Below are 57,671 nucleotides of genomic sequence, written 5' to 3'. Positions count from 1 at the left end.
ATTGCGGCCTCCACAACACAGAAACACGGCGACTAAACGGCCACACAAACAGTCCATTCAGCCACGGTTGCCACCCCGCATGAGAAGTATCCCTGACCCAAGCCCAAAGATCACGAATATCGAATACTGCATATACGTGTCGATTGCATCCACCATCGCCGGCAGTGTTCCCGCAACGCTAATCGCAAAGAGGTGAATGATACACAAGACAATCGAATTCACAACAGGATATTCTAGAAATTGCGCAGGCTTCCCAGTTGAGATGAGTGGGACCCAGCTCATCGCCAAGTAGATGAACCCAAGAACCCCAAGCACGAAAATTGGTTCGCACACTACTTTAAACCCGACCACGTTGAACTATGACGAGACTGCAACCGAAGCGACAGCAATAATCCAGATAAAGGGGCGTCGCAGCCACACCTCCACCACCGATCGGTGCTGCGCGCACCAGCGCCCCAGCGAAAATGACGTCGCCAGCTAACATCAAGCCGATCAGGCTCCAAAGCACGTATGGCCACGCGATCTTGCGTGCTTTACCCCCGAAGTACAGCGATGCCGACTTGGAGAGCGATCTGTGCAACAACATACCGGACAAGAACATGAGCGCCGGCATTCGGTAAGGCTCGACCACTTGGTTGAAGACATCAATTCCACGCGGATAAAAATCCCCGAAGTAGGCGACACCAGTACCAGCATGAAAGAGAACCACAAGCAGCATCGCGATCCCTCGCATCGCGTCCATCCACGATTCGCGCATGGTACCAACTTTCGTGCACGACAGGGCAGATTCTCGGGCGGTTGCTCGAGTCGGACGCTTTGGTCCGCAGCAGGTGGTGTGCGAAGCACCTCGCTTTGGAAACGAGCCTAAGAGATATATGGGCGAGAAATTTCCACGAGCACAGAATGCCGTCAGTCCAACTCTCGCGGGATGAGCCTCGCAGACGGCCCAGCCAGCAGAAGCGCAACGGCGGGGAAGGTAGGACCCAAGCCCGCACGCCCCTGATAATGTCATGCGGGCCGCTTGGTTCGCGCTACCAGCAGTTGGAGGCCACCAGACCATGACCGTTGCACCCGACGACGACGGAATCGGCGCGAAAGCTGTCCGCGGCATCGGATGGATCGTCCTCGAGCGATGGGCCTCGCGGTTCATCGCGCTCGGCGTCTTCGCGCTCCTGGCTCGGTTCATCGCACCGGGAGACTTCGGGCTCCTCGCCCTCTCCACGGTCTTCACCGCGATCCTGCAGGTGTTCGTCGACTCGAGCTTCAACAAGGTGCTCGTCCAGCGGCTCACCCTGGAACCCAAAGACGCGTCGACGACTTTCTGGACCAGCCTCGGCATCTCCGTCGTCATCTACGTCGCCCTCTTCTTCAGCGCGCCGCTCATCGCGCTCCTGCTCGGCGAACCGGAGCTTGGCGATGTCCTGCGTGTGCAGTCGATCGCGATCGTGCTCGCCGCACTGAGCAGCACCCCGGCGGCACTGCTCGAACGCGACTTCCACTTCAAGCAGCTCTCCATCCGCAAGCTCGCGGGCACGGTGGCCGGCGCCGGCGTCGCGGTCCCCATGGCGATCATGGGCTACGGCGTCTGGGCGCTCGTCGGGCAGGCCCTAGTGCAGAGCTTCGTCGGATTCGTGACGCTCTGGGCGGCCTCGCGCTGGCGTCCCAAGTTCGAGTTCTCCTGGACCTCGCTGCGCTCCATGGCCTCGATCGGTTTCAGCGTCCTCGGCGTGGAGCTGCTCAGCGCGACGCAGGCGAACATCGACAAGCTCGTCATCGGCGCTGCCATCAATCCCACCGCGCTCGGCTATTACTTCTTCGCGCAGCGGATCCTCACGATCACCTCGGAGCTCGTGACCTCGGTGGTCGGCCGCGTCTCGCTGACCACCTTCTCCCGAACACAGGGAGACGTCGCGAAGACCAACGTGGTCATGCGCAGCCTCACCTTCGCCTCGTCCGCAGTCGCGATCCCGGTCTTCCTCATCCTGGGGCTGCTCGCGCCGGACTTCATCCCCTACCTCTTCGGCGAGGAATGGGTGGCCTCGATTCCGGTGTTCCAGCTCCTGATCCCGTCGATCATCCTGGTTTCCGTGACCTACTTCGATGGAAGCGTGCTCATCGCAGCAGGTCGAGCGAAATCCGCCTTCGGACTCGCGCTCGCCCAGAACATCGTGGGCGTCATTCTGCTGTTCGTCGCCTTGCCGTTCGGCATCCAGGGGGTGGCGCTCTCCCGCAGCGTCCGCGTGATCCTGCTCTGGCCGCTGCGCCTCGTGCTGCTTGCGAAGCAGGCCTCGATCGCCATCGGCCCCTACATGGGGCAGCTCATCCGATGTACAATTGCCGCCGTCCCGATGGTCGCGTTGCTGCTGATCCTCGACCTGACACCGTGGGCTGCGGTTGAGCCCCGCGTCGTCGGGTACACCGTGCCAGCGGCCATCACCGCGTTCGCACTGTATCTCGGCGTCCTGTGGTTCGTCGCCGGTCGTGAGCAGCGGACGACGATCATCGGACTGGTACGAAAACTGCGTCGCCGGTCCGCGTGACATCCCCCCGCAGTGCTACGAGGAGTCACGTTCGAATGGTCTTTCGCACGCTGGTCAGACGCCAGAACCTGGCGCTGTCGACAAGTCTGCGTTCGGCAGCACACGACGCTGGCCTGAGCGACGTCTTCAACGTGTGCGTCCTCGAGCGCGACAACGCACTGCATGTCTCCTTCCGAGCGCTCGACGAGAGCGGCCAGAAGCCATTCCGGGCATATCTCGCCTCGGCCCCGGTCGGGAGCGACGACTGGACGGTCGTCGATCTCACCGCCCACGCAGGCTCGCACGGGGTCGCCCCGGTCGCCGACCCGAAGCTCTTCGCGACGAAGGACGGGGTGTTCGCGACCTTCAACACGGGATGGCCGAGCGGAGCTCAGAACGACATCTTCATCATGAGGGTCGCCCCCCTGCTGTCCGCACCGAGCCGGGTGCAGCTCGCCAACGCCGAACGGCAGCGCATCGAGAAGAACTGGGCGTTCCACCAGCTCTCCGACGGGGAGCTTGGAGGCATCTACAGCCTGCAACCGCTCATGACGCTCCTCCGCGTCGACGGGCAGGTTGGCGAGACGCCGGACATCACCTTCGAGCTCACTCGGCACGACGCCCAGTACCCGGTGAGGGTTCCCCGAGCGACCACCATCGGCTCTCAGCCCTGCCTGACCGCAGATGGCTCGCTCGTGCTCATGGCGCACGAGCGCTTCTCCATCCGGTCCAAGCGCGCCTACGTCGGACGTCCCGTGCGCATCTCTCGGCTCGACACGACGACACCGACGGTGGAGTTCTCGACGCACCGCCTGGTGCACTCGGTCGCAAGCGCACTCCCACGACGAGGCGTCCACAATCGCAATCTGCTGAGCGCAAGCTACTTCGCCGGGGCCGATGTCCTCGGGTCGACGGTTCGGCTCAGCTACGGAGTCAATGACGTGAAATTCGGCATCGCGGAAATCGAGGAGCAGGCACTGTGGCAGTAAAGACGTTCTACTGGGACCCGGTCGACCGGACCCGTCGTTTCTCGATCCCCCGACGAGGCAAGCTGCGGGTCGGCAACGCCGGCGACCTCTTCAATCGAGACCTCGTACGATTCCTCTACGACGCCGAGCCGGACAACCTGACCGACATCGGCGGGCGCCTGCTGCTCGTCGGTTCCGTCATCCATCGCGCGCTGCCTGGTGACATCGTGTGCGGGGTCGGGACGAAGGGGCGTGAGCTGCCTGCTGTGGCTGAGGGGCCTTCCGACATCCGCGCCGTGCGTGGCCCGCTGACGATGCGAGCCCTCGACGAAGCCGGGTACGACACCTCGAACGTCACGTCTCAGCTCGACCCCGGTCTCGCAGTCGAGTCCATCTACGCCAAGACCTGCTCCGAGACTCAGGCCGAGGCGGGTCGGGTCATCTTCATCCCCCACTACCGCGACCTGCCGCTCTTCCGCCGCCGCCGCGAGTTCTCCCTCGTCAGCATCGACTGCGAGCCTGAGGACCTGGTTCGCGAGATCCTCCGCGCGGAGTTCGTCTACACCTCGTCGCTCCACGGGCTGATCTTCGCGCATGCGCTCGGACGCCCCGTCAAGCTCGTGGCACCGGTCAACGGCGAGCCTGAACTCAAGTACCAGGACTACTTCGCATCAGTCGACCTCCCCTGGTCGACCCCCGTCTCCATCGACGAGGCCCTGCGCGAGCCTCGCCTCGGCTCCCCGGTCCACATTCAGAAGACCCTCGACGACTTCGCGTTCCCCACTCGAGCCGAACTCGTCGAACGCGGCATCGCATCCGCATCCTCCGCGTGACGGCGCGGCGCTGACCTGTGAGTATGAAGGAACCCGAAAGTCAGCAGAGCGCTGACGCACCGAGAAAGGAATTGGTTCGATGACCGAAGTCCTCCTGCCGATCCTCATCGTCGTCGCGACACTGATTGGCCTTCGCGTCACGGGAGCCACGACCACCGTCGCGCTTGTCGCGCTCGTGGGCCTTGCGCTCTTCCCACGCAGCCAGGTGTACCTGTTCGGGTTCGACCCGGTGCCGTTGTCCACGGTCAGCCTCTTCATCTGCGTCATCATCGCCATCTTCGCCAAGCCGCGGCTACCGATTCCTGTCGTCTTCATCCCGTTGGTGGCCTACCTGATCCTCATGGTGACCACCGGCTGGACGAATCCGCACGTCTCGGGAGACGCTCTAACACTCATCCTCGTCGCGATTCTCGCCTGGTTTGTCGGGACGTTCGTCGGACGGGCCGAGACAGCTCCTCATCTCGAACGTTGGCTTGCTTTCGCGATCCTCGCCATCCTCGGCTTCCAAGCGCTCATCGCGCTGGGCCAGAGCTTCGGCCTCTCCTGGTTCGCGGCCGTCTCTGAAGCTTCGATCCTCGAATCCGGACGCTCGGCGGGCACGGCTGGGCACCCCGGGAACCTGGGGAAGATCGTCATCTGCCTGACTGCGATCGCGCTGCCGCTGAGCACGTCCACCGACAAGGTCGTCGCTCGCGCAGCGACGTTCGCGATGCTCGCCGGCCTGCTGGGCGTGGGCCTCTCCGCGAGCCGCACGAACTTCATCGCGCTGATCGGCATGCTCGGTCTCTGGATCATTCTTCAGCGTGGCAAGGGCGTCATGAAGCGACGAATCTGGTTTGGCGGCGCGATCGCGCTCGTGGGCGCGCTCTCTCTCGATGCCATCCTCGCCCGCTTCCAGCAGGACCCACTCGGTGGAGAACGAGAGCACCTTCTTGCCGTCGCGCAGGAGCACATCGGTAGAAATCTCATGCTCGGCATCGGGCCAGGAAACTACATCACCTACTTCGGCCAGTTCGATGCGCTCACCGCCCGCGGGTGGCCCGTGCACAATGTGTTCTACTACATCACCGCGGAACAGGGCGTCGTAGGGGCACTACTCTTCTTCGGACCGATGGTTGCGCTGGTCATCAAGGGCCTCCGCGATTACAACAGGAAGAATCAGCACTCAGATTCTGGTTTGGCGCTCTTTACGCTAACCATGGCGATGGTTGTCGTCGGATTGACCGGATGGGGATTCGCGGGAGGTTTCGTCCTCCACATCTGGTTCTTCACATTCGGCTACTTCAGCGGGAAGCTCGCGAAGAAGCCCGTCGAACTGCCGCCGCCGGTCGCCGCCCTGCCGATCCGTCCCGCTGCCAAGGGTCTGCGCTTGCGCTGACGACTCCCTCCCAACGAACATTCCAGGAGAAGCCTGTGCTCAAGCACGTCCACGGTGTGCCCGCATTCATGTGGAACCCCCACCGGTACCGTCGTCTGCGACTCGCGGGTCGCATGTTCGGGCCCCGGAAGAACAACTTCGGTGACCTGATCGGCCCGCAGGTCGTCGCGCAGGTCGCCGAGTCCCGACTCGGCTCGGCCCCCCACCAGGCGGTGGACTCGACGCGAACGCTCTTCTCCGTCGGATCCGTCATGCACTTCGCCGGCGACAACGACGTGATCTGGGGAACCGGCGTCAACGGCAAGACGGTCGAGCAAGCCCACCGCTTCACTCGACTCGACGTGCGCGCTGTGCGGGGGCCACTCACCCGGGAATGGCTTCGCCGCGAGCGCGGCATCGACGCCCCCGAGGTCTACGGCGACCCGGCTCTGCTGCTGGGCGACCGATTGCGCGCGCGGCACCCGCTCCTCCCGTCCCGGCGCTTGAGCGTCATCCCGAACCTCAACGACGCGCGGGAGTACCGCAGCCACCCGGACTTCTTCAGCCCCAGGCGCTCCGTGGACGAGATCGCAGCCCGCATCGCCGGCAGCGAAGCACTCGTCACAAGCTCACTCCACGCACTCGTCTTCGCCGAGATGCTCGGCGTGCCGGTCGTGCTCATCGCCTCTCCCGTCGAGCCGGTCTTCAAGTACGAGGACTACTTCCGCGGCACTGGGAGGAGCAGTTGGACGATCGCCTCGAACCTCGACGAGGCTCTGCAGCTGCTTCCTGCCCGGACTGCCTCGACAGAGGCCCCGCTTGCCGCCTGGGACCCCGCGCCCCTCGAGGCAGCCTTCCCCACCGATCTGTGGACCACGGCGAGCTGAGGGCACTGAACATGTCGAGCGTTCCCCCGAAGCCCAGAGTGCTGATGTCCTACAACCGGCCGCCCGGAGGTGGGAACCCGTACACGGCATTTCTCGCACAAGCGCTCGCCGACGACGTCGACCTGCAGTTCTTCTCGTGGAAGACGGCGCTCATCGGACGCTGGGACATCTTCCACCTGCACTGGCCCGACGCTCTTGTCGTCGCCCCCTCCGCCGCGCGTGAGCTCCTGAAGTCCTTCCTCCTGGTCGCCCTGGTCCTGCGCATCCGGCTCACCCGCAAGACGCTGGTGTGGACGGTGCACAATCTCAAGCCCCACGAAGCAGGGCGGCGGACCACAGCGTTCGCGATCGACCTCCTGATCCGGGCCGTCGACGTGCGCATCTACCTCAACAGCTCAGAAGACAACGACCTCTCGCTGGGGGTCACCGTGCCCCACGGGGACTACGTCCCACTTCTGCGTCAGCACAAGGAGGGGGGCTGGGCGTCTCAGGAACGCGTGGTGCACCAGATCCTCCACTTCGGCCTCGTTCGCCCTTACAAGGGCATCGAGTCCCTCATCGAGAGCTACGAGCAGCAGCGGCTGCCTGGGTCGAGCCTGGTCATCCTCGGTGCCGCGAAGAACGCGCAGTACCGTCACACGATCCAGCAGCTCGCGGATGCGCATCCCGGCACGGCGTTCGATGCGCGCTTCGTCGAAGACCCCGAGCTTCTCGATCAGCTCGCCGAGAGCAGACTCGTGGTGCTCCCGTACCTCCAGATGTACAACTCGGGCGCCCTCATCTACGCGCTGAGCTTCGGGTGCCCCGTGCTCGCGCCGGTCAGCTCCTCCAACCTCGCGCTCCAGCGAGAGGTGGGGTCGGAACTCCTCACGCTCTACCAGGGACCACTCACGGGCGAGGTGCTGGAAGCCGCCTACCGGGATGCCCCGGCACGGCGCACGTCAGCCTCCGCCTTCTCCGAGCGTCGCTCGTGGGCGACCACCGGCCTCGCACACGTGCGCCTGTACCGGGCGCTGCGCGGAGCCCGAGCCGCCCGAGCCGCGGACATGCGTGCGCGGGTTGCCGCAGCAGTCGCCGCTCCGGATCAAGCCGCCTGAGGGCAGGCTCTCAGCCGGCCGCCAACTCCCGGAGGCGAGCGTCGACGCGTGCAACCGACCGCTCGATGGTGATCTCGCGTGCGTTCTCCACGAGGTGGTCCGAGAGCCGTCGCCGCAGCACCTCGTCGTCGAGGAGTCGTTCAACCGCGTCAACCCACAGCTCGACGGGCTCGCTCGGCAGCACGAAGGCATCCACGAGCACGGGGTCCGTGATGAGGAACGGTGCGGCACCGTAGTCCCGCGAGAGGATCACGGGGACGCCGTGCTGCGCGGCCTCGACCGCGCTCCTGCCGAACGCCTCACGGCTCGACGTGCCGAGGAAGGCCGTCGCTCCCTGCCAGAGGGCGGCCGGGTCAACCCAGCCGGAGATGTCGAGCGTCTCGGGCCGTGACTGCTCGAGCTCGCCCTGCAAGGGGCCAGCCCCGAACGCCTTGGCCAGCGCCCCCGTCCGGCGCACGATCTCAGCGAAGAAGAGTGGGCGCTTGTCGCGGTCGAGGCGACCGGCGAACACGAGGTGCCCGTCCCGTCCCAGTGACCCGTCAGCGATGCGCTCGACCGAGGGAACCCCAGCCGGCACGATCACCGGATCGACCGCAGAGCGGACTCCGTCGGCGAGCACCGTCGTCGTCGCCCAGACCTCGTCGGCTTTCCGCATGGCACGGGTCACGAGAACTCGCTGGAGCACTCGGCGCAGCGCCTTCGCCTCACCGTGCGCCGGCCACGGCAGTCCGCGGACGAACGAGACCCACGTGCTCGGCCGGTTGCTCCCCAGGCCGCTCACCGCGATGTCGCTCTGGCCGATCATCGTGATGACGACATCGGCCTCGCGGAACTCGGCACGGCTCAGCAGAAGCCGCCTGATCGCCGGGATCAGCTTCATGCCGTGCACGTCGATCGTGGTCTCGTGCACTCCGAGATCGCCCTGCGGCGGGGAGCCGAGTGCGCTCGGCCTCATGGCGATGATCCCGGACCAGTCGAGGCCGGCTTCCCGCGCGGCGGTCACGAGGTCGTAGGTGGAGCGGTAGACGCCGCTCCTCGTGGTGAGTGGGACGGAGACGATGCAGACCTTCATATCGCTCAGACGCTCTTCTCGAGTTCGGCGACGATGGAACGCGTCCCTGCCGCGTACTGCTCAGTCGAGAACCGCTCGAGGACTCGGGCGCGTCCCGCGGCAGCCATGGCCACAGCCCGATCCGGGTCGGCGATGAGCTGCGCGCAGGCCTCGGCCAGCTCCCCAGCGTTCTCGGCCTCGAAGGTCAGCCCGACCTCTGCCGAGTCGACGATCTCCACCAGACCCTGCGTGCGAGCAACGATCGTGCACCGACCCGCGGCCATGCCTTCGGCCGCCACGGTTCCGAAGGGCTCGAGCCGCGATGGGACGAGCACCAGGTCCGCTTCCCCGAAGCGCTCCGCTGGCTCCGGGTCGAAGCCGGCGAAGACGACGGCATCCTCGAGACCGTGCTTCGCGATCTGCGCGCCGAGCTCGTCCCGGTACCACTCGTACCCGTCGAACACGTCACCGATGAGCGTCAGCTTCGTGTCGATGCCTCGCTGCCTGAGGAGGTGAACAGCCTCGATCGCGGTGTCGGTGCCCTTGCGAGGGCTGATGCGCCCCACCAGGAGCAGGCGAACGGGCTCCGCGAACCCTTCGAACACCGGAGCCTCGTACGGGGCCCAGTCCTTGCCGTTGTACAGGACGGAGGTCTTGCCCGTGACGCCGGACGCATCGTCGAGCACGTATCGCTCAGTGGCCTTGCTGTTGCAGACCACTCGGGTCGCGAGTGCCAGCGGAGCGAGCAGCACCTTGCGGACGATCGCCGGCTGCTCTGATTCCGCTTCGCGCACGTGCACGAGCCTCGGCTTCTTCGCCAAGGCCGCCGCGAGGAGCCACCACGGCTGCGTGATCGTGTTGACGTAGACCACGTCGGTTTCGAGGCGACGCAGGACTCTCATCGACCGAACGATCGTGCGCGGCATCGTGGCTGCGAGCTGCAGCAGCTTGAGGGGGCGCAGCATCGCCTTGCGCAGCACGGGAAGAGGGAGAACGAGCACCCGGGCACCCGCCTCCGTGAGGAGCGGCACGAGCGGTCCGTCAGACGGCAGCACCACATCCACCTGGTCGCCGGCTTCGACGAGCGCACGCACCGAGGCTACGGCCATGCGATCACTTCCGTACAGCTCCGCACCAGGATGGGTAAGGAGGACGCGAGTCACGATCGGCTGGGCCTTTCGGTAGGTTCAGGCACGTGCAAACAGCTCGGTCCTGACTCGCAGAAGCAAGAGTCTTCGCACGAAACAGGACCGTCATCGGGGATGCCATAGAGTGTAGCGTGATCGAGCTATCGCATCGCGTCGCGCTCGTTTCCCCCGTTAGCGCATCCCCCACCTGCGCTGGAGGTCGGTCGACCTCAGCCCTGCGAGTCGCAGGACTGACGTTCACCCCCTTCCCACCTCAACGCGAAAGAGGCCTGACCTGATGAATCGATCAGTCGCGATCATCGGTACTCGCGGTTACCCGAGCTACTACGGCGGCTTCGAGACAGCCGTTCGGCGCCTTGCTCCGTACCTCGTCGACCAGGGCTGGGACGTGACTGTCTACGGCAGGGATGGCTCCACGAAAGAGGGCGACCCGACGCGCGACCCACGCGTGCACACTCCCGTGACTCGAGGCATCGAGTCGAAGTCCCTCAGCACGCTGTCGTATGGCGCGACGGCCATGTTCGACGCGTCCAGGCGCCGCCCTGACGTCGCGCTCGTGATGAACGTCGCCAATGGGTTCTGGCTCCCCTTCCTCCGCGCACGCGGGGTCCCGACGCTGCTCAACGTCGACGGCATCGAGTGGGATCGCGCCAAGTGGGGGCGCCTGGCGAAGGCCATGTTCCGTGGAGGAGCCAAGGCGACCGCGTGGTGGGCGGACGAGCTCGTCTTCGACGCGCACGCCATCGGCGATCGTTGGCGCAGGGACTTCCGTCGTGACGGTGTCTTCATTCCCTACGGTGGCGATGTGCCGGAGGACCTCCCCATCGAGCCCGGCCTGACCCACCGCGGATACGCCCTGGCGGTCGCGAGATTCGTGCCGGAGAACACGGTGGGCGAGTTCCTCGAAGCGGCGGAGACCGTCGCGAAGACGCACCACGTGGTCATCGTCGGCTCAACCGGCTACGGTGGCGAGCTCGACGACAAGGCGCAGAAGCTCGCAGACGCGAACGCCAGGGTGCACTGGCTCGGCCACGTCAGCGATGACGACCGGTTGCACTCGCTCTGGCAGCACGCTGGAGCCTATTTCCATGGACACAGCGTTGGCGGCACGAACCCGGCGCTCGTTCAGGCGATGTCGTGCGCCGCACCGACCGTGGCGCGGAACACCGTCTACAACCGAGAGGTGCTCGACGACGCGGCGGTCTTCGTCGAGCCCACACCGTCAGCCATCGCGGACGGTGTCCTCCGCCTCCTGGGCGACCCAGCTCTGCAGGAGGACCTGAGCGCTCGTGCGTTCGCTCGCGGCCGAGCGGAATACTCGTGGGAAGGCGTGTGCGCGCGCTACGAGGAGAGCCTCGACAAGCTGGCGCGAGGGCGGTCTGGGAAGAAGTCAGCCGCCGGACGCCGCTGACCACTCGACCGGCACTCCGTCCGAGGTGGTCAGCACGACCTTCTCGAGATCGGGGTACGTGCCCTTGACCAGGGTGCCGATCTCAGCGACCAAGCGCCGCCGGTCGGTGTCGCTCACCGAGCCCGAGTCTGCGCGGAGCTCGACCTGGAGCCCGTCACTGACTGAGCCGCTGACCTCGCCCACGTACCAGCTCGCGGCGCCGCCATCGTGCGGTCGATCGAACCCGTCTGCGAAGTCCTGCACCTGCCAGAGCCGTTCGAGAAGCGCCTGGGCATCGCTCCCCGAGCCGCTGCCCTGCGGTGATCGCACCGGTGCCGACACGCGGAGGGCGACCGTCCCATCCTCCGTGATCTCACCGGACTGGGGCCAGGCAGTCACGACGATCCGGTCCTCCGGATCCCAGTCGATGTCACGCTCCGAGATGTAGATCGGCGCAAGGCCTGCCTCAGCGAGCCGCGCGGCCGCCTCGTCCACGCTGAGGCCCACGACGACCGGCACCTGGGTCGCCACGGCGCTCGTCGGCGGAAGGGCCTCGCTGGACGTCGGGGGCGGCTTCGGCTGGGTGCAGTCGCTGACCGAGAAGACGAGCACCCCGGAGAGAGCGACAAGCAGCACCCCGCACAGAAGGAGGAGTGCTGTCTTGAGCGGCGATTTCGACCCACCAGTTTCTGGCGCCGTCACGAGCTTCTACGCCGCGTCAGGTTGTGCGCAGCCGACGATGGCAAATTTCGCATAGCCACCTGTTTGGTACGCGAACTCGTAGAGCCACCCCGCAGGCTCAAGTACTGCTGGGGGTGCGACGACGTCTACGGCGATCCCGCTGCAGGACTCGAAGATGGTTCGCGCGCGGGCGACGTGTGGCGTCGCAGTAACGACAGCGACCGAGGTCCAACTGTCGCGTTCAGCAATCTCCGCAATTTTCAGAGCCTCACCCGCAGTGGTGGCGGGCACCGGCATGAAGCAGTCAGCTGTGCGATCACGGCACTCGGGAATGGAGGCCTTGTCGTAGGCCCAGCCGGGCCTCCCCGCCGAGATGATCATGCGATCGGCGCGGCCTTCGTCGACGAGCTGCTGGCCGAGCGCGACACGGTCGGGCGTCGCTGGCCCGAGGACGATGACGGCGTTGGCATGCTCGACCTCGTCCGAAGCCGGGAACACGTAGACGATCGTCGCCGCTACGAGCGCCGCGACGACGACGAACGCGCCAACGGACAGCCAGAGAACGAGCCGACGCACAAGAACCTCCAGAGCTAGTAGGAAGCACGTCGTCGTGACCACCGAATGATGATGAAACGATACCCGCTCTCTTGGTGACTCGCGTGTGAGCTGACGAGCAGTTCAGTCGCCGAACACGATCGTCTCCGTGAAGTCGGCCCCGTGGGGGACCTTGACGACCACGCGCCGCTTCGCGGTCGACAGGTACGTCTTCTCGTACACGAGGAACGAGAGCTCGGACGCCGACGCCCTGGTGCCCTCGGAGAACATGAAGGTGAGCCGATTCGCCCGGTTCGCGCCCGTGACGATGGTGAACCGGTCGGTCGAGACTCTGAGCGTGGACTTGAGCTGCGAGTTCACGACAAGCGGGCGTCCACTCACCGAGCTGTCGACCACCGCACCGACCACCGCAGACGGCTGTACGGAGAACTCGATATGGTCCTCCGGGCCCAGGAGCAGGGGGATGCAGTGGTATCCGGTTCTGCCGGGTGTCTGAACGCGTCGCACAAACCGGTCCTGCTCGCCCTGCATGCTGCCGAAGACCCGGCCGGCGTTGAACCGCAGGGTCGTCGTCATGACTGGCGACTTCGCCGAGCTCACGGCGGTCACGGTGAACGCCCCAGTGGATTCCCCGGCGCCCATCACCGCACCTGAGGCGCTTCTCGAGGTCGCGATCATCGGGGTGAGGGCTTCGGCGTACCCGGTCGCCGTCTTGCCAGCGTAGGTGCCCCAGCTCCGGTCGATGGCCTCGTTGTCCCTGACCACCTTGGAGCCCGAGAGCTTCGCGACGGGCTCGTTGGAGGACAGGACGACCGTGCCTCGGGTCGGAGTCCAGAGGATCCCCGGGCCGTAGCGCGGGCGAGCTTTCGTATCACCCTCGTACGCCATGTTCTCAAGTCTGTTCAATCCGTACTGGAAGCCCAGATGGAAGTTCTTCCTCTGCACGAACCCATACCAGCGGGGCAAGATTTCAGGTGCTGTCGGTGCGGTGTCCGCCAGCAGTGTATTGCTCGACGCGGCAGTGAAGTACGGGTAGTCGGCGGCGGAGGCGCGACGCTCAGCATCGCTCGGGGCGGGCGCGACGGTCTGCACCGTCCCGAGAAGGCGACGTGGGCTGAGCAGCTCGCGGCTCCCGGAGAGCACCCTCGCCGCCCAGTCCGTGATCGGGTACATGGCGGGGTCGCTCACCCAGTTGTCGAACCAGGCCTGCACCGCTTCCTGAGAGGGGTGCAGCGCGGCGAACTCGGGAGTCACCGCGAGCAGGTCGCGACTCGGGGTCAGCGAGCTCTGCGTCTGGTTCGACTTTCCGAGGGGCGCCTTCCAGGCTCCGGGAATCGCGTCGTAGGGCTGGAAGGTGAACACGGTGTTGCGGGCGGAAAGGCCGGCGTAGTGGAAGCCTTCCACGTAGTTCGGGGAGCCATCCGGTCCTGGCGTCGGCTCGAAGAACACTGTGTGTGTAACGAACCTAGTCACCTGCTGGGCGATGTCCTCCGTCGTCGTGGCGACGTCTGCTCGCCCCATCTCGCGAGCTAGGCGAGCGATGACTGCAAGGTCCGGAACTGCAACGTTCGCCGTATACCCGTAGTCGTAGGCCTTTCGCTCCACGGTGTGGCCGCTTGTCGAGATCCCACGCTCAGCAATGATGGCCAACGTAGCGGGCACGTTTGCCAAAAGCGCCGTTCGATCGTCTGGTATCTCGAAGGCCGCGAGCACTGCCGCGGCGATCATGCCGATTGGCTGATTGGCAACGTCGATCTCAGCGCGGCCCCAGAGCTGCGAGTTGGGGTCGAGACCAGTCGCCACGGCTTCGCCGATCATGCTTCGCAGCGATGAGAGCGCGGCGTCAATTGCACCATGGTCTGCTGCGGGGGCAGTCGCGCGATCTTTCGTGAGAAGACCGAAGGTGGAAGCCATGGCCTGCACCCCGAATGCAGTGGCAGCAAGACTAGACACAACCGTCGGGTTCGGAACGGCGGCATCGCTCTGTGCGCCTGAATCCTCAGGGAAGAAGCCATCCGCGAGCTGTGTTGCTGCGTAGGTTTCTATCGCAGCGAGGAGTCGAAGCCTCAGCTCACGGTTGCCCCGGTATTCCACATTCCACGGTTCGTCGCTCGCAAGGAAGTAGGCGAGCGTGGAGATGTGCTCCTGAGTGCGCGCGTTCCACCATGTTGACGCTGCTGCTCGCCAGTACTTGCCCGTGAACCACCCTCTTGGTGCCACGTGTCGACCGGCTCCCGCCGCCATCGGTCCATCGCCGACCATCGCGTTGGTCACCGCTGCCAGGGAGCGCTCGTAGTAGGCAGCGATCGCTGATGTCTCCGTGTACAAAGCCCGGTTTGCGGGCGACCAGGTCGAACTGAGCGTGCGTATTTTCGCCAACGACGCGGTCGCGGCATGTGCGGGGTTCTGCGCCGCGAACAATCCGACCGTAGAAACAGCGCCGCCGATGATGGCCGCTCGAAGGAGGCCTCGCCTACTCAACGCATGCTTGGACGGTTCTGTCATGCTCGGCACTCCTTGCTGATCAAGGCGAAGTCGGACGTGACGCGCACACCTGCGAGACTCGCTTTTGACTGGCGGGTCAGTGTTCCCCGAAAATCGCCGAGACTTGCCGAGTCAACTGGGGATGCCCCCTTCGCGCCGTTCCAAGCCTAACCGGGTTATGTTTCGAGTCAACGAACGGAGTCTGACGATCCCGTTCGATGCTCGAGCCTTTCCCCGCGCACCTGCATCTCCGAGCACGCGCCGCTAGCGTCGTCCCATGCCGACGAAGTTCCAACCCGCCTCACGCCACGCGGCCGGGTCGAGCACGTTCCTGCCGTCGATGATCGCTCGGTTCGCTACGAGCTGAGCTGCCGTGGCCGGGTCGAGCGCACGATACTCGGCCCACTCGGTCACCAGCACGATCACCTCGGCGTCTCGGAGGGCTTCCTCGGTCGACTCGACGTACTGAAGCTGCGGGTGGCGCCGACGGGCGTTCTCGATGCCCTGCGGGTCCGTCGCGACGACGTTCGCGCCGAGCCCCTTGAGCTGCACGGCGACGTCGAGGGCAGGCGAATCACGCACGTCATCGGACTCCGGCTTGAAGGTCACGCCGAGCACGGCGATCTTCTTGCCGTTCACGGATCCGCCGAGCGCGTCCACAGCCAGATCGATGACCCGCTGGCGACGCCGCAGGTTGATCGCATCCACCTGCTTCAAGAAGGCGACCGACTCGCCACGTCCGAGCTCCTCGGCGCGGGCCGTGAACGCACGGATGTCCTTCGGGAGGCAGCCGCCGCCGAACCCGACACCCGCGTTCAAGAACTTGCGACCGATGCGCACATCGTGTCCGATCGCATCCGCGAGCTCCTTGACATCGGCACCGACGACCTCGGAGATCTCCGCCATGGCGTTGATGAAGCTGATCTTCGTGGCGAGGAACGCGTTCGCCGCGACCTTGACGAGCTCTGCAGTCGCGTAGTCGGTGATGATGCGCGGTGTGCCGGTGGACAGGGCCTGCGCGTAGACCTCGTCGAGGACGTCGGCCGCGGTCTGGTCAGCGACGCCGTAGACGAGGCGGTCGGGCTCGAGCGTGTCCTTGACCGCGAAGCCCTCACGGAGGAACTCCGGGTTCCAGGCGAGCGTGGCGCCGCTTCCGTGTTCGGCGACGATCGCGGCGAGACGCTCCGCGGTTCCAACGGGGACCGTGGACTTGCCGACGATGAGGTCCCCGGCCTTGAGGTGCGGGAGGAGCCCGTAGAGCGCCGCATCCACATAGGTGAGGTCAGCTGAAGCGCTGTCCTTGGCCTGCGGGGTGCCCACCGCGATGAAGTGCACCGTGGCGGAGGCCGCCGCTGCGATATCGGTGCTGAACTCGAGGTTCCCGCTCGCCGTGGCCGACGTCAGGATCTCGGGGAGACCGGGCTCGAAGAAGGGTGGCTGACCGGCGGCCAGGGCCTCGATCTTCCGCTCGTCGACGTCGATGCCGATGACCTCGTGACCGAGCTCGGCCATCGCCGAGGCGTGGACGGCTCCCAGGTACCCGCATCCGATAACGGAAACTCGCATCTGCTTCTTCTCCATGAATCTCACCCGACTGACTGAAGACCGGGCTGGGGGATGATTTCTTGAGGAACGTGCGCGTTGCCCAGTGCTCGGAGGTGTCCGCGCACTGGGCAACGCATTCGAGGACTAGTTGTTGCGCCTGGACTTCGCGCTGATGATCGGCATCTGCCCCGTGCCGATCTTGCGGTACTCGGTCGTCGGGTTGCCCGCCTCATCGGTCCCGTAGTAGGCGCCGTAGGCGCCGTACGAGCCGTAGGCGTAGGAGTCAGGGCCCTTGGTCGGAACCTTCGTGACGACGATTCCCGAGACCTCGGAGCCGATGCCCTCGAGCTGGGCGACCGCGCCGGCGAGCGCCGAGCGCGGGGTCTGCCCGCTCGCGACGACGAGGAGCGTGCCGTGGGCGAGCTCGCTCAGCACCGCACCATCGGTGACGAGGAGCAGCGGGGGCGCATCGATGATGACGTAGTCGTGCTCGGCGAGCAGCTGGTCGTGGACCTGCTGCATCGTGTGCGAGCCGAGCAGCTCGCTCGGGTTCGGGGGGATGCGTCCGGCGGGGAGCACGTAGAGGCGACCACGGCCCCAGCGCTGCAGGACGTCCTTGGGCTCTGCGCGGCCGCTCAGGAGGTCGGTCAGACCAACCGAGCCGTCGACGCCCATGGTGGTCGCGACCTTCGGCTTGCGGAGGTCGCCATCGACCAGGACGACCTTGGCGCCCTGCTCGGCGAGCGCGATCGCGATGTTCGCGGACGTGGTGCTCTTGCCCTCCGAGGGGAGCGAGCTCGTCACGACGAAGCTGTGGCGAGTGTTCTCGATGTCCATGAAGCGCAGGTTCGTGCGCAGAGCACGGTAGGACTCGGCCTTCGGGCTCTTCGGCTCCTCGTGCACGATGAGCGGCCGCTTGCCGGCATCCGGGTCGAACGTGATCGTGCCGATGATCGGACGGTCAGTGATCTGCGCGATGTCGTGAGTGCTCCGGACCTTCGTGTCGACGAACTGGCGGAGGAAGGCGATTCCCAGACCGACCAGGAGCCCGATCAGGGCGCCGAATCCGACGTTCATGGGCACTCGAGGGCTGACGGCGGTTCCCGAGGGCTGAGCCGACTGCACAGGTTCGATCTTCACGAGGCTGGGCGACGCGCCGTCCGGCTTCTCCAGCTCGTTGACGATCACATCGATGAAGTTCGTGGCCACGGAGTTCGCGATGGACGCGGCCTGGACCGGGTCCTCGTCAGTGACCGCGATCTCGATGACAACCGTGTTGAGCTCGTTGGTCGCCGTGATCTTGGAGGCGAGTTCCGCCGGCGTCATGTTGAGGCCGAGCTCCGCGATGACCCGTGAGGTCACGATCTCCTTGTTGACGACTGTCGTGTACGACTGCACTGCCTGCCGGGCGAACGAGGTTCCCTGGTTCAGCTCCTGGACAACAGCACCGTCAGAGGAGCGCACCGAGACGTAGAGTTCCGCCGTCGAGGAGTACTTCGGTGTCTGCAGCAGCGAGACGCCGGCACCGCCAGCGACCCCCGCAAGCGTGCAGATCAAGATGATGATCCAGTTTTTGTGCAGGATTCGCAGGTAGTCGCGCAGTTCCATAAAGGTCCGTCCGTGTGTCTCTTGCGCTCGTGCCGCTGCCGCTTTCGCGGCTGGCACGAAACGGGTGGCTCGCGGTTCGGAGCGCAGGGGGTATCTCAGGCAAGCTGGGGCGAGCCCGGCCTCATACTACTGGTGTGATGTTATTGGGCTGTAAATTCGTGAAATGTGATCAATCAGTCGCAGAGTGAGCACACTTCGGTGCCGAGCGACGATCAGCCGCCGATCTCCACCGGAAGGCCGGCGTCGACCGCGTTCGCGATGAGCTGGTGGCCGGCGTCGTCCGGGTGCAGGCCGTCGAGCTCGAAGTACTGGAACTCGTCCTCGAAGAGGTGACCGACATCCAGGTACTGGCCGCCGACGGAAGTGACGTCAGCCTCGATGAGCTCGCTCGTGAGCGCCAGCTGGGCGGGGTATGCCGTGCTGACCCAGAACGGCGAGACCGCGAGGATGCGGGCATCCGGCAGACCGGCACGGAGATCAGTGAAGACCGACTCGACGCCGAGCTCCTGGTCGAGCTCCGACATGTTCAGACCGCCGGAGACGATGACCACGTCCGGCTCGGCCGCGATCGCCTCTTCGACCTGGAGCGCGTAGGAGTTCCACTCCTCGAGGCCCTGGCCGTAGCTCGCGCCGCTCACGCCGAGGTTCAGCTCTTCCCAGCCGTTGGCTGAAGCCAGCAGGGTCGTCCAGCGCAGGGACGGGTCGCTCGCGCCGACACCCTCGGTGTAGGAATCGCCGATGAACGCGACGGTCAGGCCCGTGCCCGCAGGGGTCGCGGATGGCGCCGAAGCGGATGGACCACCAGCGGAGCTCGTCACCGAACCGGCGTCTTCTGAGCTGGAGATCGTAAGAATAGGTTCTGCGCCAGCCCCCGCGGGGGCCTCACGTGGCATGAACGCCAAAGCCACCAACGCGACCGCAGCGAGAGCCACGACCACGAGCAGTGTCAGCTGGGGCCAACGACGCGCACTCTGGTTGCGTGTTTTCATTTCCATGTGATCGTACCGGCCCAGCGGCCAAGCTGATACTCCCCTGGGAACTTTCGATTGCCCCGACACGCTCAAATCCCCGGGATTTAGCCCCGGAATTGGTCCGAACTTTGTCTCGATTCGCCATGTTCCGGCCCAGAAAACCGGGAAGTGTAGCGTCGAGACACGGCGAGACGGGGAATTCATGGCAGCACACGACGCGGCGAGACAGCCCGCGGCGACCCTCCCCCGCCACCGCGAACGGTGGATCGACATCATCCGCGGCGCTGCCATCCTGCTCGTCATCGCCAACCACGCCATCGACGTGCCCATGCACATCGCAGACGTCACCCCGGGCACGGTCATCGACGACCTCACCCTGTACTTCGCGCCCTTCCGCATGACCTCGCTCATGCTGCTGTCTGGACTCCTCCTCTCCCTCGCCCTCGCCAAACCGCGTGGTCGCTACTACGCCGGCAAGCTCCGCACCCTCGCCTGGCCCTACGTGGTGTGGCTCGTCATCTTCTGGATCGCCACCGAGAACGCGACCGAGTGGATGCGCCCGGACGGCTGGGTCACCCGCAGCTGGCTCTGGTTCATCCTCTGCCTGTTCCTCGCCTACCTCGCCGCGCCGCTGCTCACCCGGATCCCGAGCCCCTGGTTCGCCTCCGTGCCGGTGACCCTCTGGCTGCTGAGCATCGCCGCGCCGGACGGCACCCTCTTCGACCTCGCCTACTACGGCGGCTTCTTCTTCGCCGGCTACCTCGTCGCCGAGAACCGGCACCGGCTGCGCCGCTTCGACACGACGCCGACGATGCTCGCGCTCCTCGCCGGCAGCTCCATCTTCGCGGTCCTCCTCGTGCTCCAGGAGCACGGCCTGGCCCTCGGCGGCGCGGAGACACCGGCAACCGACGACAACGGCGCCATCGAGCGCTTCGACCTGATCTGGGTTCCCGTCGTGCTCGCCGGGATCGCGGGCACCATGCTGCTCGCGAGACGCGTCCGCGGAGCGCTCGACGGCGCGCGCCAGCCCGCGCTGTCCCGCGCGCTGCAGCATGTCGGCCGCAACTCGATCGTCTTCTACCTCGTCCACTACCCGCTGCAGATCGTGGTCGTGAAGCTGCTCGACTCCTGGGGCGTCACCGCACAGCCCATGATGATGACCGCGTGCATCCTGGCCGCACTTGCCGTAGCGTTCGCCGCTGTCGCACTCCGCCGCCGCAGCCGCGTCGTGGATGCGCTCTTCGTCTTCCCGAGACGAGAGCAGCTGAGCCCGGCACGTGCACGGTGACCCCCGCCCGCGCCCCGTCTGAAAGCCCGATGACCACACCAGCCCACGCACTCGCACCCACCGAGCGGCCGTCGCCTCGAGGCCCATCGCGCCAGGCGACCCCGCCCGCCTCGGGCCGCGAGCACTGGATGGACCTCGTGCGCGGTGCCGCGATCCTGCTGGTCGTCACCTTCCACGCCAGCGCGATCCCCATCTTCCTCATCGACGTCGCGCCGACGAGCCTCATCAGCGACCTCAACACGTTCTTCGCCCCCTACCGCATGAGCACGCTGCTGCTGCTGTCCGGCATGCTGCTCGGCCGCTCCCTCGCGAAGACCGGCCCCACCTACTTCGCGGGCAAGCTGCGCACGCTGCTCTGGCCCTACCTCGTCTGGGGCACGGTCTACTGGCTCGTCACCATGCAGGACGGCTGGACGCAGCCCAGCAGCTGGATAGCTCTCAGCTGGCTGTGGTTCATCTTCTACCTGGCGATGTACTACCTGGTCGCTCCCCTGCTCACGCGCATCCGCGGCCCCTGGTTCGCGGTCGTCCCGCTCGGACTCTGGGCGCTCAGCGCGATCCTCTCCACCCGCGGAATCGTCCCCCTCGTCCCGCTCGGAGACCTGGCCTACTACGGGGGTTTCTTCTTCGCCGGCCACGTCGTCGCGCAGTACCGCGGCCAGCTCGCGCGCTTCGAGCGGTGGCCGGTGATCATCGCCTGCACGCTGACCGCCGGCGGCTTCGGGGCCCTACTCATCGGCCAGACCCACGGCACCTACTTCGGCCTCGACCAAGCGCTCCGCCTGGTCTCCGACACCAGCTCGACCGCGCCAAGTGACAGATCCCTCACCGCCGCGACCCGCCTCATCGACCGCTACGAGCTCGTGTGGATCCCCGTCGTGCTCGCCGGCGTCGCCGCCATCATCATGATCACGCGGCGCCTCACCGGCGCGACGCGCGGCCGCGACGGCGACAGCGCCCGCTGGCTGCAGTACATCGGCCGGAACTCGGTGGTCTTCTACGTGGTCCACTACCCCGCGCAGATCATGATCACCTCGTGGGTCGGCGACTGGGGCCTGCTCGACCCCACCTGGATGCTGATCATCAACACGGTCGTCGCGATCGGCCTCAGCTGCCTGTTCTGCTGGCTGCGACGGTGGCCAGCAGGTGACGCCGCATTCGTCTTCCCCAAGCTGCGGACGAGCGGGAGCCCCGCTACGCCTTGAGCGGGGCCCCGTTGTGCACGAAACCCGCCCAGGCGGACGTCACCATGTCGTCGAGCGTGTACTGCGCGGTCCAGCCGAGCTCGTCCGTGATCCGGGATGCGTCGGCCACCAGCAGCGCAGGGTCGCCGGGCCGACGCGGAGCCACCTCGGGCTCGAACGACAGGCCGCTCGCGCGACGCACCGCATCCACCACCTCGAACACCGAGTAGCCCTCACCGCGACCCACGTTGTACTCGGCAGAGACCGGCGTGCCCGCCGCGATCGCGTCGAGCACCGCCAGGTGCGCATCCGCCAGGTCGACGACGTGCACGTAATCGCGCACGCACGTGCCATCCGGAGTCGGGTAGTCGTCGCCGAACACCAGCGGAGCCTTGTCCTCAGCGAGCTTCTCGAAGATCATCGGCACGAGGTTGAGGGCGAAGCGGTCGGCCAGCTCGTCGCTGCCAGCGCCGGCGACGTTGAAGTAGCGCAGCGAGACGGCCGTGATTCCTGCGGCCTTCGCCGCGGCCTGCACAAGCCACTCGCCGGCGAGCTTCGTCTGCCCGTACGGGTTGATGGGGTTCTTCACGTCCGACTCACGGATCGGCTCGTCCGAGCCCGTGCCGAGCCCGTACACCGCCGCCGATGACGAGAACACGAGGCTCTTCACGTTGGCCCGCTGCATCGCCTCGAGCACGTTCGCGAGGCCACCCATGTTCTGCTGGTAGTACCACGCGGGCCTCGCGACCGACTCCCCCACCTGCTTCTTCGCGGCGAAGTGCACGACGCTCGTCACCTCGAGCGCCTGCATGATGTCGGCCAGCGCGTCCGCCGCACCCGTCGTCGAGATGTCGAAGTCGAAGTGCGGCGTGGCACCGACCTTCTCCGCCGTTCCCGTCGTCAGGTCGTCGATGACAACCACCTTGTCTCCGCGAGCCTCGAGGGCCGCGAGCACGTGAGCGCCGATGTAGCCGGCGCCGCCGGTGATGAGCACAGTCATGGAGAATCCCCTCAGAGGTGCGCAATCGACGCGCTCCTGCGCGCCGCTGCCGATGTCGGAGAGCCCACCGAAGCGCGCCCTCCGACATTCTGGCAGTTCTCGGAGCCGCCCGGGCCGACCGTGGCCGATCTCCCTGATCGCGCGCCTAAACGAAGCGAAACGATCACGGGAACGGGCTCAGCCCTGACGGGCTTTCATGCGCGGGTTCTTCTTGTTGATGACGAAGACGCGGCCGCGACGACGCACGATCTGCGCACCAGGGACCTTCTTGAGCGCCTTGAGCGAGTTGCGAACTTTCACGAGGACCTTCCTTCTTGAGAATGTTTCTCATTAGACTAGCCCTATGACCTCCGATCGACCAAGCGCCCAGACCGTCACCAGCTCGCTCGGCCTGACCCTCGTCAGCGGGCTCGAGACATCGGGCCGACAGCTCGTCACCGCGCTCATGTGCGGAGAACCGAGCGGACCGACACCCGTCACGGAGTTCGGCGACGAGCAGACGAACGCCCTGGAACTCGGCGTCGACATCGCCGACGACCTCCTCCGGCAAGCTGCGGACGGACGCAGGGGCAACATCATCGTCGAGCTCTACTCGGACGCCGAGACGCAGAGCGTCGGCCTGGCCATAGACCACGTCATCGCCGAGGCACGCAGCCACCCCTCCGCGCCGGACACCGCCGACGTCACCGTCGGGGCCAGAGAGTTCATCACCGTCGCGAGCATCGGCGACATCCGACGCCTCCTCTTCCAAGAAGGCACGCCGCTACCCGAGGATGCCAACACCTCCGCCACGCTCGCCGAGCAGCTCGAGTTCGCCACCATCGTCGTGCTCACCGGAGCCGACGCACACCCCTCAGGCCTCGTCAGCGAGACCTGCACGCTCATCCAGCAGCTCAACCCGACGGCGGTCATCACCACCCCGGCCGCGGCCTCGGATCTCGGCAGGCACCTCAGACCGATCCGACCAGGGCTCGCACACCAGCTCGCCTCGACCGCCGGATGGATGCTGCGCCTCGACGACCGCATGCACTTCCCGCCAGCCCGCGGCCACATCGACTGCACCGTCTTCACCGAGCCACGACCGTTCCACCCGGAGCGCCTCGCCGCCGGTCTCGCGAACCTCACCCCCGAGCAGGTCGGGCTCATCACCAGATCACGCGGCCACTTCCGCCTCGCCAACAGGACAGATCACGTCGGCGACTGGTCGAGCACGGGAGGCAACATCCAGCTCGGGGCATCGGGCGTCACGAGCGCTGACCCCGAAGCGCCCCTCGGCACGTCGATTGCCGTCTTCGGGCGCCAGCTCCGCACCGACGCCATCGCCAGCCTGCTCCACGAGTGCGCCCTCACCGACGAGGAGCTCATCGCGGGCCCCAGTGCCTGGCGCGACTACGACGACCCGTTCCCCGGATGGGAATGACCCTCCGACCGGACGAGCCCGCCCCACCGTCCGAGACCGCCCTGCGCGGGACCGCCCTCAGCGCGCGGAGAGCGGCAGATGCATCTCGAAGGTCGTGCCGCTGCCGACCGTGCTGGACGCCTCGAGGCGCCCACGGTGCGCCTTCACGATCGCGAGCGTGATGTTCAGGCCGAGACCCACACCGGGGACCGCCTGCTTCGTGGCCGTCGTCGCGCGGAAGAACTTCGTGAAGAGACGGTGCATCTCCTCCTCGGGAATGCCCATACCGGTGTCCGAGACGTAGACCACGACCTCGTTGCCGTCACGCCGCACGCCGACACGGACGACGCCGCCCTCCGGAGTGAACTTCACCGCGTTCGAGATCAGGTTGTCGATCGCCTGCCCGAGCCGCATCGCGTCCCCGGAGAGGACGACGTCCTCGCCGCCGGCATCGCCGACCAACTCGACCGACGCCTGCGCAGCAGTCGGCAGGGCCGTCTCCAGGGAAAGCCGCACGACCTCCCCCAGACGGACCGGCGAGAACTCCATCGGCACCTTCCCCGCATCGACCTGCGCGACGAAGAGCAGGTCGCCGACCAGCGACAGCAGGCGCTGCGCATTGCGCTCCGCGACGTCCAGGTAGTGGCGCTGCTCGTCGTTCAGCGGGCCGCTCTCCTCATCACGTGCGAGCTCGAGGTAGCCGAGGATCGAGCTCAGCGGCGTGCGCAGCTCGTGCGAGATGGTGCCCACGAACTCGTCCTTGAGCCGAGACGCCTCGTTGACCGGCGTCATGTCGTAGGCGATGAAGATGTGGCCGACCGTCTCACCATCCGGCGTCTTGCGAGGAGCACACGTCATGAGCGCCGGCATGGGTGCGTCCTCGGCGCGCACGAGCTCGACCAGCGTGCCGGCCTGCTCGTTGCATCCCGCGGTCTCGACCAGACGCCGCAGCAGACGGTTTCCGTCCTCGTCGTCATCGCCCTCGCCGCGGATCGCGGACGCGGAGTCCTCCGAGAGGAAGTCCGTGATGTTCCGCAGGCCGACGACCTCACTCGACCTCGGCCCAAGGAGATTGCGTGCACCGGGGCCCCACGCCACGATCGTCCCGTCGAGCTCCGTCACGATGGCGATCTCGTGGACCGCCGCGTTCCAGACGCTGAGGTTGAAGGCCTCCGAGGCGCGCAGCTCACGGGTGGCCACCTCTCGCGCCTTCTCGCTCGCCTGCACCTCCAGCAGGCGTCGCTCGCGCTCCTCGGCGTAGAGCCTGGCGCTTTCCACCTGCACCCTGGCACGGTGGGACATCTCGTTGATGACGCTCGCGATGACCGCGAACACCAGCGGCGTGAAGACGATCCGCAGGATCTGCGGATCATTCCACGGCGCCGTCCCCATGAGGTAGGGAAGCGCGAGCGTCACCAGCAGCGTGCCGATGGCACACCAGATCGCCCGACGCCCGGGCTCGGTCGCGATGAAGATCAGCGGCAGGAGGACGAGGGACGTGAACATCGACAGCGCCCCACCGGTTCCCACGCGGAAGAGGCCAAGGGCGAGCATGGAAGCCATGGGGAGGATCAGCCGCGTGCACGGCGGAGCTGTGTCCCACGGAACCAGGAAGGCAGCTCCCGCGAGGGCGACGACGATCACCACCCCCGTCCACGCCGGAACGGGCTCCGTGATCAGGGCCCCGGGAACGAGGAGGATGGCCCCGAGCGCTATCAGCAGGCCGAGCACCGACGCGAGCTGACGGATGGCAGGCGACGTCGTGTCGACCGTGAACTGGCCGAATGGACTCTTCACCGAGACACTCATGACTGGACCTCTCTGAGCCTGGCGACGAGGCTGGCCAGCGAGAAGGGCTTCGTCAGATAGTCATCCGCCCCCGCCGCCTCACCAGCCTCCTGCGCCACGACATTGGCATTGGCCGACACGATGATCGCGTGCGCCCGAACGTCGCCCTCCTGGGCGCGCACACGCGCGAGCACCTCGAGCCCCGACAGCCCAGGCATTGAGACGTCCAGGAGCAGCAGATCCGGCACCGACTCGAGGGCGGCCCGCAGCGCGCTCACCCCATCGCCGTACGAGCCCACGATCTCGAAGCCGGCCCGCCGCGCGGCCGTCTCGAGCAGGAAGCGGATGTCGTCGTCGTCATCCGCGATCACCACCCTCGCCGCCATCAGGTGCGCCTCGCACGCAGACGCGCGACAAGCCCCTTGACCTGCTTGCCCGTGAACGGCTTCGGGAGCACATCGTCCGAGCTCGGGTAGTCGGTCTCGTCGAGCACCGAGGAGATGACGATCGCCACCTCGGGAACCAGCTCGCAGATCCGCTCGCGCACCTCCCAGCCGCTCCCGACCCCCAGCAGCAGATCGATCACCGCGACGTCCGGGACCTCCACGCGGATGCTCGCAAGGGCCTCGTCGAGCGTTGCCGCCGACTTCGCGGTGCACCCCGCCTTCCGGAACTGCGTGCGCAGCAGCTCGCGCTGGTCCGCGTTGTCGTCGACGATCAGCACCCGCAACTGGTCAGCGCTCACAGGAAGAACACCTCTCTCACGACGACCAGCACTGCGACGCCGACCAACGCCAGCGTCGCCTGCAGGTACAGGCGGTTCTCCGCTCTGGCGTCCCGCTTGATCTCCTCCGTCAGACGTCGTTCACCCAACTCGCTCATGCCAGCACGGCTCCGCTCTTCTCCGTCTTGTCCCACGTCATCGCGGCGCCGCGCGCCTCCTTGATGTACGAGTCGAACGTCACCGCGCACAGGATGGGTCCGTAGCCGATGAGGTAGACGAGGAACGGATTCACCACTCGGCCGAACTTCGTCGAGTCGATGAGCTTCATGCCCCACGCCGCGACCATGCACAGCGAGATCCAAGCGAAGATCGCCAGGTTCCACGCGTCGTATCCGCCCTCGGTGAGCGTCAGACCGAACATCGCCGGGATGCGCTGCTCGAACAGGCCGGGGAAGAACGCCGCCAGCAGCACGATCATCGAGATCAGCCCGGGGAACAGCAGCACCTCGCGCCACGCCACCCTGCCCACCTTCGGATCGAGCTGCGCCGCGAACAGCATGATGTACACGTATGCGCAGCCCACGATGATCCAGAGCGCGCGGAAGACGAGCATGGCAAGCGGCGAATCCATCAGGTACAACCCGATGAGGCCCACCGACGAGAGCAGCATCAGCACCGGCAGCAGGAACACGCTGAACCAGAAGAGGCCGAACGAGATCGTGCCGAGCTTGTGCTCCTTCGACGGCCGGAACCACAGGTGGCTGTACCGCTTCGTCAACTGCACGTTGCCCCTGGCCCAGCGCAGCCGCTGCTTCCAGAGATCCCCGACGTGACGCGGCTCCTCGGCCAGCACGACAGCGTGCGGCTCGAACACCACCTTGCGGCCGGAGAGCTGCGTCTCGAACGTCGTGACCGTGTCCTCCGCCAGCGAGCTCGTGTCGATCTGCCCGCCGATGGCAAGCAGGTTCTCGCGCGAATGCAGCTGCGCACCTCCAGCGAGGCAGGCCAGAGCTCCGAGCACATTCTGCGCGCGACGGCTGCCGACCTGCGAGAGCACGTACTCGAATGCGATGAACCGCGTCAGGTAGTTCTTCCGCAGGCTGCCCTCGCTGATGTACGCCGTGACGGACCCCACCTCGGGGTCGGCGAGATGCCTCGTCATCTTCCGCATCGAATCCGGCAGGTAGATGACGTCGGCGTCCATGATGAGCAGCGCCTCCATCCAGTCCTCGCTGAGCACGCGGCGGAGCCCGTGGTTCAAGGTGTGCGCTTTGCCCTCCCCGCCCTTCTGGCGGCGAAGGTGGAAGACCCGGCCCGGGTACCGACCGGCACGCTCGAGGACGACGTCAGGGGTGTCGTCCGTCGACGCGTCGTCGACGACGTACACCCTGAGCCGCTCCGGCGGGTACTCCAGGGCCATGAGCCGGTCGATGGACCCGCCGATCACCGCCCCCTCGTTCCACGCAGGGACGACGACGGCCACGTTCGGCAGGTACGGCGCAGCCTTCTCGTAGTGGTTGAAACGAGCGTGCAGCGGCACGATGAGGAACTGGTAGGCCATCGTGAAGGCCGGTATAGCGCCGATGGCGACGAACACGACGAAGATCGTCGCCAGCACCGCACCGCCGATATCGAGCCAGGCGTCGGCGCTCACGCGAGCCCCCCGGCGTCCGACGAACCGAACGCGGGCACCTCCGCCAGCAGCTCGCGAACCCGGGCATAGACGCCGACGTCAGCAGCACGGTGGCTATCCGTCGAGGCGACCAGCGTCGCCCCCTCCGAGAGAGCAGCCTCGATCGCCCGCGAACTCGGGCATACCCACTTCTCGTTCACCTCGATGGAGGTTCCCGTCTCACGAGCGGCAGACGCCCACGCCGAGAGGTGCTCCGCAGAGAGCTGAGACTCTTCGATGCCCACCTTGGGAAGGATCGAGAAGGGATGCGCCAGCTGCGCACCGCCACCGGCCGTCCGCATCGCGCCGATCGTCGCCCCGATCAGCAGATCGAGTGCATCCTCGACCGCAAGACCAGCCGCCAGACGCTCCCGCGTCTCACGCGGCGACCACGGGCCATCCGGACCAGGGAACTGATGATCGGCGATGACGATGCCATCCACCCCGCCGATCCCCACCCGCAGGTCGCTCGGCACGTCGAGCGTGCCCCGCGCATCCATGATCTTCGCCTCGACGCCGATTACCAGCTCGACCCCGGTGGTGCGCCTCGCCGCGACGACGGCAGCCACGAAGTCCGGCACCCAGGCCGTACTGCCGCGCACGTGATCGGTCGCACGCATCGTCAGCAGGCCGCGCTGTTCGGCGGCACGGACGTTCGCCGAGATAGGACTCTCCGCGTCGTCCGAGAAATCGGAATGGACATGCCAGTCGCCGAGCAGCAGCGCTTCGAGACCGGGACCCGCCTTCGTGTCAGTCACGAGCGAGAACTTCGTCAAAGGGCAGGAACACATCCTCGAGGAAGCGGACATTCGCGACCTCACGGAACTCGACGCGCGACGGAACCGGCCGTTCGAGCGCGATATCCACTGCGAGCGACGGCATATCGACACCGGCCGCGATCGTCAACGGCATGGCGCCAGAGAACCTCGGGTTGATCTCCAGCAGCGCGGGGCGACCATCGGTGCTGTACCGCAGCTGCACGTTCGCCACCCCCACGAGCCCAGCCGCACGGGCGCAGGCGGCGGCCGTCTCCTCGAGCTCAGCGCGGTGCACCGTCCTGCCCGCGACCGCCACGCCGGAATCGACGCGAGCACGCAGACGGGGAACCGCCGCGATCGCCTCGCCGTCGGCACCCATCACGACGTCCACGGAGAACTCGTCGCCCGGGAGGTTCTCCTGGATGAGCAGCGCAGCATCCCGCGTCTTCGCCTCGAGCTCCTCCCGCGAATGCACGAGGTGCACGCCGCGAGAGCCCGCACCGCTGCGGGGCTTCACGATGACCGGGAACACCCAGTCGCGCGCGATGCCCTCGTCGTCGAGCAGAGCCGTGGCCGGCACCAGTGCGTGCGGCTCGCACGCCTGCACCAGCAGCCACTTGTCGAGGCACGTCGCGAGCGCCTCCGCGGAGGGCGCGGCGAGCACCGCGCCGAGCTCCGCGCGTCGCGCCGCGAGCGGCGGGAGCTCCACGTCGACGGTCGACACGAGCACATCGATGCCGTCTGCGGCGACCAGGTCGATCAGCGCATCGCAGAAGCCCTCGGAGAGGCCAGGAGGAACGAGCCTCCGGTGCGCCTCATCCACGAGGTACAGGCCACTCGCCCAGCCGTCCATATCGGCGGCGAACACCTCGAGGTCATCTCGACCGAGGAGAGAACGGATGACCGCCACCCCAGCCGGCCCGCCGGCACCCGTGACCAGGACTCGAAATCTCATGCGCGGTTCTTCTTCTCAGTCTCAGTCGTGCCCAGATTATGCACCGTCGCGAACTCACCGTCGCCGCGCTCCGCAGTGATGCTACTCGCATCCCGGATCACCTCGAGCGGCTCGCTGTACGTGCCAGTGCCGAAGCGCGACCAGTACCGTGCGGCGGAGAGCACGAAGTCCGGCGCCAGGTAGTCGCGGATGTCGGCCTGCGACGCGAATTGCGCAAGCAGACCGAGCTTCATATCCGTGAATCCGTCGACCGTCACGAACCGCGTCGGACGGAAGTCGATCGTGGACGACGGGCTCTGATAACAGGCCACACTCGCCACCCTGCGACTCGCGACGAGCGTCGCCTCGTGCACGGCACGGTGGTCTTGATGCCGGTCATTCCGAGAATGCGTGTAGACGATCGTCGGGTCGGTCTCCGCGATCACCCGCTCGATGATGCCCACCGTCGGGTCATTGTTCGGAATGGCGGTATCCGTGAGGTCCTCGAGGAAGAGACGAGCACCGAGCGACTCCGCAGAGGCAAGCGACTCGTGCTGCCGATCCGCAGCGTCACCGCCGCGGCCGCCGCGAGACAACGTCAGGATCACGATCGAATCTCCGGCTGCCGCGTGCGCCGCCAGCGTGCCGCCGACGCCGATCTCCACGTCGTCCGGATGCGCGCCGATCGCGAGGACCCGACGGCGCGGGCTGCGCGCCCGCTTGACCCTCGCCGCCTCGACGAGACGCTGCACCGTGCTCACCAGCACCGCCCCAGGGATGGGCTTCTGCAGGAACTCGTCGGCGCGATCGCGCAGGGCGCGAACCGCGTACTCGACGGAGGCGTGTGCCGTCATGACGACGACGGGCAGATCTGGCTTGATCTCGCGCAGACTCCCGAGAACCTCGAGTCCGTTCGCCCCCGGCAGCTCGACATCGGTGAGCACCAGGTCGGGGTTGAAGTCATTCACGTGCATCAGCACCGCAACCGCGTCCCGAAGCACGCGGACCTCGCACCCGAGGCGCCTCCGGAGCACCGTCTCCAGGAACTCGGCGACGTCGCCATCGTCTTCGATGATGAGAATGCGGTACGAAGCCTCTGGCATAGTCGCCAACAGTAATCGGAAAAGCAACCAGCGGCACCCGCTTCCGGCGATTCTCGAATGCGAGCGAAATACCCGGAGAATGCGAAAAAGGAATGCCTATGAACTTGCCGCCTTTCCGACGGTGCGGCAGCTCAACGACGACCGCTACGCGGCGACCGCATCCTGCGATGCCGACGGCTCCTCGCCTCCCGGAGGAATGCGACACCACGACTCCGCGATAAGACCGATAACAAGCAGAGCCACCGCCCCGGCAAGCGAGAGGACCGCGTGCCAGATGGGCTCCTCAGGCGGCACCGTGCGAGTCACCGCGAACGCCAGGACGCCGAGCGCCGCACCGGCCAGCAGCGACGACGCGAGGCTCGCCGCCCGCGCGAACGCGAGAACCCGGAACGCGTACTGCGGATCGACACGCCTCCCCTTCACCTCACGTTGTGGCCCCCTGGTGCCATGTTCTTGACGCGCGCCGTCGTTCGACGACCGGTCTCGCTCGAGCCCGGGGGCCCGCCGCCGAGACTCGGCGTCGCGACGCTCACGCCACAGACGGCGCGTGTACGCGCGGATCGGCCACGCGAGCCACAGCAGCAGCCCCGCGAGAACAACAAGCGTCAGCGGCATGGTCAGCGGGGGCGCCACGACGGCGCGCCCTGAGGTCACGAGCCACGTCTCCACACACCAGGCCAGGACACCGCCGATGACGCCGAGCCCGACGAGCAGGCCCGGCCTCGTTCTGCTCGCCAGGTTCACTGAGCGATCCGCTCGACGCGATCCTCCGCCGCGGCCCGCAGCTCAGCGACGCTGCCGTGAGGGGCGAGCTGCGCGCGCGGATCGACCTCCAGCCACGGAGCGAGCACGAACGCGCGCTGGTGCGCCCGCGGATGCGGCAGCACCAGCTCGCCGCTGCTGACCTCGCCAGCCACCTGGATGAGGTCGAGATCCAGCGTCCGGCTCCCCCACCGCGTCTCACGGGTGCGTCCATGCGCATCCTCGATCGCATGCAGCGCCTGCAGAAGCTCCGTCGACGGCAGCTCGGTGTCCACCAGCACCACCGCGTTGCAGTACGCGGGCGCCTCCTCGCTGACCCCCTCGAGGGTGAGCGCCGGGGTCTCGTAGAGGCTCGAGGCCGCGACGAGCTTCGTGCCAGGCAGCTCGGTGATGCTCCGCAGCGCCGACCTCAGCGTCGCCTCCCGGTCGCCGAGGTTCGCGCCGAGCGCGATCACGGCCTGACGGACCCGACGGGCCCGCTCAGCGGGTGCGACGTTCGGAGCGCCCCCAGAGCCGATCACGATCGCCGCGTCCGACGCCGTTCGCGCCGCCGCCGCTGCCGCCGCCTCACGGGCGTGGAAGTCGTCCTCCGCGCTCGCCGACACCGCGTGGGCCGCCGACGACTCGAGATGATCGCCCCGCAGCGTCGGCCGGTGACGGAGGATGCTCACCGCCACGTCCTCGAAGTCCAGCGCGACCGGCGCCTGCGGCTTGTGCACCGTGATGCGCACGGCCACGGCATCGTCGAAGCCGAACGTCGCCGACGCGAGACGCTCCGCGAGCGTCTCGATGAGATCGACCGGCTCGCCCGTCACGATCGCGTGCAGCGCGTGCATCCACTCCCCGTAGTGCAGGGTGTCGCCGATGTGGTCGCTCGACGAAGCCGCCGCCGCATCGACCCACGCCTCCGCGTCGACATAGAAATCCTGACCATCGCGGCGCTCGTGATCGAAGACACCGTGATGCCCGCGCGCATGCATGCGCGTGATGAGGATGCGGTCGAGCTCAGGCTCGGGCGCGCCGGGGCGAAGAGCCGCCACCGCACCAGGCGCCAGATCGGCGCCGCCGCCACTCGCATCCGCGACCCGTTCGCGCGTGAACGCGTGCTCGTGCGCCTGCCCGCCGGCCGCGACCGCCTGGGCCGCCCGCACCTCCGCACCGCGCCGCCGATCGAGGTCCGGCTCGTGCCCGCTCATGTGGTCAGTCATCCTGTGCTCCTTCACGCCAGGAGGCGACGACATCCAACGCCACCCGGTTCGCCTCGACATTGTGGACACGCACGCCCCAGATGCCCGCCTTCGCCGCCAGCGCCGTGATGACCGCCGTCGGCAGGTCACGCTCCGTCACCTGCGCGTCCGAGCGCAGCATCTCGCCCGTGAAGCGCTTCCGGGAGGCGCCCACGAGCAGCGGGTGCCCGAGCGCCACGAACTGCTCGAGCTCGCGCAGCACCGCCCAGTTGTCATCCCTGCGCTTCGCGAACCCGAGGCCCGGATCCAGGACGATCTGAGACTCGTCGAGCCCCGCCGCGACGGCGCGGTCTCGCGCACCGGCCAGCTCGGCCAGTATCTCCGCCGCCGGGTCGCGGTAGTCGGCGAGCTCGTTCATGCGCACCGAATGGCCGCGCCAGTGGCTCAGGATGAACGGGCTCCGGCTCTCGGCGACCACCTCGAGCATCGCCGGATCGGCCAGCCCACCGGACACGTCGTTGACGTACTCAGCACCGAGTGCGAGCGCAGCCGCGGCCGTCTTCGCGTACATCGTGTCGATGCTCACCAGCACACCGAGCGCCGCCAGCTCCTTGACGACCGGCAGTACGCGGGCCGCCTCCTCCTCCTGCGGCACCCGCACCGCGCCCGGCCGCGTCGACTCGCCGCCGACGTCGATGATGTCTGCGCCCTGGTCGACGAGCTCCCGAGCGCGCCGCATGGCCCGCTTCGTGCGGCGCTTCTCGCTGAACAGGTCCTCGAACCTGCCGCCGTCGCTGAACGAATCAGGCGTGATGTTCAGGATGCCCAGGATGCGCGGACGCTTCGGGATAGCCGGCTGCAGCAGGTTCGTGAAGCGCTGCGGCAGGGCGAACGGCCTCGTGTTCGTCGTCACCGGGCCAGTGTCGTCGGCCTCATCCACCGAGCTGGCGACCGCGGCTGAGCCAGCAGCTTCGGTCTCGGCTTCGGTCGGCGTCTCCGCGGCCGGAAGACCCGCACCCGACTGCGCCTCCGCGGCCGAGGCCGACGCCTCGAACGCCAGCGCCTGCTCGGACCCCGAGGCCTCCTGCTCGACGAACAGCGGCGCGTCGTCCTCGCCCGCCGTCGAGCGAGAGCGGCGCACCGGATCGAACCGCGCACCGCGCAGCACCTGCCCCTGCACCGCGACTGGCTGATCGGATCCGGCAGCGCCCTCGGGAACCTCGGGCGCCGAGGTGACCTGCGCCTGGGACTGCGAGCCGATCAGCCCCATGATCTCCGCCCGGGCCACCGGGTCCGACAGCTCCCCGCGCGCCGACACCGTCACCACGGTGCCGGCCTGCTGGCGGGAGCCACGAAGCCCCGCGCAGGCGTGACTCGCCTCGATCACCGCGAGGGCACCACGCGCATCCAGCGCCGACATCATGACGTCGACAAGCTCGTCGCCGAGCCGCTCCTGCAGCGTCGGGCGCGCGGAGAGCGTCTCGAGCATGCGGTGCAGACGGCCGAACCCCACGATCGACGCAGACGGCACGTACGCGAGGTGCACACGCCCCGAGAACGGCAGCAGATGATGCTCGCACACCGACCGGAACGCGAGATCTCGCAGCACGACAGGCTGCGACACTCCCCCGGTCACAGCCACCCCAGCATCCTCTTCGAACGGCGACTCGATCTCCGCCACCGGGAACCTCGCACTCGCGAGCGGCCCGCGCGCATCCACACCGACACCGGCGAACAGCTCGAGCGCCGCCTCAGCCACACGGACCGGCGTGCGCTCGAGCCCCGGGCGATCAGGATCTTCACCGATCGCCGACAGGAACTCCCGGACAGCCGCCTGAGCACGCACCAGGTCGATGCGCCCCACCGACCCCGAATCGATGTCGTTCATCTGCAAGTCCTCACTCCGCGTGGCCCGCGGCGCGGGTCTGGTTCCATCCTCCCGCGAATCGAACCCGTCGCGCACCCCCGGCCTCGCCGCGCGCGTCGCCCTCAGCGGTCCCTGCGCGAGGCGCCGCCAGATTGACAAGACCCGGTGGATCTCGAGAGGGTCGAAGGACCGACGAGCAGAGGAGTCACCATGACCGGCGACCGGCCCGGCTTCCGGAGCTTCGCATCCACACCACTCGCCATCGCGCTGTGGGTCGTCACCGTCGGCGCGACAGCGCTCTTCCTCGCGCTCGGATGGAACCTGCTGCAGATGGCCATCCTCATCGTGCCCCTCGCGGCCGTCAGCGTCGCCGTGACCGTCTCCGCCCTCAAGAAGACGAGGCGCGGCACCCGCTGAGCCGCGACCCGCGCAGCGCGTGAGACCCGCCCGCTGACGAGGAATGCAGGCTCCCAGATCTGGGAGCCTGCATTCTTCTCGCGTGGCGTACGCTCACCGTGCGGCGTGGCGCGGGGCCTAGAAGCCGAGCTCGGCTCCGCCATCCTGCGCATGCTCGATCGGGTCCATCTGGTCGACCGGGATGTGCGGCTTGAGCGGCACCGGCGGCAGCGCGCTCACGGGACGGTCGGGGCTCGACAGCCACTGCGGGCGCTCCGGGAGCTTCCGAACGGGCTTGAAGATCTCGTCGAGGCGGATGTGGTCGAGCGTCTCCTTCTCGAGCAGCTCCGCCGCCAGCTGGTCGAGAATGTCGCGGTTGTCGTTGATGACCTTCCACGCCTCGTCATGGGCCTGCTCGATGAGCAGGCGCACCTCGCGGTCGACGGTCTCCGCAACCGACTCCGAGTAGTTGCGCCCGGCTCCCGCCTGCTGGCCGTACACCGTCTCGGCCGACGACTCTCCGAGCTTCACCGAGCCGACGGATGCGGTCATGCCGTACTCCGTGACCATCTTGCGCGCCGTCTTCGTGGCCTTCTCGATGTCGTTCGACGCGCCCGTCGTGGGGTCGTGGAAGACGATCTCCTCCGCAACGCGTCCGCCCATCGCGTACGACAGCTGGTCGAGGAGCTCGTTGCGGGTGACCGAGTACTTGTCTTCCAGTGGGAGCACCATCGTGTAGCCGAGCGCGCGACCACGCGGGAGGATCGTGATCTTCGTCACCGGGTCGGTGTGGCGCATCGCCGCGGCAGCAAGCGCGTGCCCACCCTCGTGGTACGCCGTGATGAGGCGCTCCTGGTCGTTCATGACGCGGCTGCGACGCTGCGGGCCGGCGATGACACGGTCGACCGCCTCATCCAGCGCCTCGTTGTCGATGATCTGCGCGTTGGAGCGAGCCGTGAGCAGGGCCGCCTCGTTCAGCACGTTGGCGAGGTCTGCACCCGTGAAGCCGGGCGTCTTTCGGGCGATGACACGGAGGTCGACGTCCTGCGAGAGCGGCTTGCCCTTGGCATGCACGCCGAGGATGCGGGCGCGTCCGTCGAGGTCGGGGGCGTCCACGCCGATCTGCCGGTCGAAGCGACCAGGACGGAGCAGGGCCGGGTCGAGCACATCGGGGCGGTTCGTCGCGGCGATGAGGATGACGTTCGTCGACCCATCGAAGCCGTCCATCTCCACGAGGAGCTGGTTCAGCGTCTGCTCTCGCTCGTCGTTGCCGCCGCCGATCCCCACACCACGGTGGCGTCCGACCGCGTCGATCTCGTCGACGAAGATGATGGCGGGCGAGTTCTGCTTCGCCTGCTCGAAGAGGTCACGGACTCGGCTCGCGCCGACACCCACGAACATCTCGACGAAGTCCGAACCGGAGATCGAGTAGAACGGCACGCCAGCCTCACCGGCGACCGCACGGGCCAGCAGCGTCTTGCCCGTTCCCGGAGGGCCGTACAGCAGCACGCCCTTCGGGATGCGAGCGCCCACAGCCTGGAACTTGGCCGGCTCCTTGAGGAACTCCTTGATCTCCTGCAGCTCCTCCAGCGCCTCGTTCGCGCCAGCGACGTCGTCGAACGTGACCTGCGGGCTCTCCTTCGAGACCAGCTTCGCCTTCGACTTGCCGAACTGCATGACCCCACGACCGCCGCCGCCACCGAGGCCGCCCGCGAAGAGGATCCAGATGAAGAAGCCGATGAGCAGCAGCGGGAACAGGATGCTCACCGCCGAGAGCAGCCAGCTCGGCTGAGGCACGTCGTCGTCGTAGCCGCCAGCGGGAGCAGCCGAGTCGACCGCCGACACGACATCGTCGGCGCGCGCATCCACGAAGTAGAACTGCACGTTCTGGCCGTACTCGGGGTCGGCCTGCGCGAGCTCCATGTCGACGCGGTTGTCGCCGTTCACGATGACGACCTTGTCGGCCTTCTTCTCCTGAAGAAGCTGAAGGCCCTGCTGCGTCGTCACCTCGCGGGTGCCGCTGCCGTTGATGAGACTGAAGCCCAGGCCGATGACCAGCACGGCGAGCACCACGATGAAGATCGGGCTCTTGAAAATCTTGGTAACTTGCTTCATAAGTCGAGACTCGAGTGGCGTGCTCGGTGCCTTTCAGCCGGTTCTTCGCCAGCGCACCAGGGCGCTCAATCGAAAGTCATGGTACCCGCGGCCCCCGACACCGGCGTCCAGTGTTCGCTGCAGGCGCGCGGCGCATCCGCTCGAGCGTGCGCGCCTACTCGCCGCCGTACACGTGCGGCTGGAGCACGATGATGTCGCGCAGGTGCCGGTACTGCTCGTCGTAGTCGAGGCCGTAGCCCACCACGAACTCGTTCGGCACGTCGAAGCCGACGTAGCGCACGGGGACATCCGATTTGAGCCGCTCGGGCTTGCGCAGCAGCGTGCAGATCTCGACCGAGGCCGGGCCCCGCGACTCCAGGTTCTGCTTGAGCCACGACAGCGTCAGCCCCGAGTCGATGATGTCCTCGACGATGAGCACGTGGCGACCCGTGAGGTCCGTGTCGAGGTCCTTGAGGATGCGCACCACACCGCTCGACTCCGTTCCGGAACCGTACGAGCTCACCGCCATCCAGTCCATCTTCAGCGGAATCGTCAGCTCCCGCGACAGGTCGGACACGACCATGACCGCGCCCTTCAGCACACCGATGAGCAGCGGCTCGCACTCGGCGTAGTCGCTCTCGATACGGCGGGCGATCTCGGCGAGCTTCGCCTGGATCTCCTCCTCCGTGATGAGGACCTCGCGGACGTCGTTCGGAATATCAGTAGCGCGCATCCTGGCTCCCTGGGTGGTTCAGCGCTCGACGAAGCGAGCGCGGTGTGCGAAACGGTAGAAGCTAGGCGGTCTCGTCGAGGTGGTCGTCGTGCGCGGAAGCCGTCGCCCCGAACAGGATGCGACCCTTCTCGCGCTCGACCCGGATGCCAGGCAGATCGACGGGGCCCTGCCCGCGCCACTCCGTCGCCAGCGCCGTGACCGCCATCGTGTGCCCACGAGTGAGCGAGACGCCGAAGCCCTGCTCGGCGACGATGCGGCAGATGCGCTGACGCAGCGCCGGAGGCTGCGCGACGATGCCGCCGACATCGAGGGAGATGCGGCCGTCCGCATCGGTGTTGACGATCTCGTGCGCCCACTCGAGCGCAAGCGCATCCAGCGTCTCAGAATCCTCGCGGAGCGTCGTCGCCGTGCGAGCGAGCGCCTCCGAGATGCCGGGGCCGAGCTCCTTCTCGAGCAGCGGGAGGACCGTGTCGCGAACACGGACACGCGTGTACGCGGGGTCGCTGTTGTGCGGGTCGATCCACGGCGAGAGCCCCTGGTCTTCGCACGCCTGCACCGTCACCGCGCGGTGGATGCCGAGCAGCGGCCGAAGCAGAGCACCGGTGACCGGGGCCATGCCGTGCAGGCTCTTCGCTCCGGAACCGCGAGCCAGGCCAAGCAGGACCGTCTCCGCCTGGTCGTCCAGTGTGTGCCCAAGGAGGACCCACGGCGCACCCGTCTCGACGCGCACCGCCTCGATCGCCTCGTAGCGGGCCACCCGGGCAGATGCCTCGGGACCGGCTCCGACGTCTTCCACGCTCACACGCACGACGCTCACCGGGGCGAGCCCGAGCTCGGCTGCCTGCTCTGCGGCGCGCTCCGCGACCCGCGCAGAACCCTCCTGCAGATCGTGGTCGATGATGACCGCGCCAGCCTCGACCTCGAGGCGCTTCGCCTCGAACGCCGTCGCGGCAGCGAGCGCCAGCGAGTCCGGACCACCACTCAGCGCGACGAGGATGCGGTCGCCCTTCTGCACGCGCCCGAGGAGAGAACCACGGACGGCTCGACGAAGGTCGGCAACAGCTGGAGTGAGGCGAGGGCGATCTGACACAGGTACAGCCTAAACGCGCCCGCGCGAACCGTCACGCTCGAAGCCGGAACATCCCAGAAGGACGAACCCGCGAGCCGCGGAAACGGGCAGACGGCTCAACGCTTGCGACCGAAGAGGAAGTAGGAGATGGGACCCACGAAGTTCACCAGCGAGAACGCGCCCCACGCGAGTCGCGAACCCCGCACCTGGCTTGGCTTGCGGCGCAGCAGGCTCAGCAGCGCGGCCCCGAGCAGCGTGAACTGCACACCAGCCGCCAACGCCGTGCCCAGCGTCAACGCGTGCGGAAGCGCCTGGCCAGTCCCCTCCCGGAGCGGGATGAACGGATCGACGTGCAGCGCTTCCTTGAGATCAACCATGGAGACCAGCATGCCACGACCGTGCGCCCGGCGATCATTCCGGTGTCACACAGCACCCCCGCCGCGCCCGACGCCGAAACGCGCGACGCGAACCGCGCATCCGCAGCCCCGAGCGAGGCGCATCCACTACCCTGAAGCCGAACGAAACCAACGGTTTCGTGCGGCGAGCAGCGCCACACCGGGCCCGCCGACAAGCCACACAGAATGAGCGCCACCAGGCGCAACGAAGGAGCGCCATGGGCAGCTACGACGTCGTCATCGAAATCCCGCGCGGAAGCCACAACAAGTACGAGGTCGACCACGAGACCGGCCGCGTGTTCCTCGACCGCGTGCTCTTCACGCCGTTCGTGTACCCCGTCGACTACGGCTACTTCGAGCACACCCTCGCCGACGACGGCGACCCCCTCGACGCACTCGTGCTGCTCGAGTACCCGCTCTTCCCGGGTGTCGGACTCAAGGTGCGCCCCGTCGGCGTCCTCAACATGGCCGACGAGGCCGGCGGAGACGACAAGATCCTCTGCGTGCCGGCGAAGGACCCCCGCTGGGCGAAGATCCAGGACCTCGGCGACGTCGACGACTCCACCAAGGACCAGCTCAAGCACTTCTTCGAGCACTACAAGGACCTCGAGCCCGGCAAGTGGGTCAAGGTCGAGGCGTGGGGCGACGCCGCCGCCGCCGAGGCGATCATCGAGCGCTCCATCGCGCAGTACAAGCCCGCCGAGTAGGCGCAGCTCACCGGCCAGACCGGTGACCGGCTGACGAAGCCCCGCATCCACTGCAGAAGTGGCTGCGGGGCTTCGTCGTGCGCGGACTCGGTCGTGCGCGGACTCGGCGCTGCGGGGACTTGGCGCTGCGCGTGACCAACATGAGTGCAGATCTGGGGCTCGCGGCGTCGATCCGCTCGAATCCGCCCCAATCTGCACTCATGTTGGTCAGCGCCCGGTGCGGCCGATCCCGTCGCTGTCCAACTTGCGTGACGAAACCAGCCGCAGGGGCCCTCAGAGCACGCCGATACCCGAACCGTTACGCAAGTCGGACAGCGGCGGCGGGCGGGGACAGCGGCGGGCAGCGACCGACACGACGCAGCGGCTGCCAGCGGCCGGCAGGAACCAGCAGCGGACAGCGGCCGGCACGGGCGGCGGCCGGCACGGGCGGCGGCCGGGCGGCGGCCGGGCACAGAAGGCTCGCAGGCACGCAGAAGGGCGGCCCCCGCCGAAGCGAGGAGCCGCCCTCTCGTGCGCGCTGACGTCAGCTGACGTCCGTGCGGATCAGTAGTAGTAGATGCCTGCCGAGGCGAGCCAAGGCTTCGGGTCCATCAGCGTGCCCCAGTACTTCAGCTCGAAGTGCAGGTGGCAGCCGGTGGACGAACCGGTGGTGCCGGCGTAGGCGAGCACGTCTCCCGCGTTCACGGTCTGGCCGACGTAGACGTTGATGCCGCCGTCCATGATGTGCGAGTAGGAGACCTCGGTGCCGTTGCCGAAGTCGAGCACGACGTGGTTGCCGAAGCCGCCGTTGTAGCCGGCGTAGGTGATCGTGCCGCTGTGCACCGCGTAGAGCGGGGCGCCGCACGTGCCGCCGTTGACCCCGAGGTCGAGGCCGTTGTGCATGCGGTAGGTGCCGAAGATCGGGTGCAGGCGCATGCCGTACTCATCGGTGACGACGCCGCTGCTGATCGGGCCGTAGTAGCCGGCGAGGACACCGTTCGGGGTCTCGGGCGTCGTCGGTGGGACGACCTCCGGCTCCGGCTCGGGTTCCGGCTCGAGCTCGACGTCAGGCTTCTGCGGCTCTTCCGGGAGGATCTCGATGTCGGGCTTCGTGGGCTCCGGCTCGGGAGCCGCCGTGGGCGCTGCCGTCGGCTGTGGCTCAGCGGGGGTCGAGGGTTCCGGTGCAGCTGTCGGCTCCGGTGCCGTCGTCGGCTGCGGGGTGACCGGTTCCTGGCTCGGTGCCGGGGCCGGGGACTCGGCGGGCGTGGTCGGCTGCTGGGGCGTGACCGGAGCGGTCGGGTCGGCCGTCGCCGTCGGCGGGGTCGATGGCTGGCGCGGAGGCGTGACCTGCTGCGGCGGGCGCAGCGTCTCGGGCGCGACGGAGGTGTCGGTCGGGTCGGCAGGCGCGAGCGGCGCGTTCACTGCCGGAGCCTCGCTGGAGATGTCCGGCTTCGGCGGGGCCTGCACGCCGGCGGCCTCAGCCTCGGCGACGGCCTGCGCGTAGGCCTCTTCCTGGTACGCGGCGGCCGCCTCGGCACGCTCGCGGTTGGTCTGCGCGACCTGCTCCTGACGCAGCTTCTCACCGGCCGCGTAGTCGGTGGCGGTGACATCGCGCTTCTCCTTGAGCGGAGCGAGCATGGCCTGGAGGTCGGCCTTCTTGCTGTCAGCGAGGTACTTCTCGTTCTGGAGGACGACCTGCTCTGCCTGCGCCGTGTCGAACTTCGTCTTCGCCTCGGACTCGAGCTTCGCCAACTCGTCGTGCGCGGTGGTCGCCTGCGTTCCGAGCACGTCCGCCGTGTTCTTCTCGGTCACAGCCTGGTTGTAGATGCCGTCGGTCTGTTCGGAGAGCTTGCTGATGGTGCCGAGCTGGTAGAGGAGCGTGTCGGCGTCGCCGGGATTGAGGAAGAGCGCCAGCTTGGGGTCGCCCGCGCCTCGCGTGCTCATGGCGGCGGCGAGCTGGCCCGCCTTCTCACGAGAGGTCGATGCCTTCTCTTCGGCAGCATCGGCCTGGTCCTGCAGGATGGTGACCTCGGCGAACTTCTCGCTCGACGCGGTCTGCGCCTTGCCGTGCTCTTCGCCTGCGGTCTTCGCCTGCGCGGCGGCTGCGGTGACCTTCGCGTCGAGGTCTGCGATCTGCTGCTCGATCTCGCTGATGAGCGCTTCCTGGCGGTCGACGTTGCCCTCTGCGGCGACGACGTCCTCCCAGGTCGCGTAGCCGTCATCGGCAGCGAAGGCTGGGCCGGCTGCGAGCGCAAACGCGGCGAGGACTGCTGCGGATGCCGCACCGACGAGCGGTGTGCGCCAGCGGTTGCGAAGTCGCAGGGGCTTCGGGCTCCTGGTGGCGGGCATGCGCTCTCCTCGTGATGAATCTTGGGTGCGGAACGAGGCGGACGCCTCTGCGGCAACGCGAGACCGCATCTACCACTGCAGCCACTCGTTTCACACCAACAACACGAGAAACAGTAACAAGTTTGTCAACATCTGCCTAGCGCGTCACAGAGACCCGGGTGACAAATCACGTACCGGGTCGCCGTCTGCACCGGGATTCCGCGCATCTCGGGGAACATCCGGTCACGACGAAGCCTGCGCTCGCCACCACCTGAGCACCCCACGACACGCCGAAGAGGCACCGATGCGGCACCCGATTTGCCGCGAAGGAAAAACGCCCCTATGCTTTTCTCTCGGTAGTCAAGTCAGCTACAAGCACTCGGCCCCATCGTTTAGCGGCCTAGGACGGCGCCCTTTCACGGCGTTAACACGGGTTCGAATCCCGTTGGGGTCACGGTCGTGACAACACCAGGTGCTGAGATGCTGTACATTGAACTGTCGCAATCGAATACGGATGAATCAGCCCAGGCTGAGACACCACAGTAAGGCCCTGTAGCGCAGTTGGTTAGCGCGCCGCCCTGTCACGGCGGAGGTCGCGGGTTCAAGTCCCGTCAGGGTCGCCAAGCATCTTGCCCTCTTCTCGAAGAGGGCAATTTGCAACGGTGACGAACATCAGTGCGTCGCCACGAGGCCTCGGCCTCCGGCTCTGTAGCTCAGTTGGTAGAGCGCACGACTGAAAATCGTGAGGTCACGGGATCGACGCCCGTCGGAGCCACTGAAACCCCGCCTAGCTTCTACATGGCGGGGTTTCTTTGCGTCTGTGGGTTGGCTTTCAGGAGCCAACTCCGCATTTGCTCCGCAGATTGAATCTGCCGCCCCGCGAACCACCGAAGGCCCCGACGTTGTCGTCGAGGCCTTCTTCTGTGTCTGCGCGTAACCGGCCCCGACGCAAGTGCACCACCTAGTCGATGGCAGCCGCCGCTCGGGCGGCTCCTTGTTGCCGCTGGAGCTCACCGTCGCGTCAGCGTCCCATCTGACTTCCAAACGGGGGTGCCCCAACCCCGACCATCGACCCTCAACAGATAATTCGCTGTAGGCGGTTCACCCTAGGATGCTCTCTATGGACAGCGGCCAGCCCGACGAGACCCGGATTCGCCTTACCGGCGATCGGTTCAAGGGCGGCCGGTTGCCGGTCGACTCACTCATTGAGCTGGAGCGCTACCAGCGACTCCTGCGCACGGCAGCAGAAGCCGAGTGGACGCGTGCGTATCCCGACGAGGAGTTGCCCGCAGATTTCGACGACAACATCAGCCTTGCCATCGAGCGAATCGAAGACGGCAGCGCCGATGTGTACCTCGCGTTCGAGCAACATGCGATCTACGCCGAGTACCAGGAGTCGAGCCAGAACCTCATCGATTCCACCATCGCGGCCGCCTACGACTCAACGCCGGGCCGTTCATTGCCTCAGCTGCCGCCCGAGATCGAAACCGAAATCCTCGAAGGCGTAGCCGCGCTCGGCGAAACTCTGACGCCCGATCAGTCGTTCCAGCTCTACCCTGAAGGACCAAAGGGTCCGGCCGTCAGCGTCACCGTGGAGTCTCGCGCTCAGGCATCGGAGAAGCTCTTCAAGGCGGACTTCTTCCTGACCGAGGAGCCCGCCGAAGTCGAAGTCGTCAAGCGCACCGACGAGACGACCCTCGTCGGCCGCTTCACGAAGATCGACGCCAGGGCTAAGTCCTACAGGTTCGAGAGCGAGCAGTACGGCGAGCTGAGCGGCAAGTACACAGAGACAGCACGGGCCGCGGACATTCGAGCGCTCGTCGAAGCACCTGACTTGGCACCGATCACCCGCATCACAGCCATGGTGAACTTCCGTGATGGTCGCGCCACCAGCATCAAAAACGTGCTTGCGGTCGAGGAGTTCATCACTACCGATGCCGCCTGGGGCGAGCGGCTTCGGGAGTTGGCGAGCATGGCTGCCGGTTGGGATGGCGACGAAGCAGAGCCCATCGTGTTCGCCGCACTCGACCACGCCAAAGCCGTGCTTGAAAGGATCGAGGAAGCAGGCACGAAGCTTCCGAACCTCTTCCCGGTCGAGGACGGCGGTATCTCTCTCGAATGGGCGTCGCCCGAGGCAGTTCGCAGCATCGAGGTGACACCTAACGGCGCGTACGCGCTGTTCTACCTCCCGCCAGGCTCCTTTGATGGACGGCATGACGTCGTTCTCGATCTGTCCTCCGCTGTCGCCTTCGCTACGAAGGAGGTGATCGAGTGATCGCGGCGGTTCAGCTTGCGCAGGGCGAGTCCCTGCTCAACGACGGGTCCGAGCTTTGCTATCGACAGATCACGAAGCACACGCTCGGCCCCGATGGCACGCCCGCTATCAACGCCTTCGGCCCGGCCAGCATCGACAAGGGGATGCCTTCATACGCTCGCGCTTCCGTGGTCACGCCGCAGGAGAGCCGCGATTGGCACACCTACAACGCCAACACCCCATCCGAGGCCGTATTCGCAGTGTCCGTCTCAGAAGTCACGCTGGCCCAGACCTACGTCGTCGACGATAGCGCGCTCCCCGAAGACCCTGCACACCCACGCTCCCCCGGGCACTGCTACGTCGACTTCCGCTCGTTCAAGAAGCCGCACGAGCGCACGGTCCGAGCTGTTCTCCTTCGTGAAGCTCTGAAGCGCGGCGAGATCAAGACCGAGAAGTCGCCCCCAAAACCGGAGCCAGAAGACGGCGATATTCTCCCAGGTACGACCCCGAGCAACTAGCTGCCGCCGGTCATGCTTCGAGGCCTTTACACTCGCGTCATGGCGAATCGCAAGATCGGCTGGTCTCCCAGCGAACGTCGGAAGTGGATCGGAGTCCTCGCGGGCTACGTGCTCTTAGCTCTGGTGGCGCTCAGCTTCCTACCTGACTGGCTGGTGGACCAGACTCTGGTCGGAAGCTCAGTTGCGGCACCAGTCGCAACATCAATTCCCAGCCCAGCTCCTGTGCCGAGCGAAACTCCGCAGTTTGTTTCCGTCTCGCCCGTCGACAGACTCACCGCTGTGGCATCCGCCCGGCAAAGTGTCCTCCTCGCTGCGGGCGGTGGGTTGGCGGTGCTCACACTCGTGCTTACCATCAGCCGAGACGCCATCACCCGCGACAGAGCCGACCGCGAGAGCGACGAACATGTCACCTCGCTCTACATCGAAGCGTTGAAGCAACTCGGAGATCGCGAAAGCACGAGCGCTCGAATTGGAGGCATCTACGCGCTCGAACGGATCGCTCAGGATTCCAGTCGCGATAAGCCCGCCGTTAGGTTCGTCCTCGCTTCGTTTCTTCGCGAATACGGGACTCGCCCTTTCGGGTCGTCGGGTGACCCGTCCGTAGCCACGGATCACGCGGCAGCTGCTGAGGCACTTGGCCGCCTGGGCGCGACTCCAGAAGCAGCTGGACGGCTAGAGCTTGATGAGGTGAACGTCTACCGGCTTCGTCTCAACGAAGCCGACTTCACGCAGGCCAACATGAGCTTCCTCTTTGCCCGAGAAGTATCGCTTGAAGACTCCGTCCTCTTCAGCACGCGGCTGTACGCAGCTCAACTGCGTAGCGCCCTCCTCTCGCGAGCCGACCTCCGCCATGCGTCACTCGGGAATGCCGACCTCACAGGTGCCTACCTGGTGGGCGCGAGGATGGAAGGCGCAAACCTTGACGGCACCAAGCTCTTCCACACGAATTTGAAAGGAGTCACGGGTCTGACCGCTGAGCAGGTAGACAAGGCCTTCGGGTGGACCGCGAGAACTCGGTGGCCGGACGGCTTCACCCCACCAGAGCCCGAGCGGAAAGCAGACCAGATGGCCCACGGTAACCTCGCTCACGCGGCCCGCCTCGACGAGTAGCCGAGATATGAGATATGCAGCAACGCTTCATCTCGACGTTTCGAGACGCGGCATTCTGCTTGGTGCGGACGGACGCGGCGGGCACTGCGCGCCATCTTTCGTTACAAGCATCGTCCACACAGAGTGGTACTAGATCGCTTAGCCGTCACTTCGGCGACCGGAATTGTCGCCGGGCATCGCTCGTCGGGATTACCGCCGAGGATGTGCAGTGAGACTGCCGGACCCTATCGAGGCAATCGAGTGTTTCACGCTGGACCTCGACGGCGATGTTCACTGGCGGGGGCAGGATCACGATGGCCTCGCCTTCTCGTTATAGGAGCAGGACGTTTTTGCACGTCTGCTTTTCCGACGGCCCAAACACCAATCTCGTCGGCCAGCTGGGCAAGGCCAGGTCATTGTCTCGCCAATCAAGACGGGCTACCGCTTGGTCTTCGAGGCCCTCACCCTGACGAAGCAGGGCAAGCTTGTCGAGACGCGCTGGACCATCCGAACACCCGAGGGCCACGCCACCTGGGCGGCCAACGACACCCGCCTGCAGCTATTGCTGCTGTCGCTCGCTAGCCGAACCAGAACCCTGCCGCCCGGTCTGCGCAATCTGCCTCTGATCCAGGGCTCCGCTCGCGAAATCGACCATCCCTCAACGGAGCGCAAGCAGCCTGAACAGTACGACGATCCCCTGGCAGGACTCAGCTTCTGATGACCAACGACGACGACGCATGCAACCCTCTCCCGCCGCTCGTTCTCCGCGCCAGCCGACCACCGCTCGATAACCTCGCGACCTTGATCGCCACCACCCTCGTTGCCGGTCTCGACGTTCAAATCCTCTGGCCTCGCAAGACACGCCTTCAGCTCCTCGCCGTACCGGCCCCGAGGCAGCGGCCTACCGACTGCCCCTCCACGACGACGGCCGGACCTACGAGTTACTCACTCCCGGCGGAGCATCACGCTGGCAAGCCAACGATGCCCGCCTCCGCGACGCCCTGGTCGACACCGTCCGGCGCGGCGTACCAACGGCGGCTCTCGTCCGAGGGCGGGAGGTCGAGGGCTAGCGGAAGGAGGTCTCTACCGGCTCCAGCAGGAAGAGACATGTCGACTCCTCGTACTCCAGCACTTTGGCGGTCACGGAAAGGTTGTCGCCAACGCCAATGGTGTCGCGGATTGGCCCCACGAACTTGAGGTCGCTCACGGTGTTTTTGTCACGGAATTGGAAGGCAGGGCCAAGCGCTGAGGTCTCGCTGAAGTCACCCGCGTTGATGAGAATGTCGTACCTGGTGTCGTAACTGCCGTGCTTGTTCATGGCACCAATACTGGCGGGGAAGCTGAGAGTCTGACCCTTGTATCTCTCCGCAAAGGCCGCGACCTCTGGCGCGCAGGAGTCCGTGAGCGCGAGCAGCGCAGTGAGGTCGGTGTTCGTCTCCGGTGTCAGTGCGACCGGCGCAGCCTCGGTCGACCGCGCCGGCTCCTCAGCCACCGGAGCCGATGTCTCGGTCGCTATCGCCGTCGCCGTCGCCGTCGAGGTCTCGGCGACCGATGCAGCTTCGTCACCGTCGGACCCGAATGTGATGCCGAGCACGACTGCGGCGACTACAGCCACCGCAACGCCACCCGCGATGGCGAATGCGCGAACGGGCAGCTTTACCTTCGGACGGCGCATCGCGATCTCGGTTCGGAGAGTGCCGGGCACCTGCCCCGTAACTTCCCAGCCGTCGCGCTGCCACTTGGCGATGGTCCGGGCCTCGGTGCCACGAATTGCCTGGACTACCTTGATCTCGTACTGCGGCTGCCCGTCGGCCATCTTCGACTCCGTCTGATCCAGAGCTGGCGGACGCCGTGCTCGACGCGACTGATTATCGTCTGACATCGGATGCTTGCGATTCCCCGGATAACAGCCGACGCAACCGCCCGCAACACCAGCCTGCACTCCGCAGAAACTCCGCAGATTGGCCTCGTCAGCGTGCACCACGATGCAACATCGGCGACCGCGCGAGGCCCGGAATGCTAGGCAGGACTAGGCAACGAGCAACTCCGCACAACGCCGTGCAACGCACCTTTGGTAAATCGTGAGGTCACGGGATCGACGCCCGTCGGAGCCACTGAAACCCCGCCTAGCTTCTACATGGCGGGGTTTCTTTATGTCTGCGCAGGCGCCAGGCGGTAGACGCGCCGCGCCCGCCCCGCGGTGAAGCCGGCCCGCACGTAGCGCTCGAGCAGTGCATCCGTCGCCGCCGCCGCGACCAGCACGGAACCGGCAGGCGCGTGCTCGATGAGGCGCCTCGCGAGCATGACTGCCGTCAGCCGCGTGCCAGGATGCTGCGCGAGGGCCGCGACCATCCACCGATCCCCTTTCGGGGTCTCAGGACCGGACGCCGACAGCGTCGTCCCACCCGGCTGCACCAGCGCGATCACGGCACCCGCGAGCAGCACGGCGTAGACGGAGAAGCCGAGCAGCAGCACGGTCGTGGCGTCGAAGACCAGGATGCAGGCCACCCAGAGCACGAACGCCGCGATCGTCACGAGCGCGACGACAAACCCGTCGAGGATGGGCCTCCGGCGCTCGAACAGCACGGTTCCCGTGCGCGTCCTGTCGAGGTAGAGGCCACCCCGCAGGGTCATCGGCAGGATCGAGAACGCGTAGATCGGCACCGACAGCACCGCCAACGGGACGTTCGGCGTGGACGCGCGGGCCGAGATCCACGCGGCACGCGGCAGATCCCGGAGGGTCGACGGACGGGGGCGCGCTTGAGCGGAATGTGGGGGCATCCCGACCAGGCTAGCGGGGTGCCGTCAACGGCCCGCTGCGGCACATCCGTCAGCCAGATGCAGGTTCTTCGCGAGACGAGGGTGCGTCTCGCTCACTTCTGTGCAGGTGGGGGCGGAAGCAGGGGCAGAAGACAGCGACGCGTCAGGCCGTGACGTTGACCGTGATCTCGTGGTGGCCGGTCGCGCCGTCGGGGACGACGTTGGCGCGCGCATCCGTCTGCACCTCGCCGTCGCTCGACGTGGCGCGGACCTTCACGGAGTGCTCGCCGGCTGGGGCATCCCAGTCGAGCTTCCACTGCAGCCACGTGTCGTCCGAGATGGGGGCCGCGAGCTCCGTCGGCATCCACTCGCCGTCGTCGATCTGCACCTCCACCGCTTCGATGCCGGTGTGCTGCTGCCAGGCGAAGCCGGCGATCGTCGTGGGGCCCGCGTTGAGGCTGCCGCCGCTTGGCACGTCGATGCGGGAGCCGATCTTGATCGGGCCCTCCGCGCTCCAGCCGCGGTCGGTCCAGTACGCGTTGACGCGGTCGAAGCGCGTCACCTCGAGGTCGACGACCCACTTCGTCGCCGAGACGTACCCGTAGAGGCCTGGCACGACCATCCGCACGGGGAATCCGTGTTCGGCTGGCAGAGTCTCGCCGTTCATGCCGACCGCGAGGATCGCGTTGCGGTCGTCGGTGAGGGCGCCGATGGGGGTGCTCGCCGTCCAGCCGTCGACGGACTTCGAGAGCACCATGTCGGCGTCGGCCTGTGGTCCAGCGCGCTTCAGCAGCTCGCGCAGCGGGTAGCCGAGCCAGAGGGCGTTGCCGATGAGGCCGCCGCCGACCTCGTTCGACACGCACATGAGGGTCGTGATGCTCTCTTCGAGCGGCAGGGCGAGGAGCTCGTCCCAGGTGATCGTGACCTCGTTGTCGACGAGGCCGTGGATGCGCAGCGACCAGCCCTCCGGGTTCACGAGCGGCACGCTCAGCGCGGTGTCGATGCGGTAGAAGTCCTCGTTGGGCGTGACGACCGGTGGGAGACCGGGGATCTCGAACTGGGCTCCGGCGGGAACCGCCGCGGCGCGCACGGCCGCCTGCGGCAGCGCGATGGCCTCACGCACCGCCGTGACGGCGCGGGTCCCGGCAGAGAGTGCGGCACCGGATGCCGCGGCGATGGCACCGACGATGACGGAGGCACCGGTGTAGATCAGGAAGCGGCGGCGATCGACTCCGGCGGGCGTCGCGTCCCCGCGAACGTCGAGGTCTTCGTCCCCGTCGGACGCAGCGGCACGGCCCGTCGCTCCGACCGCGGAGCTCCGCGTCGCCGCGACGGCCGCCTCGCGGGACCGCTGACGCGCGCGCTGCTCAGCACCGTCGAGGGTCTTGGCGAGGAACTGCAGCGTCAGCACGGCGACGACCATCGCGAGCAGCGGAGGCACCGTGTCGAGCGGAGAGAAGGGAGTGCGGGTGGCGACAGCGACGGCGCCGATGGCGGCGATGAGTCCGAGGACGACCCGACCCCACGGCGGGCGCCGCGACTCGAGCACCCCGGCGACCGCGGCGAGGAGGACGAGCACCACTGCGACGAGCGCGATGAGCGCGATCTTGTCCGCGGTTCCGAACAGGGCGATCGCGGTGTCCTTCGCCCACGGCGGGGCGAGGTCGATGAGCAGCGCGCCCACCGCGACGATGGGGCTCGCGGTGGTCTGCAGGAACGCAGCCGCGAGCTCTCCGAGGCCGACGCCGAGAGCCGCCGCGCCGATCCCGGCGAGGCCCGCCGGAACGGACTCGCTGAGGCGACGACGGCGCGTTCTCACCTGTTCGGGACTGGTTTCGAGGGACATGGCGGACACGCTACGCGCGCGAAACCCGGCCGGGCTGAGTGTGGGCGGATGGTGTGCATCCCCTGTGAATAGTGACCCGAGGTGGGCCTCAGGGGCCGCCTGCACGAGAGCGGCTCGGGTGCGGCCACCCACCGCGCCTGGCAGACTGGGGGCTTTGCGCCGCGTCACCCGGCGCACGTGCATCCGGCGCCGTTCCGACCCCGGCGCCCGAGAAGGGCCGGTTTGTCAGCGCTCAACGTCCTCGCCAATCTGCTTCGGGGCGCGCTCATCGGCGTGACCGAGATCATCCCCGGCGTGAGCGGTGGAACCATCGCGCTGCTGATCGGCGTCTACGAGACCCTCATCGACTCGGCCGGCCACCTCGTGCGGGGTGTCGTCCGCGCCGTCGCCGACACGCTGCGCCGCCGAGGCCTGAACCGGGCTCGCGAGCACTTCGCGCAGGTGAGGTGGGGCATGGTGCTCCCGATCGGCATCGGGATGCTCGTCGCGATCGTCGTCGCGGCCCGCCTCGTCGCCCCGATCATCGAGGCGCACCCCATCCCCTCGCGGGCGCTCTTCGCGGGACTCATCGCCGTCTCCCTCATCGTCCCCGCACGCATGCTCGGCGCCCGCTGGCAGCTGCGGGACTACGCCATCGCGGTGCCCGCCGCGGTCCTGAGCTTCGTGCTCACGGGGCTCCCCTCGGCCAATGACGCCGACCCATCTGCGCTCGCCATCTTCGTCTCCGCCGCCGTCGCCGTCTGCGCGCTGGTCCTGCCCGGTGTCTCCGGCTCCTTCGTGCTCGTCACGACCGGCATGTACGAGCCGACGCTGCGGGCCCTCAACTCGCTCGACCTCGGGTACGTCGCCATCTTCGCCGTCGGCGCCATCACGGGCCTCGCCCTCTTCGTCCAGGTGCTGCTGTGGCTGCTCTCCAAGCACCGCCGCGTGACGCTGGCCCTCATGACGGGCCTCATGGCGGGCTCGCTCCGCGCCCTCTGGCCCTGGCAGACCGAGGACCGCGAACTACTCTGGGCTTCCGGGGACGTCGTCGGCCCCGTGCTCTGGTTCCTCCTCGGTGCCGCGATCGTCGCCGCCCTCCTCATCGCCGAGGGCTTGCTCGTGCGCCGCGCGCTCCGTCGCGCTCCCGAAGCGCATTCGTAGCTCGCGCCGGGCGTCCGGGCACGATTTCACAGGCCAGCCCGCGCGATGTCGGAGGTGCTCGGTAGCATGAGACGCGCATCCACTCGACAGCAGGGAAGTGCCCGATGAGCCTCGTTCCAACGGACCCGTACGCCTCGCAGCCCGACGACGGCCAATCGCGATCGTCGCAGGCGAACGGCACACCATCCTCGCCCGCCGCAGGCTGGTACCCCGACCCGACAGGACGACAGCGCTACTGGGACGGCGCGCAGTGGGGCCAGTACGCGCCAGCGCAGTCGCAGGCGACCGGGGCTCCCATGCTCTACCAGCAGACCGTCGTGGTCAGCGGAGGCAAGGAGGTCGGCATCACCTACGTGCTCGCGATCTTCCTCGGCGGGCTCGGCATCCACAACTTCTATCTGGGGCGCACCGGCATCGCCATCACGCAGCTCGTCCTGTACCTCGTCGGAATCGCCACCTCGTGGCTCGGCATCGGGCTCCTGCTCATGTTCGGCGTCGCGATCTGGGTCATCGTCGAGCTCTTCCTCATCCCGCAGTTCGTGCGCGAAGCCAACGCTCGCCTCGCCGGGGCAGGCGCGTACGCGGCAAACCAGGGCTACGGCCCGGCCGGCGGCGGATCGTACCCGGGTCAGTACTAGCGCACGTCCGGCGCCGGTCCCGGCTCAGCTGAGCGAGAAAGCCCGGTCGCCCCAGGCGGTACGGAGGTCCGCGTCGAGGTCGTCGACGACCCGATCTGCATGGTCGATGACGAGGGTCGAGCGGGCCGCCCCAAACGCGGGCCACGGCACCGCGCCCGGCAAGCCCCCGTCGGTGGGCCTCCCCTCGCGCGCGAACGACGTCCAGAGAGCGAGCATTCGGTCAGACACCTCCCCGGCTTGCCTTCGCCCTCCGAGTTTGTACGCCAGTCCACGAGGGTCCGTGTCGAGGTTGCCCCAGACGAGCGAAAGCTCGGACGCATGCGTCGCGCCGAGTCGGAGCACTCTCAACAGCGGTGTCGAGAAGTCGAATCTGTAGAGGAACGTGGGGGCGATCCGCGAATGGCCCTCAGCTATCCAGACCGTCGGCATCCGGAAGGCCACATCCCTCACCACGCCGAGGCCCACAAGCCGTTGCCGGACGCCCTCGTAGGCCTCCAGGATGTGCTCGCGATCCGGCATCTCGACGGTGGGGTTCTCGGCGGCGATGGAGGTGATCATGGTCGTCAGCGCTTGCTCACCGACCGGAAGCAGTGGTGAGTTCGAGGCCTTGAAGAACGTCGCCTCATCACGATTCGTTCCGATGATGAGCGGAACAGGCAACCCTCGGCCCTCGCTGAGCACCGTCACTGGATGCTCCGGGACAAGATCTCCGTCGACGACAGGCGCGAACGCAAGCGTCCCTGGAAACTCGGTCGGGATCTCAGCGAACAGCTCGGCCGAGGTCTCGATGATGCTCGAGACCGGGAGCGCACGCAGCGCGGCAGCATCGTCGATGCCCAGCTTGGCGACGAATCGCTCGGCCACGATCTTCGCTCGTGCAAGGCCGTACATGCTCGTCGCCGGTGAACTCTCGACGATCGCCGCGGAGAGCAGGCCCCGCGCTGACGGCGTCGCGAGCAACGTCGAGACGATGCCTGCACCAGCCGACTCCCCGAAGACCGTCACCCGTTCGGGGTCACCTCCGAACGCGCCGATGTTCGTCTGCACCCACTCAAGCGCGCAGAGAACATCCCGCATCGCGAGGTTCGAATCGAACGCCTGCTCTGCTCCCTCGAGCGTCGAGAGCTCGAGGAATCCGAGACCGCCGAGACGGTAGCCCAGCGACACGACGATCAGGTCGCCGCGCTCCGCCAGCGCCGCCCCGTCGTATATCGGCTCCGAGGTTCCCCCGATCACGTACGCGCCGCCGTGTACCCACACCATGACGGCCCGCGGGGCCGCACCAGGTTCACCGGCCGCCGCTGGACGCCACACGTTCACGAACAGGCAGTCCTCATCCGTCATCGCTCGCTCCCCCATGTCGACAGCCTTCATGCGAAGCTGCGGGGCGATCGGCGGAAGGGCTCGCGCGTCCCGCACTCCCGCCCACGACTCCACGGGCACCGGGGCACGCCAGCGGCGATCACCTGTTGGCGCCTGCGCATAGCGGACACCGAGCCAGCGCTCGGTGCGTCCGCCTGAAGACCCGCGAAGCGTTCCGTCTCGCGTTTCGACGAGCGGATCCGAGACGGAGAGGCCTCGGGGGGTCGTGTTCGGTCCAGCGGCTGAGTCCATGAGCTGCTCCGGCGTTCGGGAGGGACGAGTGGAGTGCCAGCTTCCCACCGCGCACGCCAGCTGCGGCGTGCCGCGGAGCCGGCCGACTCGAGTGCGTCACGTCACGGGATGGACGCATCCCGCCAGCCGAGCGGGACTACTCGAACATGCCCTCGATGGGGCCGCGGGCGAAGTAGATGAGGAAGCCGACCGCCACGATCCATAGCAGCGGAGAGACCTTGCGGGCCTTGCCCGTGAGGGTCTGCACGAGCACCCACGAGATGAAGCCGGCGCCGATGCCGTTCGCGATGGAGTAGGTGAGCGGCATGATGACGATCGTCAAGAACACGGGGAGCGCGACGGAGAAGTCGTCCCACTTCAGCTCGCGCACCTGAGACACCATGAGCACACCGACGACGACCAGCGCCGCGGCGGCCACCTCGAGCGGCACGATCTGCGTCAACGGGGTGAAGAACATCGCGAGCAGGAACATGACGCCCGTCACGACGCTCGCGAGGCCAGTGCGGGCCCCCTCGCCGACTCCGGCCGCAGAGTCGACGAAGATCGTGTTCGACGAGCTCGACGTCGCGCCACCCGCGACGGCGCCGATGCCCTCGACGACCAGCGACGACTTGAGGCGAGGGAAGTTGCCCTGCTTGTCCTGCAGGCCCGCTTCGCGCGTGAGACCCGTCAGGGAGCCGACCGCGTCGAAGAAGTTCGTGAACACGAGCGTGAAGACGAGCATCACGCCCGCCAGGACGCCGATGCGCTCGAACGCGCCGAAATCGAACGCGCCGATCAGGCCCAGGTCCGGGACCGAGACGATCTGCGTCGGCAGCACCGGCACGTTGAGCGACCATCCGCCCTCGTTCTCGAACGCCGGGCCGAGCTTCATGATCGCCTCGACCACAACCGCGACGACCGTCGTGCCGACGATTCCGATGAGCAGCGCGCCCTTCACGCGGCGCGCCATGAGCACGCCCATCACGATGAGCCCCACCACGAAGATGAGCGTCGGCACCGTTGTGACCGAGCCGCCGACACCCAGCTGGACGGGCGGCGACGCGTTCCCCGAGGACGTGACGAAGCCCGCATCCACGAGCCCGATGAAGGCCAGGAACAGGCCGATGCCCACCGTGATCGCCGTCTTCAGCTGCGGCGGCACGGCGTGGAAGATCATCTCGCGCAGGCGGGTCGCCGAGAGCACCACGATGACCAGGCCGTTGATGACGACGAGCCCCATCGCCTCAGCCCACGTCACCTGCTGCACGACGTTGACGGCCAGGAAGGAGTTGATGCCGAGCCCCGCTGCGAGACCGAACGGCAGGTTCGCGATGACACCGAAGAGGATCGTCATCACACCCGCCGTGAGCCCCGTGACCGCCGCCACCTGCGAGGCCTGCAGCCAACCGCCCTCCACGTCGAGCGTGGCCTGGTCCTGCGAGAAGCCGCCGAGGATGAGCGGGTTCAGGATGACGATGTACGCCATCGTCATGAACGTGACGAGCCCGCCGCGGATCTCCCGCGGCACGCTCGAGCCCCGATGCGTGATCTCGAAGAACGTGTCGATGCGCTCCTTGAACGTCGAGCCGCTGCCGCGTCTCGTCGGCGCGACCATCGTCGCGCGGGCCGGAGCCGCCGCGTGACCGAGGTCGCCAGCTCCCGCCTGCTCGTGATCGCCTGCGGACTCGTGGCTGTCGCTCATGCGGCTCCCCTGATCGTGCTGCTCGCGTTAACAGGGACAAGCGTAGTCAGCGCGCGAGACCGGCGAGGCGCGCACCGAACGCAGCGACCGACCCCGCCGCGACCCCGGGCGCGCCGACCCTCACCCGATCCCCTAATCTCGTAGAGGTCACGCGCCGCTCCCCCGCGCAGGCCCAACCCCGCCGAACGACCTGGAAGCGAGACCACCGTGGCACTGCCCTGGAAACTGCACGGAGACGGCAAGAACGTCCCCGCGAGCGACATCGTGCTCCCCGAGGAGCGGCTCACCTGGCCGCGCACCATCGGCCTCGGCGCGCAGCACGTCGTCGCGATGTTCGGAGCGACATTCCTGGTGCCGCTGCTCACCGGCTTCCCGCCTTCGACGACGCTGCTGTTCTCCGGCATCGGCACGATGCTGTTCCTCCTCATCACCCGCAACCGGGTGCCCAGCTACCTCGGCTCATCGTTCGCGTTCATCGCGCCGATCCTCGCCGCCGTCGCATCCGACGGGCAGGGCGTCGCCCTCGCCGGCATCATCGTCGTCGGCGCGCTCCTCGCCGTCGTCGGCCTCATCGTGAACCTCGCGGGCACGCGCTGGATCAACCTGCTCATGCCGCCCGTCGTGGCAGGAACGATCGTCGCCCTCATCGGCTTCAACCTCGCACCCGCCGCGAAGAACAACTTCGAGGCCTCCCCGATCGTCGCCTCCATCACGCTGCTGACGGTCATCGTCGTCGCCGTCGCCTTCAAGGGCATGATCGGTCGCCTGTCGATCCTCATCGGCGTGGTCGTCGGCTACATCGTCGCCGCGTTCATGGGCCAGGTCGACCTCGCCGGGCTCGACGAGGCCGCGTGGATCGGGCTCCCCACGTTCACGGCCCCCGTCTTCGCCGCCGAGCACCTCCTCGTCTACCTCATGTTCGTGCCCGTCGTGCTCGCGCTCATCGCCGAGAACGTCGGTCACGTGAAGGGCGTCGGCCAGCTCACGAACCGCAACCTCGACCCCATGGCCGGCCGCGCGCTGCTCGCCGACGGCCTCGCGACCGTGCTCTCCGGCTTCGGCGGCGGCTCGCCCACGACCACGTACGGCGAGAACATCGGCGTCATGTCGGCAACCCGCGTCTACTCGACGGCCGCATACTGGGTCGCGGCGATCGCCGCCATCCTCCTCGCCCTCTCGCCCAAGGTGGGAGTGCTCATCGCGAGCGTCCCCGGCGGCGTGCTCGGCGGCATCACCACCGCCCTGTACGGCCTGATCGGCATCATCGGCGTGCGCATCTGGCTCGAGAACAAGGTCGACTTCTCGTCACCGACCAACCAGTTCACGGCGGGCGTCGGCCTCATCGTCGCGATCGGCGACTTCACCATCAACAGCGGTCAGGTCACGTTCGGCGGCATCGTCCTCGGCACCGTGGCGACGCTCGTCGTCTACCACCTCATGAGCGGCATCGCCCGGCTCCGTGGCTCCGACGCCGACGACGCTGGTGACGACCTCGTCGCCGGCGCCGACGGGGCAGCGGATGCGGAGCGCACAACGCGCTAGCCGCATCCCTCGCTACGCCCACCCCTCAACTCTGCCGAAAGCGGACTTGTGGTCGTCAAACCTCGAGTTTGACGACCACAAGTCCGCTTTCGACGTTCGGGGAGAGGAGGGAGGGAGGGAGG

At 67.2% G+C, this 57,671-nt stretch carries 51 protein-coding genes and 3 tRNA genes; 22 read left to right on the top strand and 32 right to left on the bottom strand.

From position 1 onward, the window contains the following. Positions 1–337: 337 nt before the first annotated feature. Positions 338–757, bottom strand: a complete 420-nt coding sequence (locus C5B99_RS19155) for an acyltransferase family protein (RefSeq protein WP_181064922.1) — start codon at positions 755–757, stop codon at positions 338–340. Between the two features lie 301 nt (positions 758–1,058). Between C5B99_RS19155 and C5B99_RS02950 the strand changes: the two genes are divergently transcribed. The 6 genes from C5B99_RS02950 to C5B99_RS02930 all read left to right on the top strand — a co-directional run bounded on the left by C5B99_RS02950 (position 1,059) and on the right by C5B99_RS02930 (position 7,661). Further along, positions 1,059–2,540, top strand: coding sequence for a lipopolysaccharide biosynthesis protein (locus C5B99_RS02950; RefSeq protein WP_181062866.1), 1,482 nt, complete (start codon positions 1,059–1,061; stop codon positions 2,538–2,540). Between the two features lie 35 nt (positions 2,541–2,575). Then, complete coding sequence (locus C5B99_RS02945; RefSeq protein ID WP_104240295.1) at positions 2,576–3,508, top strand: hypothetical protein; 933 nt, start codon at positions 2,576–2,578, stop codon at positions 3,506–3,508. Beyond that, entirely contained in the window at positions 3,499–4,320 is an 822-nt protein-coding gene (locus C5B99_RS02940; protein WP_104240294.1) for a polysaccharide pyruvyl transferase family protein, read from the top strand. The genes C5B99_RS02945 and C5B99_RS02940 overlap by 10 nt, the downstream gene beginning before the upstream one ends. Positions 4,321–4,399: 79 nt before the next feature. Next, positions 4,400–5,698: an O-antigen ligase gene (locus C5B99_RS19150; protein WP_181062865.1), complete on the top strand. Its 1,299-nt coding sequence runs from the start codon at positions 4,400–4,402 to the stop codon at positions 5,696–5,698. A gap of 35 nt (positions 5,699–5,733) precedes the next feature. After that, positions 5,734–6,564 carry a polysaccharide pyruvyl transferase family protein gene (locus tag C5B99_RS02935; RefSeq protein ID WP_181064921.1) on the top strand — a complete coding sequence of 277 codons (831 nt, stop codon included), beginning with the start codon at positions 5,734–5,736 and terminating at the stop codon, positions 6,562–6,564. Positions 6,565–6,575: 11 nt separating this feature from the next. Beyond that, a complete protein-coding gene (locus tag C5B99_RS02930; RefSeq protein ID WP_146081277.1) occupies positions 6,576–7,661 on the top strand; it encodes a hypothetical protein in 1,086 nt (361 codons plus the stop codon). Positions 7,662–7,671: 10 nt separating this feature from the next. Here C5B99_RS02930 and C5B99_RS02925 read toward each other — a convergent pair whose 3' ends face one another. Both C5B99_RS02925 and C5B99_RS02920 read right to left on the bottom strand, forming a co-directional pair. After that, positions 7,672–8,733 (bottom strand): glycosyltransferase family 4 protein, encoded by a 1,062-nt coding sequence (locus tag C5B99_RS02925; protein WP_104240291.1) that lies wholly within the window; start codon positions 8,731–8,733, stop codon positions 7,672–7,674. 5 nt (positions 8,734–8,738) lie between these two features. Next, a complete protein-coding gene (locus C5B99_RS02920) occupies positions 8,739–9,821 on the bottom strand; it encodes a glycosyltransferase family 4 protein (protein ID WP_104240290.1) in 1,083 nt (360 codons plus the stop codon). Between the two features lie 316 nt (positions 9,822–10,137). Here C5B99_RS02920 and C5B99_RS02915 point away from each other — a divergent pair, with 316 nt between their 5' ends. Further along, a complete protein-coding gene (locus tag C5B99_RS02915) occupies positions 10,138–11,271 on the top strand; it encodes a glycosyltransferase (protein WP_104240289.1) in 1,134 nt (377 codons plus the stop codon). Here C5B99_RS02915 and C5B99_RS02910 read toward each other — a convergent pair. From C5B99_RS02910 to C5B99_RS19145, 6 genes are all read right to left on the bottom strand, one after another. Next, positions 11,251–11,952, bottom strand: coding sequence for a PASTA domain-containing protein (locus tag C5B99_RS02910; RefSeq protein ID WP_146081276.1), 702 nt, complete (start codon positions 11,950–11,952; stop codon positions 11,251–11,253). The genes C5B99_RS02915 and C5B99_RS02910 overlap by 21 nt on opposite strands. Positions 11,953–11,958: 6 nt before the next feature. Beyond that, entirely contained in the window at positions 11,959–12,549 is a 591-nt protein-coding gene (locus C5B99_RS02905) for a YdcF family protein (RefSeq protein ID WP_104240287.1), read from the bottom strand. 60 nt (positions 12,550–12,609) lie between these two features. Then, a complete protein-coding gene (locus tag C5B99_RS02900) occupies positions 12,610–14,304 on the bottom strand; it encodes a hypothetical protein (RefSeq protein ID WP_146081919.1) in 1,695 nt (564 codons plus the stop codon). A 930-nt stretch (positions 14,305–15,234) separates the two neighbouring features. Next, on the bottom strand, positions 15,235–16,536 hold the full coding sequence (locus C5B99_RS02895) for a UDP-glucose/GDP-mannose dehydrogenase family protein (RefSeq protein WP_104240341.1): 1,302 nt from the start codon (positions 16,534–16,536) through the stop codon (positions 15,235–15,237). 123 nt (positions 16,537–16,659) lie between these two features. After that, the gene (locus C5B99_RS02890) at positions 16,660–18,123 is read right to left on the bottom strand and encodes a polysaccharide biosynthesis tyrosine autokinase (RefSeq protein ID WP_104240285.1); all 1,464 of its coding nucleotides are present in this window, start codon (positions 18,121–18,123) and stop codon (positions 16,660–16,662) included. A gap of 212 nt (positions 18,124–18,335) precedes the next feature. After that, positions 18,336–18,941 (bottom strand): SGNH/GDSL hydrolase family protein, encoded by a 606-nt coding sequence (locus tag C5B99_RS19145; protein WP_181057711.1) that lies wholly within the window; start codon positions 18,939–18,941, stop codon positions 18,336–18,338. Positions 18,942–19,296: 355 nt separating this feature from the next. Here C5B99_RS19145 and C5B99_RS02880 point away from each other — a divergent pair, with 355 nt between their 5' ends. Together C5B99_RS02880 and C5B99_RS02875 are read left to right on the top strand one after the other, a co-directional pair. Continuing rightward, complete coding sequence (locus C5B99_RS02880; RefSeq protein WP_104240284.1) at positions 19,297–20,382, top strand: acyltransferase; 1,086 nt, start codon at positions 19,297–19,299, stop codon at positions 20,380–20,382. A 29-nt stretch (positions 20,383–20,411) separates the two neighbouring features. Continuing rightward, positions 20,412–21,587 (top strand): acyltransferase, encoded by a 1,176-nt coding sequence (locus tag C5B99_RS02875; RefSeq protein WP_104240283.1) that lies wholly within the window; start codon positions 20,412–20,414, stop codon positions 21,585–21,587. On the opposite strand, the gene galE is transcribed toward C5B99_RS02875, so the two are convergent. Then, on the bottom strand, positions 21,577–22,566 hold the full coding sequence (gene galE, locus C5B99_RS02870; protein WP_104240282.1) for a UDP-glucose 4-epimerase GalE: 990 nt from the start codon (positions 22,564–22,566) through the stop codon (positions 21,577–21,579). The two genes, C5B99_RS02875 and galE, sit on opposite strands and share 11 nt — an antisense overlap. A gap of 177 nt (positions 22,567–22,743) precedes the next feature. After that, entirely contained in the window at positions 22,744–22,866 is a 123-nt protein-coding gene (gene ykgO / locus C5B99_RS02865) for a type B 50S ribosomal protein L36 (RefSeq protein ID WP_104240281.1), read from the bottom strand. A 43-nt stretch (positions 22,867–22,909) separates the two neighbouring features. On the opposite strand from ykgO, the gene C5B99_RS02860 reads away from it, so the two are divergent. Then, positions 22,910–23,986, top strand: coding sequence for a GTP-binding protein (locus tag C5B99_RS02860; protein WP_104240280.1), 1,077 nt, complete (start codon positions 22,910–22,912; stop codon positions 23,984–23,986). Between the two features lie 57 nt (positions 23,987–24,043). Here C5B99_RS02860 and C5B99_RS02855 read toward each other — a convergent pair whose 3' ends face one another. The 11 genes from C5B99_RS02855 to folP all read right to left on the bottom strand — a co-directional run bounded on the left by C5B99_RS02855 (position 24,044) and on the right by folP (position 34,781). Then, positions 24,044–25,762 (bottom strand): cell wall metabolism sensor histidine kinase WalK, encoded by a 1,719-nt coding sequence (locus C5B99_RS02855; RefSeq protein WP_181064920.1) that lies wholly within the window; start codon positions 25,760–25,762, stop codon positions 24,044–24,046. Between the two features lie 8 nt (positions 25,763–25,770). Continuing rightward, positions 25,771–26,139, bottom strand: a complete 369-nt coding sequence (locus tag C5B99_RS02850) for a response regulator transcription factor (protein ID WP_104240278.1) — start codon at positions 26,137–26,139, stop codon at positions 25,771–25,773. After that, a complete protein-coding gene (locus tag C5B99_RS02845; RefSeq protein WP_104240277.1) occupies positions 26,139–26,498 on the bottom strand; it encodes a response regulator in 360 nt (119 codons plus the stop codon). The genes C5B99_RS02850 and C5B99_RS02845 overlap by 1 nt, the downstream gene beginning before the upstream one ends. Next, the gene (locus C5B99_RS19140; protein WP_160071101.1) at positions 26,495–26,635 is read right to left on the bottom strand and encodes a hypothetical protein; all 141 of its coding nucleotides are present in this window, start codon (positions 26,633–26,635) and stop codon (positions 26,495–26,497) included. Before C5B99_RS19140 ends, C5B99_RS02845 begins: the two co-directional genes overlap by 4 nt. Further along, the gene (locus tag C5B99_RS02840; protein ID WP_258063020.1) at positions 26,632–28,131 is read right to left on the bottom strand and encodes a glycosyltransferase family 2 protein; all 1,500 of its coding nucleotides are present in this window, start codon (positions 28,129–28,131) and stop codon (positions 26,632–26,634) included. The genes C5B99_RS19140 and C5B99_RS02840 overlap by 4 nt, the downstream gene beginning before the upstream one ends. Further along, positions 28,128–28,907 (bottom strand): PHP domain-containing protein, encoded by a 780-nt coding sequence (locus C5B99_RS02835; RefSeq protein ID WP_104240338.1) that lies wholly within the window; start codon positions 28,905–28,907, stop codon positions 28,128–28,130. Before C5B99_RS02835 ends, C5B99_RS02840 begins: the two co-directional genes overlap by 4 nt. Further along, the gene (locus tag C5B99_RS02830) at positions 28,900–29,862 is read right to left on the bottom strand and encodes an ATP-grasp domain-containing protein (protein WP_104240276.1); all 963 of its coding nucleotides are present in this window, start codon (positions 29,860–29,862) and stop codon (positions 28,900–28,902) included. The genes C5B99_RS02835 and C5B99_RS02830 overlap by 8 nt, the downstream gene beginning before the upstream one ends. Then, positions 29,859–30,944 carry a response regulator gene (locus tag C5B99_RS02825; protein ID WP_181059684.1) on the bottom strand — a complete coding sequence of 362 codons (1,086 nt, stop codon included), beginning with the start codon at positions 30,942–30,944 and terminating at the stop codon, positions 29,859–29,861. Before C5B99_RS02825 ends, C5B99_RS02830 begins: the two co-directional genes overlap by 4 nt. 144 nt (positions 30,945–31,088) lie before the next feature. Next, positions 31,089–31,688 carry a DUF3180 family protein gene (locus C5B99_RS02820; RefSeq protein ID WP_104240274.1) on the bottom strand — a complete coding sequence of 200 codons (600 nt, stop codon included), beginning with the start codon at positions 31,686–31,688 and terminating at the stop codon, positions 31,089–31,091. Continuing rightward, complete coding sequence (folK, locus tag C5B99_RS19550) at positions 31,685–32,914, bottom strand: 2-amino-4-hydroxy-6-hydroxymethyldihydropteridine diphosphokinase (protein ID WP_181059685.1); 1,230 nt, start codon at positions 32,912–32,914, stop codon at positions 31,685–31,687. The genes C5B99_RS02820 and folK overlap by 4 nt, the downstream gene beginning before the upstream one ends. Next, positions 32,907–34,781 carry a dihydropteroate synthase gene (folP, locus tag C5B99_RS02810; protein ID WP_104240272.1) on the bottom strand — a complete coding sequence of 625 codons (1,875 nt, stop codon included), beginning with the start codon at positions 34,779–34,781 and terminating at the stop codon, positions 32,907–32,909. The genes folK and folP overlap by 8 nt, the downstream gene beginning before the upstream one ends. A gap of 189 nt (positions 34,782–34,970) precedes the next feature. Between folP and C5B99_RS02805 the strand changes: the two genes are divergently transcribed. Continuing rightward, a complete protein-coding gene (locus C5B99_RS02805) occupies positions 34,971–35,177 on the top strand; it encodes a hypothetical protein (protein ID WP_104240271.1) in 207 nt (68 codons plus the stop codon). A 117-nt stretch (positions 35,178–35,294) separates the two neighbouring features. Here C5B99_RS02805 and ftsH read toward each other — a convergent pair whose 3' ends face one another. The 4 genes from ftsH to C5B99_RS02785 form a co-directional block, all read right to left on the bottom strand. Then, positions 35,295–37,271: an ATP-dependent zinc metalloprotease FtsH gene (gene ftsH, locus C5B99_RS02800; RefSeq protein WP_104240270.1), complete on the bottom strand. Its 1,977-nt coding sequence runs from the start codon at positions 37,269–37,271 to the stop codon at positions 35,295–35,297. Between the two features lie 154 nt (positions 37,272–37,425). Further along, positions 37,426–37,983, bottom strand: a complete 558-nt coding sequence (gene hpt, locus C5B99_RS02795) for a hypoxanthine phosphoribosyltransferase (protein WP_104240269.1) — start codon at positions 37,981–37,983, stop codon at positions 37,426–37,428. 61 nt (positions 37,984–38,044) lie between these two features. Further along, entirely contained in the window at positions 38,045–39,073 is a 1,029-nt protein-coding gene (gene tilS / locus C5B99_RS02790; RefSeq protein WP_104240268.1) for a tRNA lysidine(34) synthetase TilS, read from the bottom strand. A gap of 95 nt (positions 39,074–39,168) precedes the next feature. After that, positions 39,169–39,429, bottom strand: coding sequence for a PLDc N-terminal domain-containing protein (locus C5B99_RS02785; RefSeq protein ID WP_104240337.1), 261 nt, complete (start codon positions 39,427–39,429; stop codon positions 39,169–39,171). Positions 39,430–39,665: 236 nt separating this feature from the next. Here C5B99_RS02785 and ppa point away from each other — a divergent pair, with 236 nt between their 5' ends. Then, on the top strand, positions 39,666–40,154 hold the full coding sequence (ppa, locus tag C5B99_RS02780; RefSeq protein ID WP_104240267.1) for an inorganic diphosphatase: 489 nt from the start codon (positions 39,666–39,668) through the stop codon (positions 40,152–40,154). A gap of 543 nt (positions 40,155–40,697) precedes the next feature. Here the strand turns inward: ppa and C5B99_RS02775 are convergent. Next, positions 40,698–42,482 carry a peptidoglycan DD-metalloendopeptidase family protein gene (locus tag C5B99_RS02775; RefSeq protein ID WP_104240266.1) on the bottom strand — a complete coding sequence of 595 codons (1,785 nt, stop codon included), beginning with the start codon at positions 42,480–42,482 and terminating at the stop codon, positions 40,698–40,700. Between the two features lie 360 nt (positions 42,483–42,842). Here C5B99_RS02775 and C5B99_RS02770 point away from each other — a divergent pair. The 7 genes from C5B99_RS02770 (at position 42,843) to C5B99_RS02740 (ending at position 47,040) form a co-directional block, all read left to right on the top strand. Beyond that, positions 42,843–42,915, top strand: a tRNA-Glu gene (locus C5B99_RS02770). Positions 42,916–43,007: 92 nt separating this feature from the next. Next, positions 43,008–43,084: transfer RNA gene (locus C5B99_RS02765), tRNA-Asp, on the top strand. A 79-nt stretch (positions 43,085–43,163) separates the two neighbouring features. Further along, positions 43,164–43,236 (top strand) — tRNA-Phe (locus tag C5B99_RS02760). A 345-nt stretch (positions 43,237–43,581) separates the two neighbouring features. Next, positions 43,582–44,736, top strand: a complete 1,155-nt coding sequence (locus tag C5B99_RS02755) for a hypothetical protein (RefSeq protein WP_104240265.1) — start codon at positions 43,582–43,584, stop codon at positions 44,734–44,736. Next, positions 44,733–45,233, top strand: coding sequence for a hypothetical protein (locus C5B99_RS02750; protein WP_104240264.1), 501 nt, complete (start codon positions 44,733–44,735; stop codon positions 45,231–45,233). The genes C5B99_RS02755 and C5B99_RS02750 overlap by 4 nt, the downstream gene beginning before the upstream one ends. 39 nt (positions 45,234–45,272) lie before the next feature. Next, positions 45,273–46,343 (top strand): pentapeptide repeat-containing protein, encoded by a 1,071-nt coding sequence (locus tag C5B99_RS02745; protein WP_181064918.1) that lies wholly within the window; start codon positions 45,273–45,275, stop codon positions 46,341–46,343. 424 nt (positions 46,344–46,767) lie between these two features. Next, a complete protein-coding gene (locus tag C5B99_RS02740; protein ID WP_104240262.1) occupies positions 46,768–47,040 on the top strand; it encodes a hypothetical protein in 273 nt (90 codons plus the stop codon). Between the two features lie 348 nt (positions 47,041–47,388). Here C5B99_RS02740 and C5B99_RS02735 read toward each other — a convergent pair whose 3' ends face one another. The 3 genes from C5B99_RS02735 to C5B99_RS02725 all read right to left on the bottom strand — a co-directional run bounded on the left by C5B99_RS02735 (position 47,389) and on the right by C5B99_RS02725 (position 50,928). Beyond that, on the bottom strand, positions 47,389–48,138 hold the full coding sequence (locus tag C5B99_RS02735; RefSeq protein WP_181064917.1) for a DUF4839 domain-containing protein: 750 nt from the start codon (positions 48,136–48,138) through the stop codon (positions 47,389–47,391). A 335-nt stretch (positions 48,139–48,473) separates the two neighbouring features. Further along, positions 48,474–49,103, bottom strand: a complete 630-nt coding sequence (locus tag C5B99_RS02730) for a hypothetical protein (protein ID WP_146081917.1) — start codon at positions 49,101–49,103, stop codon at positions 48,474–48,476. A 142-nt stretch (positions 49,104–49,245) separates the two neighbouring features. Continuing rightward, positions 49,246–50,928, bottom strand: coding sequence for a molybdopterin-dependent oxidoreductase (locus tag C5B99_RS02725; RefSeq protein WP_104240259.1), 1,683 nt, complete (start codon positions 50,926–50,928; stop codon positions 49,246–49,248). Between the two features lie 222 nt (positions 50,929–51,150). Between C5B99_RS02725 and C5B99_RS02720 the strand changes: the two genes are divergently transcribed. Beyond that, the gene (locus C5B99_RS02720; protein ID WP_104240258.1) at positions 51,151–52,071 is read left to right on the top strand and encodes a DUF368 domain-containing protein; all 921 of its coding nucleotides are present in this window, start codon (positions 51,151–51,153) and stop codon (positions 52,069–52,071) included. A 104-nt stretch (positions 52,072–52,175) separates the two neighbouring features. Then, a complete protein-coding gene (locus C5B99_RS02715) occupies positions 52,176–52,709 on the top strand; it encodes an NINE protein (RefSeq protein WP_104240257.1) in 534 nt (177 codons plus the stop codon). A 24-nt stretch (positions 52,710–52,733) separates the two neighbouring features. Here the strand turns inward: C5B99_RS02715 and C5B99_RS02710 are convergent, their stop codons facing one another. After that, the gene (locus C5B99_RS02710; RefSeq protein ID WP_104240256.1) at positions 52,734–54,323 is read right to left on the bottom strand and encodes a carboxylesterase/lipase family protein; all 1,590 of its coding nucleotides are present in this window, start codon (positions 54,321–54,323) and stop codon (positions 52,734–52,736) included. Between the two features lie 136 nt (positions 54,324–54,459). Continuing rightward, positions 54,460–55,920, bottom strand: coding sequence for an NCS2 family permease (locus tag C5B99_RS02705; protein WP_104240336.1), 1,461 nt, complete (start codon positions 55,918–55,920; stop codon positions 54,460–54,462). A gap of 294 nt (positions 55,921–56,214) precedes the next feature. Between C5B99_RS02705 and C5B99_RS02700 the strand changes: the two genes are divergently transcribed. Then, positions 56,215–57,549: a uracil-xanthine permease family protein gene (locus C5B99_RS02700; protein ID WP_104240255.1), complete on the top strand. Its 1,335-nt coding sequence runs from the start codon at positions 56,215–56,217 to the stop codon at positions 57,547–57,549. Positions 57,550–57,671 lie beyond the last annotated feature (122 nt).

Source organism: Pseudoclavibacter sp. Z016 (assembly GCF_002931215.1).
Classification (GTDB): domain Bacteria; phylum Actinomycetota; class Actinomycetes; order Actinomycetales; family Microbacteriaceae; genus Pseudoclavibacter.
This window is presented reverse-complemented; position numbering and strand designations above follow the sequence as displayed.

Bases quoted from the DNA above. Each gene is read 5' to 3' on its own strand.
- C5B99_RS19155 (WP_181064922.1), bottom strand. From the start codon at position 757: ATGCGCGAATCGTGGATGGACGCGATGCGAGGGATCGCGATGCTGCTT.
- C5B99_RS02950 (WP_181062866.1), top strand. From the start codon at position 1,059: ATGACCGTTGCACCCGACGACGACGGAATCGGCGCGAAAGCTGTCCGC.
- C5B99_RS02945 (WP_104240295.1), top strand. From the start codon at position 2,576: ATGGTCTTTCGCACGCTGGTCAGACGCCAGAACCTGGCGCTGTCGACA.
- C5B99_RS19150 (WP_181062865.1), top strand. From the start codon at position 4,400: ATGACCGAAGTCCTCCTGCCGATCCTCATCGTCGTCGCGACACTGATT.
- C5B99_RS02930 (WP_146081277.1), top strand. From the start codon at position 6,576: ATGTCGAGCGTTCCCCCGAAGCCCAGAGTGCTGATGTCCTACAACCGG.
- C5B99_RS02925 (WP_104240291.1), bottom strand. From the start codon at position 8,733: ATGAAGGTCTGCATCGTCTCCGTCCCACTCACCACGAGGAGCGGCGTC.
- C5B99_RS02920 (WP_104240290.1), bottom strand. From the start codon at position 9,821: ATGGCCGTAGCCTCGGTGCGTGCGCTCGTCGAAGCCGGCGACCAGGTG.
- C5B99_RS02915 (WP_104240289.1), top strand. From the start codon at position 10,138: ATGAATCGATCAGTCGCGATCATCGGTACTCGCGGTTACCCGAGCTAC.
- C5B99_RS02900 (WP_146081919.1), bottom strand. From the start codon at position 14,304: ATGATCGGCGAAGCCGTGGCGACTGGTCTCGACCCCAACTCGCAGCTC.
- C5B99_RS02895 (WP_104240341.1), bottom strand. From the start codon at position 16,536: ATGCGAGTTTCCGTTATCGGATGCGGGTACCTGGGAGCCGTCCACGCC.
- C5B99_RS02890 (WP_104240285.1), bottom strand. From the start codon at position 18,123: ATGGAACTGCGCGACTACCTGCGAATCCTGCACAAAAACTGGATCATC.
- C5B99_RS02880 (WP_104240284.1), top strand. From the start codon at position 19,297: ATGGCAGCACACGACGCGGCGAGACAGCCCGCGGCGACCCTCCCCCGC.
- C5B99_RS02875 (WP_104240283.1), top strand. From the start codon at position 20,412: ATGACCACACCAGCCCACGCACTCGCACCCACCGAGCGGCCGTCGCCT.
- galE (WP_104240282.1), bottom strand. From the start codon at position 22,566: ATGACTGTGCTCATCACCGGCGGCGCCGGCTACATCGGCGCTCACGTG.
- C5B99_RS02860 (WP_104240280.1), top strand. From the start codon at position 22,910: ATGACCTCCGATCGACCAAGCGCCCAGACCGTCACCAGCTCGCTCGGC.
- C5B99_RS02850 (WP_104240278.1), bottom strand. From the start codon at position 26,139: ATGGCGGCGAGGGTGGTGATCGCGGATGACGACGACGACATCCGCTTC.
- C5B99_RS19140 (WP_160071101.1), bottom strand. From the start codon at position 26,635: ATGAGCGAGTTGGGTGAACGACGTCTGACGGAGGAGATCAAGCGGGAC.
- C5B99_RS02830 (WP_104240276.1), bottom strand. From the start codon at position 29,862: ATGAGATTTCGAGTCCTGGTCACGGGTGCCGGCGGGCCGGCTGGGGTG.
- C5B99_RS02825 (WP_181059684.1), bottom strand. From the start codon at position 30,944: ATGCCAGAGGCTTCGTACCGCATTCTCATCATCGAAGACGATGGCGAC.
- folK (WP_181059685.1), bottom strand. From the start codon at position 32,914: ATGACTGACCACATGAGCGGGCACGAGCCGGACCTCGATCGGCGGCGC.
- folP (WP_104240272.1), bottom strand. From the start codon at position 34,781: ATGAACGACATCGATTCGGGGTCGGTGGGGCGCATCGACCTGGTGCGT.
- C5B99_RS02805 (WP_104240271.1), top strand. From the start codon at position 34,971: ATGACCGGCGACCGGCCCGGCTTCCGGAGCTTCGCATCCACACCACTC.
- ftsH (WP_104240270.1), bottom strand. From the start codon at position 37,271: ATGAAGCAAGTTACCAAGATTTTCAAGAGCCCGATCTTCATCGTGGTG.
- hpt (WP_104240269.1), bottom strand. From the start codon at position 37,983: ATGCGCGCTACTGATATTCCGAACGACGTCCGCGAGGTCCTCATCACG.
- C5B99_RS02785 (WP_104240337.1), bottom strand. From the start codon at position 39,429: ATGGTTGATCTCAAGGAAGCGCTGCACGTCGATCCGTTCATCCCGCTC.
- ppa (WP_104240267.1), top strand. From the start codon at position 39,666: ATGGGCAGCTACGACGTCGTCATCGAAATCCCGCGCGGAAGCCACAAC.
- C5B99_RS02775 (WP_104240266.1), bottom strand. From the start codon at position 42,482: ATGCCCGCCACCAGGAGCCCGAAGCCCCTGCGACTTCGCAACCGCTGG.
- C5B99_RS02755 (WP_104240265.1), top strand. From the start codon at position 43,582: ATGGACAGCGGCCAGCCCGACGAGACCCGGATTCGCCTTACCGGCGAT.
- C5B99_RS02745 (WP_181064918.1), top strand. From the start codon at position 45,273: ATGGCGAATCGCAAGATCGGCTGGTCTCCCAGCGAACGTCGGAAGTGG.
- C5B99_RS02735 (WP_181064917.1), bottom strand. From the start codon at position 48,138: ATGGCCGACGGGCAGCCGCAGTACGAGATCAAGGTAGTCCAGGCAATT.
- C5B99_RS02730 (WP_146081917.1), bottom strand. From the start codon at position 49,103: ATGCCCCCACATTCCGCTCAAGCGCGCCCCCGTCCGTCGACCCTCCGG.
- C5B99_RS02725 (WP_104240259.1), bottom strand. From the start codon at position 50,928: ATGTCCCTCGAAACCAGTCCCGAACAGGTGAGAACGCGCCGTCGTCGC.
- C5B99_RS02715 (WP_104240257.1), top strand. From the start codon at position 52,176: ATGAGCCTCGTTCCAACGGACCCGTACGCCTCGCAGCCCGACGACGGC.
- C5B99_RS02710 (WP_104240256.1), bottom strand. From the start codon at position 54,323: ATGGACTCAGCCGCTGGACCGAACACGACCCCCCGAGGCCTCTCCGTC.
- C5B99_RS02705 (WP_104240336.1), bottom strand. From the start codon at position 55,920: ATGGTCGCGCCGACGAGACGCGGCAGCGGCTCGACGTTCAAGGAGCGC.